The sequence below is a fragment of the Kitasatospora sp. NPDC101235 genome, assembly GCF_044767505.1.
In the GTDB taxonomy this organism is placed as follows: Bacteria; Actinomycetota; Actinomycetes; order Streptomycetales; family Streptomycetaceae; genus Kitasatospora.
The window spans coordinates 56,469-114,139 of sequence record NZ_JBIWNZ010000027.1; the positions used below are offsets into that span (position 1 = coordinate 56,469).

Sequence of the window (57,671 nt, forward strand, 5' to 3'; positions counted from 1 at the left end):
CGCAGCCGGTCGAGCGAACTCGCCTGGCGCGCCACGTTCGACGCGGCCACACCGGCCGAGGTGGTCATGGCCGCGGCCCGCCGCCTCGCCCACGGCACGGGCCAGCCCACCCACGCCGAACGCGAACAGCACCTGTGGAGCCGCACCTCCCATGCCGGCACCTTCGACGCCCTCCACGTGGAGGCAGCCCTCGCCCACTGGAGCGCCGGCACCCGGTGCTGCACCCCCACCCTCGACGCGCCGGACGGCACTGCCACCCTGCGGATCCACCGCGCCGCCACCGCCACCGGAGACGCCTGCGACCTCGCCTACACCCTCACCGCCGGCGCGCGCGGCCACGAAGCGACCTGGTGGACGGGCGAGTTCAGCCGCAACGTGCCGACCAGCGTCATTCGGGCCACCCTGCGCACCGTCACCGACCCCGGCCGCTACACCCGCCGGGCCTCCCGGATCCCGATGCTCCACCGCGCCGCCCTGCGCACCCACCCGGTGGCCCGATGCCCGGAGCCCACCCTTGGCCGATGACCAGCCCGGCCTCAGCACCGCCCAGGGCGAGCAACACGTCGTCGTGAGCCCCGGCTACCTTGCCGGGCCCGGCCACCCGGACACCGCCAACTCGGCGTTCGAGGCCTTCCTCGCCGAGCACCAGGGCTGGTCCCGGTACTCCTGCGACGGCGGAGACACCAGCGTCGCCGTCAGCGACTGCCTCACCGGCCGGATCAGGCTCGACCACGAGCCGGGCGACCGCAACTCCCGCTGGACGGTGGCCGGATACGAGTCCGCCGTGGGCGAGCGTGCCTGGCACGCGGACTTCGACCTGGAGACCCCGCACGAGATCGCCCTCGCCACCGCCTCCACCCTCTCCCACGCCCTGTCCTACAGCGGCTTCGCCGCGAAGGACGAAGCGCTCTGGGGCAGAAACAACACCTGCGCGGCCCTGGTGACCCAGATACGCGAGTCCGACTGGCTGGACGTCAGCACCCCCTCGGAAATGCGATTCCGCTCGCCCGACGCCACCGCGGGGCTGATCCGCTGGGACGCAGGGGCGTTCCACGACGCGCCCTGGAGCCGCGACTACCCGGCCGGGGTCACCCTCTGGGCCCGCAGGACCGGCGACGACCACACGCGAACGGCGTGGCAGGCGCACTTCTCCAAGGACACGCCCACCCGCTTGATCACCACGGCCCTGGACCACCTCACCGACCCGCAGCCCAGCCTGCGCCGCTTCGCGGAGGTGCCCACCGCTCACCTCGGCGTGGTGGAGGTCCGGTCCTACAAGGGCTCACCGCGGTCCGCGGCCGCCACCGCCACCGGGCGCACCACCCTGGCCGACATCCCCATCGAGCGGTGGAACGCCGCAGCCGCCGTAGCAGCACAGGCCGCCGCCACCCGATCAGCAGGAAGGACGACCTGAGCACCACCTCGAACCCCCGACACCGGACGGACGTCGACGGCGACGTCCACGTCCACCCGGTCTACCTGTCCGGAAGCCTGCACATCGGCGACCCCGCGCTCCAGCCCATCCTCGACCTGCCGAACACCGAACGGCACCACGACGATCTCGGCAACTTCTACGCCGCCACGGCGGACGGGCGCATCCGCATCGGGTTCATTCCCGAACAGGACTGGAACACCCTGTGGAAGATCGCCGTCGCCCCGGACGCCTTCTCGGCACCCCGCTGGGTCGCGAACTTCTCCGACGGCACCCCGATCGAGATCGTCACGTCCGTCACCACCGAACTCGCCGCCATGTACAGCGCGGACGACGACACCTGGCTCGACGAGCGCTCCGCCGGCCCGCTGGAGTGGATCTCCCCCTACGCCGCAGCCGGATGGGTCCACCAAGGCGTGGACCGGGGCCACCTCACCCTAAGATCCCCGGACGGCCTGGCCAGCATCACCTACCGCCGAGCCGGACTCCTGCACACCGACGATGCCGAACAAGCAGGACAGGACGGCAGGTTCACCATCGGCACCGTCAAGTCCGCGGGCTGGTACGGAAGGTTCAGCGGCGGAACGCCCGCCCGCATCCTCCACGCGGCCTCCACGGCGATGCTCGACCCCGCACCCGTCCTGCGCTACCGGGACGCGCTCGACCACTACGCCAAGCAGACAGCCAAGATCACACCGATCACCCAGCCCGCGCCCAGCCCCCTGGACGTCCAGCGCAGAGCCGCGCGGCTTCGGTCGATCGCTGCCCCGCCCCTGGGCGCGCCGTCGCCCGTACCGTCGAGTGTCGTGTGGACCTCGACCACGTCCGCTGCCCGGTGCCGCTGAGCCACCGCAGTGGCTGACGGCGGGACGTTCGGCGCCACGGTCGTGGCCGATGGCGGGCGGCCCGGCCCGGCGCCCGAACACCCCGCTCGCCGGAGCAGGCGAGACACACCAGCGGTGACGAGACCGGCCCCTACAAGCCGACGAAACGAGAGCCCCACCGACACCCACACCACCGCGCCTCGACCACCTCGTCGACAACCGGGGCTGGGACCGCCAAACCGCCGAACGCCGTACCCGGCAGGCCCGCGGGCCACCGGAGGACCCGCAAGGACACCACCATCGCCAACACGCCCCCCACCTACACGATCAAGCGCTCGCCGGACGGGCACACCGTCGTGAACGGGCGCCTCGACGAACTCGCGCTGACCGTTCTGAAGAATCACGGGTTCACCGAGCTGGAGAGCAACGGGCCGGGCATGGAACTGCGCCTGCCCGCGCACTTCGACGAGGCGCGACAGAAGGCCTCCGCAGTCGACGCGGCGAACGATCTCCGCACGGTCGGGTTCGGTGTCGAACTCGACCCCAGGCTCGTCACACTGGCACGCACCCTCGTCGAGACCCGATCGCCCGACCCAGGACACGACCTCGCCCTACTGACCTACCACCTCACCGAAGCGGACCAGGACCATGAGGCCGTCGCCCGCCACGCCGACACCGTCTTCGGCAGCGACGGCGCCCTGGCCCGCCTCGCCACGTTCACCGGTGCCCTGGGCAACTGGGCCGCACGGCTGGGTCACACACCCGGCGACGACCTGTCCGACAGCCTCGCCGAACACGCCCGCGCCCTCGAAGACGTACACAGACAGCTGACCGACACCGCGGTGCGCATCAAGGTCCTCGGAACCCTGCGCGAGGACGACCACGCCCCGAGCCCGAGACGCCACGCGGCAACCGCCGCTACCAGGGCCCGCCCCACCACCGACAACCCGACCCGCGCCGAATCCGCCACACCCGGCGGCTCCCGTCCCCACGGAGGTTCGACATCGCCGAAGACCCGGACCCGCTGATCGACGTCACCCCCGCCTACCTGGCCGGCCGCGAGTTCAGCAACGCGCCCTTCGAGCGGCTCGTCGAGGAGTGGGGCTGGGGCCACAGCAACGCGCCGGAGCTGAGCCAGTCGTTCGCCTGGAGCCCGGACCACCGCTTCCGGCTCGCCGACGGGCAGCTCGACCCAGGCGCCTGGTGGCACATCGCCGCCGCCCGCGACCCTCTCGGTCCGCCCCAGTGGCAGGCAGGCTTCTCCAAGCAGACCCCGCCCGAGTTCGTCACGGCCGTAGCCGAGGAACTCGCCCGCACCGGCTCCGGCATCGACTGGACCGGCGAAAGCCACCCCGCGCTCAAGGCCCCCGCCGACCGCCGGACCCTGATCCGCACCCTCCGGGACGCCGGATGGCGCAGCACCTACCGCAACGGCGAACTGGACCTGGAAGCCCCCGACCGGCTCGCCCGCGTCCAGATCCGCATCGACCCGCCCGGCGATGCGCTCGACCTCATGTCCCGACCCCACCTGTACGTCGAGATCGGGCCCCGCGACAACGGCGGATACCCACCCTACTGGCAGGCCATGGCGACGACCGGCACCCCCACCGTCGTCGTCGATGCGCTCGCCCGCGCGCTCACTGACCCCACGCCGCTGACGCGCGACCGCGACTGGCTGGATGACGAACTGCTGGAGCACCTCGGCGAGCAGGCCACGAACGACAGGCCCGAGAACACGGCGACCGACCAGCCCTCGGCTCGGCCCGAGGCCCCGCCGTACACCGACGAGGACCTGCTCGCCCTCGCCATCGACCTGGCCGCGGAGTCGATGGAGTCCATCGAGGACTTCCAGGACGCCGACATGATCGGCGAACAGGTCATCCCCAGCACCTCGGCGACCGTGGGCCGGACGTGGAACAACCTGCCCACCGACCAAAAGCACCTCGCTTACACCCTGGTCACCGACATGGTCGTCGATGCCGCCCGCCGTGCACCCGTCCTGTTCGGCCGAGAGCCCGAGACCGGCTCGGCCCCCCGTCGAACCAGCAGACTCCCGACGCCGCGGATCGAAACCCCGCTCCGAGATCTGTGGTTCACCAACGAGGACCTCCGAGCAGCCGCAGCGTGGGCGAGCTCGACCAAATCGGCGGGGCGGAACGCGGACGCGCCGCCGCCGATGGCGACGTAGTTGAGGTTGAGCGGGCCGGTGTAGAGGCCGGCGCGGATCAGTCGTTCGACGGTCTCCAGCTGGGGCAGGTTGGCGAGCATGAAGTGCGGCTGGATGCCGTTGGCGGTCAGCCGCTTGAGGTGCTCGAGGTAGAAATCGGGGCCGGAGGGCGAGCGCGGTGACCGAGGCGCGCGCCATCGCCCGGCACCCTGCATCGTGGCGATTCGGCTGGTGCAGGAGATGCGCCAGCCTGCAGCCCACGTTCCGGGGGTCACCTCCTACGGCTCACCGCGCGTGACCTCCGAACTGCGGGAGGCCGGCGTTCGGGTCAACGAGAAGAAGATCGCCCGCGTGTCCCCTGTCCTTGTTCGGTGTGTGAACCGCGCCCTAGGGTTGACGGTCATGGAGCTCACCCCTCGCCTGCTGGAGCAGTTCGTGGTACTCGCCGAGGAGCAGCATTTCGGGCATGCCGCCCGGCGCTTGTCGATGAGTCAGCCACCACTCAGTCAGGCGATCCAGCGCCTGGAACGCGGCCTTGGAGTGCTGTTGCTCGAGCGCACCAGCAGGGGAGTGCGGCTGACGGTGGCCGGGGCGGCCTTCGCGGCCGACGCCAAGCGGATGCTGGAGGCGCAGGAGGCCGCGGTGGCTCGGGTCCGTCGGATATCCAAGGGCGTCGAGGGCACGGTTCGGCTCGGCTACGTGAGCAGCCTGGGGTACTGGCACCTGCCCCGGTTGCTCGCGATGGCCGCCCGGGAGTTGCCGGGCGTGCGGTTGGATGTCCGTCAGCGGTCGTCCGCCGAGCTGTGCGAGCAGGTCCGGCAAGGGGTGGCGGACCTGGCGCTGGTCCGGCTGCCGGTCTCCGACCTGGCGGGTCTGGAGGTGCGGGAGGCGGCCGAGGAGAGCACTGTGCTGGCCGTCCCGTGCGACCATCCACTCGCCGGGGCCGGGTCGGTGCCGCTCGCCCGGCTGCGGGACGAGGAGTTCGTGACCGCCGCGCAGCCGGCCATGCCCCGGATCCGGGCGCTGATCGAGGACGCCTGTCGCAAGGCCGGTTTCGAGTTGCGCACCCGTGCCCAGGCCGAGGACCTGACCAGCATGCTCGGCTACACCGCGGCCGGGGTGTGCGTCTGCTTCGTCCCGGAGCGGGTCGCGGCGCTCGGTCACCCGATGATCCGCTTCGTCGCGATCGAGGGCGGCGACCGGTTGGTGACCACGGTCGCGGCGCTGAGCCGTCCGAACGCCGATCCGGCCGTCGCCACCCTGCTGGAGCTGATGGAGCGCCACCGCCCCGAGATCGAGGGCCCCGCAACGGTGCACCCGCAGGAGGAGGCCGACGCGCCGGACTGTGGTCACCAGATGAGCTCCGATGCGCCCAGCGGCTCGGCGGTGCGGGACAGGCGCGGTGCCAGCGTGGAGTAGCGCACCTGGGTCGGCAGGTAGCACACTTCTCCGAACGGTCCCCGCACGGTGACCAGTTCGGCCTGGTCGTGCGCCGGGTCGGGGGCGGGCAGCTCGACCACGCCCGCGCGCTGGAGCAGCCCGAGGTCCTGCACCCACATGCAGACCTTCGCCAGGTCGACGTGCACCCGGTAGCTGCCGCCCTCCCGGGCCCGGCGGCGCAGCGCTTCCAGCGCGCCCGCGGCCCCGAGCACTGCGGCTAGGTAGTCGTTCAGAAGGTAGGTCGGGGGCAGCCGGGGAGCGTCGACCGAGCCCTCGTCGGCTGCCAAACCCGTGGCAGCGGAGGCCAGTTGGTCGAAGCCGCCGCGTGCCGCCCACGGCCCTTCGGTTCCCCAGCCGAGGAAGTCCAGCACGACCAGTCCGGGCCGCTGCTCGGCCAGTGCCGCCGGGCCGAAGCCCTTGGCGTCCAGACCCAGGTAGTTGCAGACGTAGAGGTCGGTGCCGGCCAGCACGGACCGGAAGGCGGCGGCCTGGGCCGGGTCGAGCAGGTCGCAGAAGGCGGCCCGCTTGCCGATGCCGGTCTCGACGATCATCCCGGTCGGGTCCGGATGGTCGGGCGAGGACATGTGCAGCACGTCGGCGCCCAGTTCGGCGGCGATCCGCGCGCCGATCGGGCCGGCGATCACATGGGTGTTGTCCAACACCCGCACCCCGGCCAGCGGCAGGTCCCGGTCCGCCGCGCCGGACAGCTTCGGCGGGAACGCCGAGAACGGCTCCGGCGCGCTCTCCCCGATCTTCTCGATCCGGATCAGTGGGCCGTCCTGCAGCAGCCGCCCCTGTGGATGCCGCTGCCATTCCTCCCGGGTGCGCACTGCGATCGCGGTGCCGCCCAGGGTGCAGATGGCCTCCTCCAGTTCCAGCGCGTCCCACTGGGCGACGGCGGCGGCGATCCGCTCGCGGTCCGGCGGGCAGTCCAGTACCCGGCAGGCGGTGTCACGCAGGTGCGGGTAGGAGAGGAGCACGTAGACGAACCGGCCGTCGGCTGCCCGGTAGAAGTCACTGTTGCCGAGCAGGTTGGGGTCCTCCTGCAAGCGATGGACCGGCACGCCCCGCATCCGGGTGAAGAACACCGCCATCAGCTGGCGCACCGCCGCCGTCACCGAGACGGTCACGTCCTGCGCCGCGCCGCCGCGCTCCCGGTGGAGCGCGGCGGCCTCGGTGCCCAGGGCGGCCAGGGCAGCTGCCGCGGCGTCGCCGATCCGGTGCACCGAAGGCGTCACCGGGTCAGCCCCCTGGATCCTCACGGTGCCGCCCGTGTCCGCCGCCGTGATCCCCAACTCGCGGTACAGGCCCTCCAGGGCCCGGTGCGCCGCACTGGTCCGCTGCGCCGGATCGATTGCCATGTCCGACTCTCCTTCCGGAGATGACGAGCCGCGTGTGCCGCGGCGGCCGACCCGGTCGGGCGGCCTCCACCAGAACAGCCGGTCCGGCGCCGCACCGTCCAATACGGATTCCCCGAATCACCGATATCCGCGCCCATATGACCCGAGCCGGCGCCGCGTGAATATCCTCCGCCCTATCGATCCGGCGCCCAACTCGTATTGGACGGTGCCGATTCCCCGCGGGTTTCCTGGATTGCGGAACGAGGCAACGCGGCGCCGGCCGCCCGCCCTTCACCCGACATTTCAGGAGGTACCAGCAGATGACCCAGGAGCCCAGCGGTCCGTCCGGGCGAGGACTCCTCGCCGGAGTCCGCGTCGTCGAACTGGCCAGCGTGATCATGGCCCCGTACGCCGCCCAGCAGCTCGGCGACCTGGGCGCGGACGTGATCAAGGTTGAGCCGCCGACCGGTGACATGACCCGCCACTACCCGCCGCTGCGCCACCCCGGTATGGGCGGCGCCGCGCTCAACCTGAACCGCAACAAGCGCAGCGTCGCCATCGACCTCAAGGCCCCGCACGGCCGCGACGCCCTGCTCGCCCTGCTGCGGACCGCCGACGTCTTCATCACCAACCTGCGCCCGCAGGCCCTGACCCGGCTGCGCCTGGACTACGCCGAGGTCGCGGCCGTCAATCCCGGCCTGATCTACGCCAACGCACAGGGCTTCCGCAGCGACAGCAGCCACGGCACCCACGCCGCCTACGACGACATCATCCAGGCGACCAGCGGTCTGGTCTGGCTCAACCACCAGGTCTCCGGCCAGCCGCATTACGTGCCGACCGTGCTGGCCGACAAGATCTGCGGCATGCAGATCGCCCAGTCGGTGCTGGCCGCGCTGCACTACCGGGAACACGGCGGCACCGGTCAGCACATCGAGGTCCCGATGGTCGACACCATGCTCGCCTTCAACCTGGTCGAGCACCTGGGCGCGGCCAGCCTGGAGCCCGACGGCGCGTTCGGCTCGACCCGCTCGCTCAGCCCCGAGCGCCGTGCCCAGCGCACTGCCGACGGCTGGATGTGCATCCTGCCGCAGAGCGACCGCAACTGGCGGGACTTCACCGCCTTCGTCGCCCGTCCCGAACTGGCCGACGACCCTCGCTTCGCGACCGGCCCCGACCGGGCCCACCGCGCCGACGACCTCTACCGGCTGATGGCGGAACTGACGCCGAACCACACCAGCGCCCAATGGCAGGAGTTCTGCGATCGGGTCGGCATCGCCGCCGCCCCGGTGCTCGACCTGGAGTCCGCCGCCACCACCGCCTACGCCCGAGAGGGGGGCCTGCTCTACGAGGCCGACCACCCCACCGAGGGCCGCTACCGGGTCATCGGTCGCCCGGTCCGCTACTCGGCCGACCCCGAACCGCCGCTGCGGCCCTGCCCGGCCATCGGCCAGCACACCGACGAGGTCCTCGGCCAGGCCGGCTTCGACCCCGCGCTGCTGCACTCCGCCAACTGACCCGATCCACTGGATTTCCCGAGACCGAATCCCCATCGACCATTCCGGAGCGAACCATGCCCACGGCGACAATTTCCCCGCTCGGATTTCCCGAGGCCGTCCTGCCCGAATCGGCCCGGCAGCTGCGCCTCGATGTACGCGACTTCCTCGACGAGGAGCGCGCCCGGGGTACCGTGCTCGGCCGCCCCGACTCCTGGCTGGCCGGCTGGGACCCCGCGTTCACCCGCCGCCTCGCCGAACGCGGCTGGGTCGGCATGGCGCTGCCCACCGAGTACGGCGGTGCCGGGCGCGGTTTCCTGGAGCGCTACGTGGTGATCGAGGATCTCCTGGCCGCCGGCGCCCCGGTCAGCGCGCACTGGGTATCGGACCGGCAGGCCGGCCCGTCCATCCTGCAGCACGGCACCGAGGAGCAGCGCCGCTTCTTCCTGCCCCGGATCGCCGCCGGTAAGTGCTTCTTCTCCATCGGGATGAGCGAGAAGAGCAGCGGCTCCGACCTCGCCTCCGTCCGCACCCGCGCCGAACGCACCGCAGACGGGTGGCGGCTGACCGGCACCAAGATGTGGACCGGCGGCGCCCACGCCAACGACTACGCCATCGTGCTGGCCCGCACCGAGGAAGCCGAGGACAAGCACGCCGGCCTGAGCCAGTTCATCGTGGACCTGCGCGCCCCGGGCGTGCGGATCGAGCCGATCCACCTGATGAGCGGAGAGCACCGCTTCAACGCCTTCCACCTGGAGGGCGTCCACGTCCCGGAGGCCATGCTCCTCGGACAGCAGGGCGACGGCTGGAAGCAGGTCACCGGCGAACTCGCCTTCGAACGCAGCGGGCCGGAGCGCTACCTGTCCACCTTCCCCCTTCTGGTCTCCCTGCTGCGCGAGCTCGACCAGCGCGCCATGACCGCCGAACAGCTCACCCAGGTCGGCATCCTGACCGCCCGCCTGCACAGCATCCGCCAGCTCTCCCTCGGCGTTGCCGCTGCACTGGACGCCGGCGCCTCGCCCGATACCCAGGCCGCTCTGGTCAAGGACCTCGGCACCCGCCTGGAGGGCGCGCTGGTCGATTCCGTCCGCAGCATCCTGCCCACCCCGGCCGACCCGCACGCCACCCCCGGCAGCCACGCCGAACTGCTCGCCTTCGCCCTCCTGCACAGCCCCGGCTACACCCTGCGCGGCGGCACCAACGAAATCCTTCGCGGCATCATCACTCGTGGACTGGAGCAGCACCGATGAACACCCACACCATCGACACCAGCACCCCCGCCGTCCCCGCCGACGACTACGACACCACCGCCTTCTTCGCCGACCCGGACGCCATCGTCACCGTCACCAACACCACCGACTCCCAGACCGTGCCCCTCCCCACCCCGGACGCCAGCACCGCCGAACTCCTCGCCGCCGTCCAGGAAGCCGGCCGCCGCACCGTCCCCGCCCCGTTCGCCGAGACCGCCCTGGTCGCCCGCCCACTGCTGCGCCGTGCCGGCCTGTCGGTGCCCGAGGGCCCGCTCACCTACGCCATCGCCCCCCAGCTGACGATCCGCCACGCGCACCCGGCCGCCTCGGCCGTCGGCTCGGCCGGCAGCGCGGGCGAGGACGACACCCTGCTGGTCGCCGGGACCCTGCGCCGCGTCCCCTGGGCCCGCGCCGCGACCGCCGTGGTGGTGCTCGCCAACGCCCCCTTCGGCCCGGTCCTGTTCACCCTCACCCCGGACCAGGCAGTCCTCGCCCCAGGCGCCAACTTGGCCGAGGAAGCGCGCGACGACCTGCACCTCGCCAGCGTCGAGATCCCCGCCGCGCAGGTCCGCCGGATTCCCCGCGAGCTCCTCGAGGAGGCCGAGTTGCGGGCGGCTCTGGCCCGGGCGGCCCTGATCGCCGGAGCCGGCCAGCGCTGTGTCGAGCTGACGGTCGCGCACACCACCGCGCGCACCCAGTTCGGCCGCCCGCTCAGCCGCTTCCAGGCCGTCAAGCAGGAGGAAGCGAAGCTGATCGAGGAAGCCGCGCTGGTCCGCGCCGCCGTCCAGGCCGCCGCCGCCCCGCTGGACGCTGGCACTGCGGCCGCCCGGTTCGCCATCGCCGGCGCGAAGACCCAGGCATCCGCCTCGGCTGCCGAGATCGCCCGGATCGCCCACCAGTTGCACGGTGCCATCGGCATCACCAAGCTCCACCCGCTTCACCTCGCCACCACCCGCCTGTGGTCCTGGCGCGACGAGGACGGCGACGAGACCACCTGGGCCGCTGGTCTGGCCCGCACCCTCACCGCCGACACCCTCTGGGCCGCGCTCACCAGCACCCCCTGACCCGATGTCAGTGGCCGTCTATCGCCGCGCCGGCGAGATGGACCGCGCCACCTGGCCCGGTCCGTCAAAGCCACCGCCCTCACCGCCGAGCCCTGCTCCCTCGTCCCATCGCCTCCGCCGCCGACCGGCCCGACCTGGTCGGTGACGGAGCAGCGCGGTATCCGTACGGTTCGACGTCCCGATCCCCAGTAGCCCTCGGAAGATAGGGTTCCGTCCATGGAGTTCCAGGTCCTCGGCCCCGTGTCGGTCAGCGGGAGCGATGGGCCGTTGCCGCTCGGGCCCGCCAAGCGGCGCAGCCTGCTCGCGATGCTGTTGCTGCGGGCCAATGTCGCGGTCTCCGTCGACACACTCACCGAGGCGCTGTGGGACGATGAACCCCCCCTGCACGCCCGCACCGTGATCCAAGGCCATGTCTCGCGCCTGCGGGCACTGTTGGCGGGCGTCGACGCATCGGCGTACGGCGTCGAGCTGAGCACGCGCGGCTCCGCGTACCACCTGGAACTGCCGGAGACGCTGCTCGACGCCCACCGCTTCGAGGGTCTTGTGGCGCTCGCCCGCCGTGCCACCGACCCCGGTGACAGGGCTGCGCTGCTCACCGAGGCGCTCGACCTGTGGCAGGGCCCCGCGCTGGCCGGCGCCTACCCGTCGCCGCTGCTTCGCTCCGCCGCGCACACCTTGGACGAGGCGCGGCTCGCAGCGGTCGAGCTGCTCGCCGACACGTACGTCGTGGGCGGTGAACACGAGCGCGCTGTCCAGCTGTTGCGGCCGGAGACCGGGGCCCATCCGCTGCGCGAGCCGCTGGCCGCCCGGCTGGTCGAGGCGCTGCACCATGCGGGGCGTTCCTCGGAGGCCCTGGACGCCTACCAACGCGCCCGCCAGGTCCTCTCCGACGAGCTCGGCGTCGCTCCGGGCGCCGAGCTGACCGCCGCCTTCACCCTCGCCCTCGGCCCCGACAGCGCCCCCGTGGCCCGAGCCGATGCGCCCCAACCGGCTCTGGAACCAGTTCAGTTCCGGCCCAACCTGCTGCCTCGTACCCCGCGCGGATTCCACGGCCGCACCGCCGAGAGCGCCGCGCTGACCGCGGCCGCGGCCGGACCTGACGGGCCGGTCGTCGTGGTCACCGGGCCCGCCGGGGTCGGCAAGACCGCACTGGCCGTGCGCTGGGCGGCCGGCCGGCACTCCGACTTCCCCGATGGGACGCTCTACGCGGATCTGCGCGGGTTCAGTGACACCTCGGACCCCGAACCGGCCGAGCTGCTGCGGGAGTTCCTCGTCGCTCTCGACGTTCCACCGCGCCGGATGCCCGAGTCGGCGGACGCCGCCGGTGCCCTGTTCCGCTCGCTCACCGCCGAACTGCGTCTGCTCGTCGTCCTCGACAACGCCCGTACCTCCGCCCAGGTGCGCCCGCTGCTGCCCACGGGACCCGGCTGCGTCACCGTCGTCACCAGCCGTGCCCGCCTCGCCGGTCTCGTCGCCTCCGACGCCGCCCGAATCCTCGCCCTCGACGTCCTCGCCACCGACGACAGCGTGGCCCTGCTCACCCGTCTCCTCGGCGAGCGCCGCACCGCCGCCGAGCCCCAAGCGGCCCGCCGTACGGCCGAGTTGTGCGGTGGTCTGCCGCTCGCGCTGCGGGTCGCCGCCGCTCGGCTCGTGGAACTCCCCGCCCTCGGCCTCGCCTCCCTCGCCGACCGGCTCGCCGACGAGCGCCAGCGGCTCGCGCTGCTCGCCGTCGAGGACATCGGCGTCGCCTCCGCGCTGCGGCTCACCACCGCCCACCTCCCCGTCGACGCAGCGCAGCTGTTCACCGCGCTCGGCCATCACCCGGGCACACACGTCGACCGGTTCAGCGCCGCCGCGCTCGCCGGCACGACCCCGCCGGATGCGGCCCGCGCCCTCGACTGCCTGGTCGCCGCGCACCTGCTCACCGAGACCGCCCCCGGCTGCTACGTCCTGCACGATCTGGTCCGGCTCTACGCGCGTGGCCAGAGCCATGACCCGGCTGCCCGCACCGCGGCCCGGCTGCGCCTGTACGACCACTGCGTGGCGACCGCGCTGTCCGCGTCCGAGGCCGCGGAACCGGGCGGGGAGCCCGCCTTCATGCAGCCTCATGATTTTCAACAGCCGCCCGCAGTACGGGACTTCACCAGCCGCGAGGAGGCGCTCGGCTGGTTCGCCGCCGAACGCGACGACCTCGCCCTGATCGCCGCTGCGGCCCGCGCCGAGGACCGGCCCGAGCGGGCCTGGCGGATCGCCGTGACCCAGTGGCCGCTCGTGGTCTGGCGGGTCCTCGCCGACTGGGCGCCCACCCTGGAGGCCGCCCTCGCCGACGCCCGCGCCTGCGCCGACCCCTATGCAGAGGCCCGCGTCCTGACCCTGCTCGGCTGGGTGCTCGCCGAGGAGGGCCGCACCGCCGAGGCCGTCCGGCACCTGCGCGTCGCGCCCGAACTCGCGGCCCGCGCAGGCGACGTACTCGGCGAGGCCACCGCCCTGGTCAACCTCGCCGCGGCCCTCCCCGACGACGAACCCGGCGCCGCCGAAACGGCCTGCACCCGAGCCCTCGCCCTCGCCACCGAGGCCGACGACGCGCATACCCGGATGCTCGCGCTCCAGCACCTGGCCCGCATCCACCTCGGCGCGGGCCGCCACCGGCAGGCGTACGAGGCGGCCGAGGTGGCGCTCGGCCTCGGCCCCGAGCACGAGGCGGTCGCCCGGCGCGTGCTCCTGCGTACCTGGCAGGGCGAGGCGCTGGCCGGGCTCGGCGACACCGTGGCCGGGCGGCGCTGCCTCGCGCAGGCCGCGCTTGAGGCCGAGCAGACCGGCTACGACGCGGGCGCTGTCACCGCGCTCGATGCCCTGCTGCGCATCGCCGACCAGGACGAACTGCCCGAACTGCGGCGTCGGCACGCGGCGGCACACGCCAGGATCCGGGAGCGTTAGCCGGGCGTTAGCGCCGCCGCCGCGCTCGTTAGTGATCTGCCAGCGCGCCGCAACACCCTGGTTCGTGTAAGGGGAAACGACCTCGTGCAGGATCGCGACCCACGAACGAGAACCGGGGGAACCAGCCATGCGCACCACCACCCGTCCCGCCCTGCTCGCCGTCGGCGCCGTCGCGACGCTCGCCCTGTCCCTGACCGCCTGCAACGACGGCAGCGGCACGCAGGACAGCGCCGTCGGCACCAGCGCATCATCAGCCGCCCCGTCGGGTGCAACCTCGGCCCCGGCCTCGGCGCCGGCCGCGCACTCGGCCTCGGCGCCGTCCGGGGGCAGGACGAGCACGAGCGGTGGTGGCAACTCGTCCTCCGGCATTGGCGGGGGCGGCGTCACCGCGGCCTGCACGACCAAGAACACCTCGGTGACGTTCCTCCAGTCCTCGGGCCACGCCAGTGACGCGCAGCCCGCCGCCGCGACCCTCAAGATCACCAACAGCTCGGGTGCCCCCTGCACCATCGTCGGCCCGACGACCGTGGTCGCCGACGACGACCAGGGCAAGGCGAGCCCGGTCTCGGGGGACAACTCCAAGGACGGCTCGGACGCGGTCGACGTCCCGGCGGGTGCCGCGGTGGTGGCGGACGTGCTGTACAACGACGTGAACAGCGAGGGCACCACGTCGGCCCGTTACACCTGCCCGGTGCTGGCGTCCCACGTCAAGGTCGCGCTGCCCAAGGACGTGGGCACCACGGTGAACGTGATGAAGGCGAACGGCTCGCCGGGCGGCGTCTTCAGCGTCTGCGGCACCGACTTCAAGGTCGGAGCGTTCGCGGCACGGTAGTGTCCAGCAGGTGCGCTCTTCGGAGCGGGGCCTGGGCGGGACGGAGTACTTGGCGGGGTTGTAGCGCAGCCGCCACGAGCGGACAGCAGCGTTCAAGGCATTGCGCAGGGTCGAGACGGCCCGGTATACGGTGACTCGGCCCCGACCGGCCTTCTGCTGGGCGGTGATCTACGCGTCGATGTGCTTGGGGCGTAGGTCCAGCAGTAGGTAGCGGCCGAAGGCGGGGATCAGGTCCCGCTCGACGCACGCCTCGTAGCCGGCGTAGGTGTTTGGTGCAAGTTCCAACTTCTTCGCGGCGAGCCATTCGCGCAGGTAGTCGGCAACGGTGGTGCGGCGGTCCTCGTAGACACCGCGCAGCTCGCCGTCCAGAACTCGAGTCATCTCGCGAGCGGCTTCGGCACGGCTGGCGAAGCCACCCCGTCAGCGGGTGCGACGCCGGCCGTCCTCCGGAGCGAGGTCGACGGGATAGGTCCACTTGCCGTGCTTGACGTCCGCAATCAGCTGCGGACGCCACGGGCCGATCTGCTTCCGGTTCTCGTCCTGGCAACCGCACCGATAGACCCGGCCCCTGCTCGTACGCTGCGCCACGGGTGTCTCCTTCTTGGACTGGGTGATTCCGGGTCCAAGATTCGCCGGGTGGTCGGGCGTGTTGGCAGAGCGTGCGGGGCAGTGCGCGAGGCACGGCGAGGCCAGTCGGGCAGGACACGCTCCAGACGACACACCGCCCGGAAGATCACGATCCGTAGCCGATGGGTAAGCGACCGTGATCCGCCCGCACGAGCCAATCCGGCACGCTGGCCTGCGCCGTGGCCACCGGGGCTGACGGGCGCTCCCGAAGACCGCCTCTGAATGATCATCAGGTTCCCGTCGCTGGCAGTAACTGGGGAGAGGTGGCGGCGCCTGGGACCACTTTGGGACCAGACCTGATGGGCGCCCATGGGCCATAACGGGCGCTTGTGCACGAAGTGGACGCTGACGGCATGTCATATCGACTCGGTGCTGGGGGTCAAGGGGTCGCAGGTTCAAATCCTGTCGTCCCGACTGCGAAGTCGGTTGTGAGAGCCGGTACTTGGGAAACCGAGTGCCGGCTCTTTCTGTTGCCTGGTCAGCTGGTGGTCGCATGGTGGTCTCCGGGCCACATAGGCCAGGCCGCTGAGGATTCTTCTGTTCGTGTCTGCTGGTGTGCGGGCAGTTTCCGGTGCGGGCGCGGGTTCTGATGCCAGGGGCGCCGGGCGCGGCAGGCGGGCCGACCGAGGGCGGCGCGGTCGGCGTTGTTGAGGACCCAGGCGACGGCGTCGACGGCTGCGCGGGCGGCGAGGAAGGTCAGGTCCGTGTAGATGTTCGCACTGGTGGACAGGGGGCGGTGACGCAGGGTCTTGGAGGTGACGGGCAGGGGGACGCCTGCGGCCGTTGCGAAGCTGGCGGTGAGGTGGCGTAGGTCGTGCAGGGCGATGCGGGGGACGCCGGCCTTGTCGCAGAGCAGGTGGAAGCGGTCGAGGACGCTCTTGGGGTGCAGGGGGCGGCCGTGGCGGTGGAAGACGTAGCCGCCAGCGGGGGTGATCTGGCCGAACGCTCGTGTGCCGGCCCGGTCTTCGAGGGCGTCGACGACGCGGTCGGACAGGGCGACCCATGCCTTGCTGCCCTTGGTTTTCGGCGTGGTGAGCAGGATCTGGTTGTTGTCGACGGCGGAGAGGGTGTTGCGGATGAAGAAGACGCGTTCGGGCAGGTGGACATCGTCCCAGTGCAGGGCGAGCGCTTCGCCCTTGCGGATGCCGGAGCCGATCATGAGTTCGGCGAGGTCGGCGTAGAGAGGGTCGGTGATGTGGGTGAAGCGCAGGAAGCGCGCGGTCTGTTCCTCGGTCCACAGGTGTCTGGGGGCGGAGGCGGGGCGGGCGAGGAGCGGGGGTTTGGCGGGGTTTCGGGCCAGGCGCTCGTCGGTGACGGCTGAGCTGAGGGCGCTGGAGAGGGCTGCCATGATCCGGTGGACGGTCACTTTGCCGCGGCCTCGTCGTAGCTGCTCGGTGACGAAGGCCCGCAGGTGCTGGCGGGTGAGGTCGATCAGGGGGATCTGGCCGAGGGCGGGGATGAGGTCCTGTTCGACGTAGGCGCGGTAGCGGGCCATGGTGGTGGGCTTGAGGTGGAGCTCCCGCTCGTCCAGCCAGTCCCGGAGGTAGTCTGCGGTGCGCTGCCTGGGGTCGGTGATGACGCACAGGGCCAGGCCCTCGTTGAAGCGCCGCAGTGCGATACGGGCCTTGATTTCGTCGGGGAAGCCGGTGCGGCGGATGGTGCGGCGGTGGCCGTCGACGGGCGGGGTGTCGACGGCGAAGGCCCAGGTGCCGTGGTGGGGGTCGGCGGCGAGTCGGGGGCAGGTGGTGCCGAGCTGGCGGCGGTGGTCGTCACGGCAGCCGCAGCGCCGGTAGACGCGTCCCCGGTCCCGGCCGTCTGAGGGGTTCGGTGAGCAGCGCATGGTGATCGTCTCGAATGATTGTGCGCGAGTCGTCCTCACCTCCAGTGTGCGTCGGCGGGGCGACCACCGTGCGACCACCGGCCCCAGAGTTTGATCGTGACCTGCGGGTCTCCCTTGGCCAGCGACAAGGGGCCTGCGGGCAGCTGATCGTCGGCTGGCTTCTGTGGCCGACGCAGGTCGGTTAGACGAGCCGGTCGCGGTTGGCGGCTGCGGCTTCGCGGACGAGGCGGGTGAATCGGCTGCGGTCGATGCCGGGTTGTTCGGTGTGCTTGTCGTCTTGATCGTCGTCGCTGAAGCTGTCCTCTTTGTCGAGGTCGTCGTATTCCTGGTGGATGAGCCAGCAGCCGTGGATGCCGGCGAGGAGGTCTTCGAGGAGGTCGGGGGCGGGTCGTTGGGGGTCGAGTGGGGTCAGGCGCAGGCCGGTGTCCTCGGGGTCGGTGTCCGGGCCGGTGTGTTCGGTGATGGTGTCGTCGAGGTCTTCGAGTTGTTCGCGCAGGCCGGCGGGGTCGGGGAGGAGGCCGTCGGCGATGTGGAGGGCGTGGCGGACGAGGCCGGTGACCGCGTCGTACGGGGAGGCGCCGGCTTCGAGGAGTTCGAGGACGTGGGTGGGGGTTTCGTGGGGGAGGGCTTCGATGTCGTCGGCTTCGAGGAGCAGGGTGGTGGGGGAGTGGCCGGTGGCTTCGGCGGTGACTTCGGCTGCGGCCGCGAGCCAGTGGGCTGCGGCGACGGCCGCGGCGGTGGGGTCGATATCGGTGAACAGTGCGGCGGGGCCGAAGGGGTTCTGTTCGAGGAGGCGGTCGGCGGCGGCGACCTGGACGGGGGAGGCACTTTCGCGGCTGAGGACGACGGCCTGGTGGGCGCGGCCGGTGAGGTCGCCGAGTTCGGCGTTGTCCACCGCGGCGAGTTCGGTGCCGACTTCGGCGAGGACGGCGTCGGTGAGGTCCGCGTTGCCGATGGCGTGCAGGGCGCGGCCGGCGCGGTGGGCGGATTCGACCAGGGGACTGTATTCGACGTCGAGCATGCCGTCCTGGGGGAGGTTGGGCCGCGTGATGGCGCCGGGGACCTCGTCGAACGCCTTGCGTTCTTCCGCGCGGCGCCAGCCCTCGGAGTTGGGCTCGATGGAGGAGGCGGCGCTGGCGGGGTGGGTGTAGGTGCGCCACGCGGCCTCGGACAGGTGGGTGAGCGCGCGGGCCAGCCGCATCAGCGCGGCCGTATCCGTGCCGGCCGGGACGGCGGCGATGCGGGTGGCGAGATCGCCCTCGCCCGTTCCCCAGGTCGCGATCAGCTCGCGCCGGTCGGGGTCGACGCTGTAGCGGGTCATGAAGCCGTACCTCCGGTGATCTGCTCGGCAACGCCGCTGGGCGTCGAGCCATTCTGACGCATCGCCAGAAACCTCCGGATCGTGCAGCCGACAGGCACCGGCGGTTGCGAGAGGGCGCGCCCCCTCCTGGGGCAGAGGCGTTTGAACCAGGGCCACGGGCTCCTCGACGGATTCGGATGAGACCAGTGATGCGGGGGCATTACGGATGCCGGCGTGCTCGCGAGAACACCGGACGGGAGGTTCCTGGCCGGCGCAATGGGCAGGCTCGGCCTTCTTGCGCCTGGACTCGTCGGCTACCCGTGGCGGCATTCTCGGCCGGCTCCAGGAGGCATTCAGGGCGGCATGTGGCTGCGGCTGCGCACTGGCCGAGCGACTGTTCGGCTGGGCGTCCTCCCCTTGGAAGACGCGACGCTGGAGTACGCGGCGGCACGAAGGGGCGATCCATGGATGGTCGGTTCCCTTCTCAGGATGAGACATCTCGAAGCATGTCATATGGTACAAACCTGAACTATTGGTGCCGCCATCTCGGGCTCTGGCGCGGACCGGAAGGAGGGCTGCACCGTGTCCGACAGCGCCGAGCCGATCCACGCGCGCCTTGCGGAGCTGGCCGGCCCGAAGAATTCCGAGAGCCCGGTCAGAGGCTCCCGGGTGGGGCCCCAGCCGGACCGTCGGATACGGACCTACGCGGGTCCAGCGGATTCGGCCCGCGTGTTCAGTCGGTGGCGTGCTGGTCGGGCAGTTCGGCGCGCAGGGTGAGGCCGCCGTCGGGGTTGGGGTGGGCGGCCAGGGTGCCATGGTGGGTGTGGGTGATGGCCCGTACGACGGCCAGGCCGAGGCCCGAGCCGGTCCGGTGGGGTGTGGTGCCGCGCCGGAACGGCAGGAACAGGTCGTCCAGGTCGTCGGCCGCCACGATCGGCCCGGTGTTGGACATCTCGATGGTGCTGCGGGCGCCGGTGCGGGTCGTGGTGATCCGGACGGAGCCGCCGGGGTGGTTGTGGCGTACTGCGTTGGCCACGAGGTTGTGGACGAGCTGGCCGAGCAGCACCGGGTCGCCGGTCAGCGGTGCGGGGTGCAGCGAGGTGTCGATGTGGACATTCATCTGCTGTGCCTCGTCGGCGATCTGGGCGACGGCACTGCGGGCGAGGTCGGCGAGGTCGGTCGGGTGCGGGTCGAGCATGCCGCTCTCGCCGCGGGCGAGGGCCAGGAGTGAGGCGAGGAGGCGTTCGCTGCGGTCGGTGGCCGCCAGGGCGCGGCGCAGCGCCGGTTCCAGGTCGGCGGGGACGCGGCCCTGGGCGAGGGGGATCTCCAGCGCGGTGCGTTGCAGGGTCATCGGGGTGCGCAGCTCGTGTGAGGCCTGGGCGGTGAAGCGGCGCTGGTCGGCGAAGGCGCGTTCCAGGCGGTTGAGCATGGCGTCGAAGGTGTCGGCGAGTTCCTTGACCTCGTCGTCGGGCCCGACCAGGGCGAGTCGGTCGTGCAGGTTGGCGTCGTTGATGTGCCGGGCGGTCGCGGTGACCTTGCCGATGCGGGCGAGGGAGCGGCGGGCCACCCACCAGCCGGCGATCAGCGACAGCGCGGCGACGGCGAGGAGGACCAGCAGGGACCGGGTGAGCAGGTCGTGCAGTACCGCGTCGCGGAAGTCCTCGAACCGGGCGGCGGGAGCGGTCTGGGCCGCTTCGACGCTCAGCGCCGTTTCGGCGGGCGCGGCGGGTGTGTCGGGCGGGGCGGTGGGCTGTTGGACGGTGGTGGGCTGGACGACTTCGCGGTGGAGGTCCAGTACCTGGTGCGCGCTGGCCCAGTTCAGGGCGAGCAGCGCGCTGCCTCCGGCTATCAGTACGGCGGTGTTGAGCAGTGCCAGGCGGGTGCGGATGGTCGGCCCCCGGCCACCGTCCCGGCGGAGACGGAGACGGAGGCGGGGTCGACGGCCGGAGCGGACGGCCTTCACAGTCGGTATCCGAAGCCGGGCACGGTCTCGATCACGGGCGGTTCGCCGAGCTTGCGCCGTAGTTGGTGGACGGTGACCTTGACGGCGCTGCGCGACTCGGGCGGGGTCTGCCAGGCCGCGTCGAGCAGCTGCGCCGGGGTGAGGACGCCGCCGTCGGCTTCCAGCAGCGCCTCCAGTACGCCCAGTTCCTTCGGGGTCAGCCGCAGCAGCCGCCCGTCGCGTTCGGCGAGGCGGCGCACGGTGTCCACGCGCACGCCGTGGCGTTCCAGCACGGTGGGCGAGCCGGCTGGGCCGCGGCGGCCCAGGGCGCGCAGGCGGGCCACCAGTTCGAGGTAGGAGAACGGTTTGGTGAGGTAGTCGTCGGCGCCGTGGCCGAGGCCGTCGACGATGTCGGACAGGGTGCCGGCGGCGGTGAGCATCATGACGCGGGCCGGGTAGCCGGCGGCGTTCAGGGTGCGGCAGACGGCGTCGCCGCCGATCACCGGGAGGTCGCGGTCGAGGACCAGGACGTCGTAGGAGGTGGCGGAGGCCATCTGCAGCGCGGTGGCGCCGTCGTGGGCGACGTCGGCGCTCATGCCCTCGCCGCGAAGGCCGTCCGCGATCATCTCGGCCAGCTCTTCCTCGTCCTCGACGATCAGCACCTTCATCATCTGCCGCTCAGCTCCGCTCCGTGTGTCGTGTGACCGTGCCGGGTTCCGTTCCAGTCTCGCCGCACGCCGGTTAGCCGCGGGTTGGCCGCGGATGACCGGGGGCCAACCGGTGCGCGCGTACACCTGGTGCATCGGACGCCGGTTGGCGGTACCGGGGATCTGTCAGCATCCGGAGGTATGTGATGAAGCGCACGGTGAGCCGGGCGGCGGGGGCGGTTCTGGCCACCATGGCCGGGGTCCTGGTCGTGGTGGGCTGTTCGTCCGGCACGGACGCCGCGCCGAGGGTCGCCGGGACCGGCACCGGCACGGTCAAGCCGCAGGACGAGGGCGCGATCAAGCAGGCGTGGGTGCAGTGCATGCACGAAGCCGGCCAGACCTCCGTGCAGGTCAACAAGCAGGGGCAGGTCGAGTGGCCGGCCGCAGGGGCCGGGGAGGCCGGATCGGGCTCGGCAGCGGACGCCGGGGCCGCCGCCATGGAGAAGGCCATGACCGCATGCGACGCCAAGGTGCCCGGCATGCGGCAGATCGCCGACAAGGACCTGCCCAAGATGGTGGAGCGGGCCCGGCAGCTCGCCGTCTGCCTGCGCAACAACGAATTGACGATAGGTCAGGTACCTGACCCTGACGCCAAGTTCGGCGGCAATGTGGCCATCGCGGTCGACATCGACCCGGCCGCGTTCGAGCGGGCGTACGCGGTCTGCGGCAAGGACTTCCAAGACGTGGGCGTCACCTCGCTGGGCAAGGAGGGACGGTGAGCGGGGCCATGGGCGACGACACCCGCGACCTCGATACGACGTCGGGCCCGGACGCGGACGCGCCTCGGTCCCGCCGCCGGGGCCGACGGCTGCGCAACTCCGCCATCGCGCTGCTCGTGGTCGTGGCGGTGGCGGGCGGGGGTGTGACGGTGGTCGCGCAGCCGTGGCGCTCGCACGACACCGTGACCGGGCAGCCGAAGGCCGGCACCGGCACGGCCGTGGTGCAGCGCACCTCGCTCTCCTCCGGCATGCGTCTGGGCGGCAGGCTCGACTACGGCACCGGCGTGGAGGTGACCGGGCAGGGCCGCGGAACGGTGACCAGGCTCCCCGCGCCCGGCGAGGTGATCAAGGCCGGCGGCGCGGTGTGGGAGGTGGACGGCAGACCCGTGGTGCTGCTCACCGGCGAGCGGCCGCTGTGGCGCGAACTCGCCGAGAACGTGCCCGACGGCCCCGACGTCAAGCAGCTCAAGCGCAACCTGGTGGACCTCGGCCACGCGAGCGGTCTGGGCCTGACCGTCGACGACAAGTTCACCGCGGCCACCGCCGTCGCGGTCAAACGCTGGCAGAAGTCGCTCGGCCTGGAACAGACCGGAAAGGTCGAAACCGGCCGCGTGGTGGTGCTGCCGATGCCCGAGGTGCGGGTGAAGGAGATCACCGCCAAACTCGGCCAGCAGCTCGCCGACACCACCGTGCTGAAGGTCACCGGCCCCGAGGTGGTGGCCACGGTGCAGCCCGAGGACGACCAGCTGCCGCAGTTCGCACCGGGCAGCACCGTCGCACTGGAACTCACCGGTGGCGGCACCGTGCAGGGCCGGGTGCGCGGGTTCACCCGCACCAGCGACGGACAGAGCGGCACGGGAAACGGCGGCTCGGGCGGCAACGGCGGCAACCAGAAGGCCACCGTCACCATCACGGTCACCGACCAGGAAACCGTCCGCAAGGCGCTGGAGAACGTCCAGCCCGGCGTCACCGTCACCGTCACCGACCGCAGCGCACAGGACGTCCTGGTGGTGCCGGTCACCGCCCTGCTGGCCCTCGCCGAGGGCGGCTACGGCGTACAGGTGGTCCACGACGGCGCGGCGCCGGTCCTGGCCCCGGTCAAGGTCGGCCTGGTCGCCAACGCCCGCGCCGAGATCACCGGAGACGTCCGCGAGGGCGACCGGGTGGTGGTGCCGTCGTGACCACCGACGCCACCCTCCCGGCCGCACGCTCCGCCGCCGGGACCGACCCGGTACTGGAACTGCGAGGCGTCGTCCAGGAGTACGGGGACGCGGCCCCGCTGCGCATCCTGCACGGCATCGACCTGCTCGTGAACCGCGGCGAACTGCTGGCCGTCGTCGGCCCGTCGGGCTCGGGGAAGTCCACCCTGCTGTCGCTGATCGGCACCCTGGAGCGCCCCACCGCGGGCCGGATCAGCCTGGACGGACACGACCTGGCGGACCTGCGCGAGCGGCAGGTCGCCGCGCTGCGGGCGCACCGCATCGGCTTCGTCTTCCAGCAGTTCTTCCTGCTGGCCGGGCTGAGCTGCGTGGAGAACGTGGCCACCGGGCTGCTGTACACCGGCGAGAGCGCCCGCGTCCGGCGCCGGCGTGCGGTGGAGGTGCTGCGGCGGGTCGGGCTCGGTCACCGCCTGGACCACCGCCCGGAGCAGTTGTCGGGCGGGGAGAAGCAGCGGGTGGCGATCGCCCGCGCGGTCGCCGGTCGTCCCGCGCTCCTGCTGGCGGACGAACCGACCGGGGCACTGGACAGCGCCTCCGGCGCGTCCGTCGTCGACCTGCTGCGAGAGCTGAACGAGGACGGCACCACGGTGGTGGTCATCACCCACGACCGGGAGCTGGCGGCGTCGTTCCCACGCCGCGTCGGCATCCAGGACGGACGCATCGCGTTCGACGAGTGCGGCGCCGCGGCGGCGGCCGGGGGCGGTGCCCGGTGAACCTCCGCACCCCAAGCGACTTCGACGCACTGCCCCGTCCGGTCCGGCTGCGCCCGTCCGACCTGCTGCGGCTGGGCCTGCTGGGCCCCCGTACCCGCCGGCTGCGCTCGGCGCTGTCCGCGCTCGGCATCGCCCTGGGCATCGCCGCCGTCGTCGCGGTCACCGGCATCTCGGCGTCCAACCAGGCGCACCTGCTGGACCGTCTCGACCGGCTCGGCAGCAACCTGATCACCGTCGCGCCGGGAAAGGACGCCTCCCAGCGGCTCGTGCCGCTGCCTCCGGAAGCGCCGGTGATGCTGGGCAACATCGCCCCCGTGCAGAAGGTCACCGCCACCGGCGCGACCAAGGCGTCCGTCTACCGCAACGACCTCGTGCCGGAAGGCCAGACCAACAGCCTGACCGTGCTGTCCGCACAGCTGGACCTGCTGGACGCCCTGCACGCGACACTGCGCGCCGGGCGCTGGCTCGACGCCGCCTCGCAGAACCTGCCCGTGGTGGTCCTCGGTGACGCGGCCGCCGCCAGGCTGGGCGTCACCGCCCCCGGGGACCGGGTCTGGCTGACCGGCAAGGGCCTCACCGGCGACTGGTACCAGGTGTCCGGGATCCTCCAGCCTGACGAACTGGCACCCGAGATCGACTCCAGCGCACTCGTCGGCGGCCCGCGGGCGCAAGCACATCTGGGCGCAGACGGCACACCGGCAACGGTGTACGTGCGCGTGCACCCCGACCGGGTCGCCGACGTGCAGGCCGTCGCCGCACCCACCGCCAACCCCGCCCACCCCACGATGGTCGCCGTCTCGCGGCCCTCGGAGCTGCTCAAGGCCCGGGCGGAGACCCAGGACACCCTGACCGGACTGGTTCTCGCCCTGGCCGGCGTGGCCCTGCTGGTCGGAGGGGTTGGCATCGCCAACACCATGGTGGTGGGGGTGATGGAACGGCGCGGCGAAGTCGGCCTGCGGCGCGCCCTGGGCGCCCGGCAGGGGCAGATCGCCGCGCAGTTCCTGATCGAGGCGGTCCTCCTGGGTGCCCTCGGCGGCATCGCCGGCGCGGCCATCGGCGCGGCGGCGGTGTACGGGTACGCCGCCGCCCACGGCTGGCCGGCCACCGTCCCCGCCGTGTGGGCCGCCGCCGGACCGGCGACCGCCGTGGCGGTCGGCGCCCTCGCAGGGCTGTACCCGGCCCTGCGCGCCGCCCGCATGTCACCCACCGAAGCCCTCCGCGCCACGTAGCCGTACGGACACCGGCGGCCAGCCCCGTTACCTTCTTCGTGGCCCTGAAACGGGGCTCCTGGCCTCCGGGTCCGGCATGACTGTTGCCCCCTGTCGATCGCATGACCTGGGGGGTGGTGTCACCGGGCCCGGAGCACCGTATGACCGCTAATGAGAGGCCTAACCGGCACCCGGCCGAGCGCAACGCCCGGCCGCTGACGGATGCCGGGTCTGCGTAACGTGGATGCGCGCGAACGGTGCCGATGGGCGAGGCCGGGACGATGAACGACCTTCGGGGGGTTCGGTGTTCGACACGAGTGACATCGCGGTCTTCCTTGGCCTGGACGTCGGCAAGGGCGACCACCACGGCCACGGCCTGACCACATCGGGAAAAACCGTGTTCGACAAGCGGCTGCCCAACAGCGAGCCGAAGCTGCGGGCCGTTTTCGACAAGCTCACCGCCAAGTTCGGCCGCGTCCTGGTCATCGTCGACCAGCCGGCCTCGATCGGCGCCCTGCCGCTCGCGGTGGCCCGTGACGCCGGCTGCGAGGTCGCCTACCTGCCCGGGCTGGCGATGCGCCGCATCGCCGATCTTTACCCCGGCGAGGCCAAGACCGACGCCCGCGACGCCCATGTGATCGCGGGCGCCGCCCGCACCATGCCCCACACCCTGCGCGCCCTCGAACTCGCCGACGAGACCGCGGCCCAGCTCACCGTCCTGACCGGCTTCGACCAGGACCTCGCCGCGGAGGCCACCCGCACCAGCAACCGCCTGCGCGGCCTGCTCACCCAGTTCCACCCCTCCCTCGAACGCGTCCTCGGCCCGCGCCTGGACCACCCCGCCGTCACCCACCTACTCGAACAGCACGGCTCCCCGGCCGCCCTGCGCAAGGCCGGCCGACGAAGACTCGTGACCCTGATACGCCCGAAGGCCCCGCGCATGGCCGAACGACTGGTCGACGAGATCTTCGACGCGCTCGACGAACAGACCGTTGTCGTCCCGGGCACCACCACCCTCGACGTGGTGGTGCCCTTCCTGGCCCGCTCGCTCGCCGCCGTCCACGAACAGCGGCGAGCCGTCGAAGCCCAGATCGGCGAACTGCTGGAGGCCCACCCTCTTTCCCCGGTCCTGACCTCGATGCCCGGAGTCGGGGTCAGGACCGCCGCCACCCTTCTGGTCACCGTCGGCGACGGCACCAGCTTTCCCACGGCCGCCCACCTGGCCTCCTACGCCGGCCTGGCGCCGGCGACGAAGTCCTCCGGGTCCTCCATCCACGGCGAACACGCCCCGAGGACCGGCAACCGGCTCCTGAAACGGGCCATGTTCCTCTCCGCCTTCGCCGCCCTCCACGACCCCGACTCCCGGACCTACTACGACCGGCAGCGAGACCGCGGCAAAACCCACACCCAGGCCCTCCTACGCCTCGCCCGCCAACGCATCAGCGTCCTGTTCGCCATGCTCCGAGACGGCACCCTCTACGAGACCCGCACCCCCGAAACCGCCGCAGCATGACCCACGCAGCCTTGACGAAGGACATAGAGGCACCCCCCGGCAACACGCGCGGGGTTCGCCGACGGCGCGGGTCTGTACAAAGAACGGCTCTGTCCCGTAATCGGTGGTAGCGCTCTGTAGTGATCACTGGAGGAGGATGCGCTGGCGGAGCAGGGGGAACCCGGCCCGGCCGTGCATCTGCCTCATGATCTTCTTGGTTCGCGTGTTGACGCCCTCGGTGCGGCCGTTGTGGTGCGGGGTGGTGAGTCCGGCGTCGACGGCGGCGCGGTCGAGTTCGAGCCCGTTGCTGAACGAGTGCAGGTGGGGCAGGCCGACGGAGCGAACTGAGGTGATCCAGTCCGTGAGCTTGGCGTCGTTGCCCTCGACCGGCGCCAGTAGCTGCGCGAACTCTCGGGTCAGACGCGCGAGTTCGGTCATCTCGGGGCATGCCGCAGTGAGTTCCCTCAGCAGTGCGGTGTCCTTGTCACGCAGGTTCTCCGGGCGGCTGAGGAGGAGGCGGGCGAAGCGCTGCGGGGTAGTGACGGGTCTGTCGCCCTCGGCGCGGCCCTGGGTGAGGTAGCGGACCAGCAGGTTCGCGCTGCCGGTGTAGCCGAGCTCCTTGATCTCGCGCAGGAGGTGGGTGACGGGCACCGCGGGGTCCTCGGCCCGGCGTCGGTGCAGGTGGTCGCGGTAGGGGTCGACGAGCGTGGGCTTGTAGCGGGGTGCGCGGCGCTCTGCGGTGGGCTCCTTCATGCGGGAGTACCGCTTGACGGTGTTCAGGGCGACGTCAAGGCGACGGGCGCATTCGAGCAGGCCGACGCCCTGGCCGAGCAGGTCGTGGACCTGCTTCCAGCGTTCGCGGGTGGTCTGCTCGCGCACGCCTCCGGGCCGGGCGGGGTTCACGGCGGTGGCCCAGCAGGCGGCGTGGGAGCGGACCTCGGCCAGGACCTTGCCGCACAGGTTACTCCACAAGTGCCACCTGTCGCTGACCTGCACTGCTTCGGGCAGGGCCTGGCGGATCGCCTCGCTGTAGGAGCCGGAGCCGTCGCGGCAGACGTACTCGGCCCCGGGATGCTCGCGCAGCCAGGCGACCAGGGTCTGGGTGGTGCGATCGGGCAGGACGTCGATCCGCTCGCCGGTCTCGGCGTCGATGAGCACGGTGGCGTAACGCTGACGCCGGCGCAGGGCGAAGTCGTCGACGCCGAGCACGCGCGGGACACACGGCGGCGGCAGGGCCTGGCGCATGAGCAAGCGCAGGGCGGTCGAGCGGGAGATCGCACAGGCCAGCATGCGGGAGAGGCGGGCGCCCGCCCGGCCCGCTAACTCCTTGACGATCCCACCGAGCTGGTCGGCGAGACGGCGCGTGCGCCGCTGGTAGCGCTCGATCAGGCCGGGGACCTGCTCGCGGAACGTCTGCCGCGGGCAGCCCAGGACCGGGCAGACCATGCGCCGGACCCGCACCGACGCCACGACCCGGCGCCCGTCAACCGGAACGTCCGCGACCACCCGCCCGTGGAAGGCATGCACCTGCCCTGTCGGCTGGCCACACACCGGGCACGGAACCGGATCATCCCGGGTCCGAGCCGACACCCGGATAACCTCGCCCTCATCAGCCACACCCTCGACGACGAGGGCCGACAATCCCGAAAACACCACACTCACAAGCTCGTTGACATCGCGCATGCCGTGCCAACGACGACCGTCACCCTTCGTTACCACCGGATACGGGACAGAGCCGTTCGCTGGACACACCCTCAGCTGGCGGGTTACGCGATCGACGCGCCCTGGCAGGCGGTGAACACTCCGGCGGACGTGATCAGGCTGGAACGCGATCTCGCCGTCAGGCGGGCTACCCGTCAGACTGTGGCCGAGTGACTGTCAGGACAGGCCATCGTCAGGTGAATGCCGAGGAGGACGCCGTATGGATATGTCGCCGGTCGGGGTGTGGAGTACAGCGTTCACTCACGGTGATCCCGATCGAGCGCGGGTCGCGGCCTGCGAACTGGAGGAGCTCGGCTACGGCACCTTGTGGTTGGGCGGCATTCCCGGTGGAAACCCGAGTGGGGACCTGCACAGCAGCCTCAACCTGCTCACGGCGACCCGGCGCGCGATCGTCGCCCCCTCCTGCGTCTCCATCTGGAACCTTCCGCCCGATCGGCTCGCCGCCGCCTACCACGGGCTTGCCGCACCGTATCGGCGACGGACACTGGTGGGCCTGGCCGTCAGTCACGCGGAGATCGCCGCGGCGTACCGGCGCCCCTGCACGGTGATGAGCGCCTACCTCGACGCTCTGGACGCGTCCGCAGGGCCACTGCCGAAGGCCGCGCGGATCCGGGCGCGCACCGGCCCCTGATGACTCAGCTCGCCGCCGATCGGGCCGCTGGAGTGCAGCCCTACCTGGTCCCGCCGTCCCACACCGCCCGGGCACGCGCGGCGCTGGGGGCGGGGCCACTCCTCGCGCCGGTGCAGACGTCGGTGGTGGACACCGACCCGGTCACGGCCCGTGCCACGGCGCGGTGGGCGATCGCTCCCTACCTCAGGAAGCCCAACTATGTGCGGACCTGGCTGGAGGGCGGGTTCACCCAGGGTGATTTCGCCGACGGGGGCAGTGACCACCTCGTCGACTCCCTGGTGGTGTGGGGGTCCGCCGACGTCGTCGCGCGGCGCGTCCTGGCCCACTTGGAGGCAGGCGCGGACCATGTCGCCCTCCAGATCGTCACCGACACCCCGCATGCCTTCCCCCTCACCGCGTGGCGTGCCGTGGCCGAGCGCCTGCCCCAGGCATGGCCCCCGCTCAGCACCGTAACCGCATCCGGGGGGCCTCAGGCCCAAGACGACCTGGCCGCTGACCGGGATCTCGGCCGAGGCCCGACCCGTGCTTCTGCCTCGCGTCACTCGCCTGGTGCCGGCGGAGTGTCCTTCGACGGCGACGCTTGAAAGGCGGTAGCTTTCGCCCAGCCCTACCCGACGCCACACGTCGCTCGACCGAACTCCTTGAGCACGCACCTCTCCCCGCCTCCCCACCAATCCGATTGCGAGGTGGCCCAGTTGGCTACGGAAGAAGACCTTGCCAGTCAAGAGATCTTCGATCGACACCGGTTCAACGGAGCGGGCGCCAGTATGCTGCCGCAGCTGCTCAAAGCCCTCGGCGACCCGGGACGCAACCTGCGGGGCATGACGGTCACCGGCACCAACGGGAAGGGATCGACCTGCGCGTTCGCAGTCTCAGCGTTGGCCGCGGCCGGGCTACGAATCGGAAGCATGCCCAGCCCGCACTTGCAACAGGTCTCCGAACGCATCCGCATCAACGGGATGCCCATCTCTGCCTCCGCGTGTCTCGACGCCTTCGCCAAGGTCGACGACACCCTCAGGAGTACGGGTCTTGAGGTCAATGCAGGAGCAGTGCACGCAGCCGCAGCTGCAGTTCATTTCGCCATCTCGGGAGTGGACTTGGCCGTCATGGAGGCGAACATCGGCGGCCGACGCACCGCGGTCAACTGCTTTGACCCCGGCGTAAAGGTCATTACCGGAGTGGGACTGGACCACGAGCATGTGCTGGGAAACAGCCTGAGCGAGATCGCACGGAACAAGGCAGGCATTGTGCGAGACGGCGACCACGTCGTGCTCGGCGACTTGCCCGAGGAGGCGGCCAGGGCCGCAGAGGATGTCCTCAGCCACCACACGGAGTTGACCGTCTGGCGCCTGCACCAGGAAATCCGCTACCAGCCACGCACGGCCCACGACGGGCATACCGTGCTGGAAGTAGCCACCCCGCACGCAGTCCACCGGGACTTGCCCTGTCCGCTCCACGGAGAACACCAGCATCACAATCTGGCCCTTGCCGTAGCCGGCATCGACGCGATGGTCGAACGAGGACTGATCCGCGGTATCTCGGAGGAGGCGCTGCGCACTGGCCTTGCCGCGACTCGCTGGCCCGGCCGCCTCGAACTGCTGGCGCCAGCCCGACTCGGCCCCTGGACCGGCCGCCTGCTGCTCGACGTCGCCCACAACAACCAGGGTGTGGCGACCGTGGCCCCGGAAATCCTGAAGCAATCCCGTGCTGCTGAGCGCACCGCCCTCGTCTTCGGCACCCTCCGGTACAGGAATGTGGCAACCATGCTTGAGCCACTGCCGGCTGATTGGCCGGTAGTACTGACCCGGGTCGGGCACCCCAACGAAGCGGCCCCGGACGGGATGCGCGCCGCCCTGGCGACACGCCGAGAACTGTACGTACGGGAGGAGACCGCTGACGCCGTCCGCCACGCCACCGAACTCGTCGGGGCCGGCGGCCTCGTTATCGTTCTGGGATTCCTCTCCCTGGTTGGCCGTGTCCGTGAACTATTCCAGCTGCCGCCCGGCTGACCGCTCCTGCCGACACATCTGAGCAGCCGTTGTCGTACCGAACTTGATGGGCGTGTTTCCGCAGGTCAGGCATGATTCCGGTGTTGGTGAGGCAGGCTCGGGCCGTCGGGTTGTCTCGTCGGTGGAGGTGCCGGGTGCCGTCGGTTGCGGGTCTTTTGGAGGAACGGGAGCTGGCCGCGCGTGAGCGCGTGGAGGCGCTTCGGGAGAAGGCGGACCGGGTGCTGGCCGAGCTCGCCGAGGCAGAAACGGACTGGCAGGAGTGGCTGATCGCCCGGCAGCGTGTGGACGAGGTCCTGTCCGCGCCGCGTTCCGTGGAAGCCGGCGGGGTTGATTTGGTCCCGGTCGAGCGGCCCTGCGGGTCGGAGCTGGAGCCCGGCCCCGAGGTGCCTGCCCAAGTGCACCAGCCGCGTGCCGCGCGTGCGGGTTCGATCGTTCCGGTGTGGCGGCCCGGGGTGTCGGCGGCGGTGCTCGCGGTGGACTATCAGCGGATCTTGACCGCGCTGGCGGAACGCCGTTCGGGTGGGGATGGGGTGATGACGTGCCAGGAGATCGCCGCCGTGCTCAGTTTGGAGCTATGCCCGGCCAGCGTGGAGGGGGTGCGGTCGAAGATGAAGCGGTTGACTGGCCGGGGCTGGGCGGTTGAGCCGTCTCCTGGGCGGTTCACGCTTGCCGGCGGGCCATCCTGCGGCTCATGAGTCGGGTCATCGACCACAGCACCATCTGCTCGTGGACGGCGGGCAGGGTCTCGTAGTCACGCACGAGGCGGCGCGAACGCAGCAGCCAGCCAGTTGGGTCGGCCGCGCGGCGAGGTGCCTGCCTGTGGCAGGTCCTTTTCCGCGCGGCCTCCCGCCGAACCGGACATGACGGTTTCCCTGTCATCCGGCTCTCCAGTGATCACGGCGTGTGTGATCCGGCTGTTCGTGCCTCGTGGATGCGGTCATGACAGGCAGCGCAGGCCACGAGGGTCTTGCGCCGCCGGTCGAGCATGACGCGCGCCCAGTCGGACGGCGGCCATCCGGCACGTGCGAGATCGGCGAGGGCCCGGACGTGATGCACCTGGACATCACCGGTGGCCCCGCAGACCTCGCACGTGTCCGCCACAGCGCGCCTGTCAACGCCAGTCCGGGCGGGTCCTCCCGCTATCGGGGAACTCGCCCGGAACTGGTCATCTGACAGGTCTCGTGTGTGCGGCGATGGTCAGAGGCAAATGGCGACGCTGCCCGCGCTGTCGCACCCAATCATGCTGACCGAGCTTTCGTCGCCTTCGCGGTGGTCCTCGTCGATCTCCAGCGTCTGCAAGTCAAGCAGTGCCATGGTCGGTTCCTTTCGTGGGGACGGGTTGGTGGTGCACGACGGCTCCGCGGGTGCGGGGCCGGGCATGGGGCCGCAGGGGCGGCAGGAACGGCAGCGACGCGGGCTTCTCACCGAGCGCGGCGCCGAGCGCGAGCAGACAGCCTGCGGTCCCAGTGGCCAGGTCCATCGACAGCCGCATCATCTGGTTTCCGGGGAAGGCCAGTTCGCCTTGGTAGGACATCTGGTGCCAGGCGAGTCCCTCGATCTGGGCGGCCACGTGCTCGGGGCGTACGCCGGGTGTGGTGGTGCGGCTGAGATGCAGGACCATGCCGGCGCGGCCCTGTAGAAGTCCGGGCTGCGCATAGAAGCGGGACCGGGCGGCGGCCGCGATGCCCTGCCTGGCGGTCTCGAAGTCCGGGTCTGGGCGGTGGCGCAGGTACTCGTCGAGGACCATGCCGATGCCCACACTGCCGTCCCCCGCATACGGCATGGTGCGCCAGCCCTCGTCGACCGCCAGGGCGCCGTTGTCCCGCCATACGCACTGGTCCAGGTCGAGCCGCAGCGCTTGGGCGGCCCGGTCGAGCAGGGCCGGATCGCCGGTGTCCTGGTAGCGCCGCACGAAGAGCAGGGCGGGACCGGTGGCACCGTGCATCAGCCCGGCGCGCCGCTCGCGAGAACGGTTGTCGGCCTCCCCGCCGGCGAGCCGCTTGATCCGCTCGGCGAGCAGTCCTGTCGCCTCGTCGGCCCGGGCCCGCAGGGTGCTCGCACCGGTGGTGTTGGCGAGGTCGTCGAGGGCCAGGGCGATGCCGGACAGTCCGCCGCGCAGGTCGGAGCCCAGACGCTGCCACTGCTCCGCCAGCAGGATGTCCGCGAGTTCCATGGCCCGCTGAGTATGGCCGAGTTGCGCCAGGACGTAGGCGACCCCGGCGAGTCCGTCGTACAGCCCGAGCGGAGTACCCCCTGGTGGAGGGTCAGTGTGCCGCAGCAGCCACCGCTCGCCTTCCTCGTAGCGTTGGGTACCGGTGGCAGCGAGGGCGTAGAGGACACCGGCGGCCCCAAATTCCAGGCCCAGGCTACCGCCGTGGGCGAACTGCCCGATGTCGCCGGGGAAAAGCCGGTCGTCGCGGTCCGGGGTGGCAGAGACGAGGAGGGCGCGGACCATCGACTCGCGGGCCGTAGGCCAGTCTCCTAGATCGGCTGGCTGGGTTCGGACTGGTTTGCCGCTGGCAGGCCGACTCCGCGTCTCGCCGGTGATCTCCCGTACCGCAGCATCGAGGAAGGCGCGCGGGACCGGGAACTGATCGGCGATGACCTCGGCGAGGTGCGAGGCCTTGCCGGGGTCCACCGCGAACAGCGTGGTACTGGGCAGGAACAGCGCCAGCCGCAGGCAGGCAAGCGCGTAGCGGTCCACGTCCACACCTCTGCGGTCGGCGGGGGCGAGGAAGCCAGGGTGGGCCATCACTTGGCGGCCGCGCTCCTCGGCCGGCGCCGCCGCCTCGAAGTCGATCAGCGATACTGACGATTCGTCGGGGCTGACCATGATGTTGAACATATGCAGGTCGTTGAAGACCCACCCCCTGCCGTGCACCGCCGCCACAGCCTCTTCCACGGCGCGGTGGATCCGCAGCGCCCACGTCGTGTACTGCTCTAGCTTCCCGGGGTCGGGATCGGAGGTGAGCAGGGGGTGGCGGCGGGCGAAGAACGAGTTGAGGGTGGCACCCTCGACGAAGTCCATCACCAGGAACCGGTGTCCGCCCAGGGTGAACCAGTCCCGGACCTGTGGGGCCACGCCGAGGCCGGAGAGTTGCTCCAGGGCCCGCTTCTCGCGCTCCAGTCGGGTCACGGCGTCGGCGCCGTCGGCGGCCAGCCCGGCGTGCGGGCGGCCCTCCTTGAGTACCACCTTGCGCCCATCACGCGTGTCGGTTCCCTGGTAGACGCCGCCACCGTTGGAGAAGTGCATGGCCTTCTCGATGCGGTAAGGCAGGTCGCCGACGGTGGTCGCGTTGCGCGCGGCCAGTTGAGGTTCGAGGAACGCGGGAAGGGTGACCCAGGAGGGCGTCTGGAAGGCGGGGTCGCGCAGATCTGGAACCAGCTGGCCCTGCGGGTCCTGCACCGCCGAGACCAGGCTGCCACGGGCGTTGAGGCAGAACCGGCGAGCGAAAGCGCCGTACCGTACGTACAGCGGGCCCTCGCGCCAGCGCAGGTCGGTCAGGATGTACGGGCCCTCCTGCCCCGCCAATAGGTCGCCCAACTGGGTCAGGACGGTGTGGAGTTGTGCCTCGTCGACGGGGTAGAGCGTGGCGAACTTGCCGCTACCGTCACGGGCCGCGTACTTGCTGTTGCGCAGGTGGAGAAGGTGGGGAGCCGGGACGAACTTGAACGGCATCTCCCGAGGCACGCAGTAGTCCCACACCAGGCCAGCCGTCTTGTCAGCGTTGTCCAGGGTCGCCGAGACGTGGACCTTCCAACCCTGCAGCGGCCGGCCCCCGTGAGGGCTGCCCGAGCTGTCCACCGGGTGGAGGTGGTACCAGTCGCCGCTGCGAGACCCACACCATCCGGCAGGAACCTCCCGCGTGGCAGCCCCGAAGAGGCGCACCGCGCCGCTGCTCGCTGCGGACAGGCGGTCCGGCGTCTCGTAGAAATGCCGGTCGGCCAGGCTGTAGACCTCGTACCGCTTGTCCATCCATCCATCCTTGGCGCGTGAACCGATCGTTCCCGGCAGTCCAGTGGGCCGAAGCATGACAAGTGAGGTGGAGTAGCCGCGTCACCGGCTTCACTGGCGATGCCTCCTGGCTCCGACTGCAGGCCACCGGACTTGAAACACGGATTCCATTCCGGTGTGCTGCCGGAGGTCCTCGGTCAGTCTGACAGTTCCGAGGAGGGCCGCATGGGCGTGCAGCCCAAATGTCACCCATGCGAGTGAAGGGTGGGCTGAGGTTGCCTATGCCCTGCTACTCCTAACTAACGGTTCACTCGGGGCTACTGGCCTCCGAGTGGCCCTCGGCGCTGGCAGGTTGGAGCCGACAAGCCGATCGCCTGGCCGTCCTGAAGGCCGGCGCAGAAGGCGTTCATGTGGACGACGTCGCCCTTGCAGGCGTTCGTGCTGGGGTGTGTGGTCCAGTCATCCAGGGCGCCGGCATTGGCGGGGGTGGCTGGGATGAAGGCGGCGGTGGTGAGCGCGGCGGAGGCGAGCGCGAGCACAGTACGACGTGCCTTGAATGACCCTTGGAAGATGTGACGATATGTCATGGACGCAACAAGTCGCGTGGCGGGGCACCCGCCACGGTCAGCACCTCGTCCAACTCGCCGTACAGCTCCCGCAGGCACCCCGGCACCTCCACCTGCGAGGAACCCACCGGCACCGAGACCACCTCCGGCTCGTCGTCCGCCTTGTCGGCCGCACCGGCCGGAACCGGTGAGGCACCGGAGGCGGAGAAGCCCGGAAGGACGAGGACGCGGTCACCGACCAGCTGCTGGCGCTGGCAAGCCCGTCGCCGTTAACGCGCGATCGCATCGAGCACTTCAACACCGTCCACGGCGCCGGGGAGTACCAGCAGGACCATCCTCCCTTTCTGACCCTGCAACACCATGGCCATGGGTTGCTCCGACTTGGGGTCGGCGAGCTGTATGGCAACAGCTTCCGCATCGTGGTGCGTCACCTCGATCAGGCGCAGGCCGAGCGACTCGACGGCATCCGAGGCAGGCGGAGCCTTTATTTCGTCAACTACTACGACACCCAACGGTTCGGTGTTCCCGGAGGTCCCAGGAATACCCATCTGATCGGCAAGGCGCTCCTCGACGGCAACCACGGCCGGGCCCTGGGCCTGGTGGTCGAGTCCGGCTCCCCAGAGGCCACTGCAGCACGGCGGTTCACCGGCCCTGCCGCCCAGTTCTTCAGTTCGCTGGACCAACGCCGGGTGGCTTTCTTCCTCTCCGCCCACGCCTCCGGCGAGTGGAACCGTCAGGTGGGCGACCTGGTGCGCACGCGCTGCCGTGACGCAACGGTCCGGGAAGTGTGCGACGGCATCTCGTATCTGTTCCCCACCACGGCCACCGGGGTTCTGGCGGTGCTCCAGGACGGCCTCGGACTGCAGTACGACGGCTGGCGCTGGCAGGAAGGCAGGTTGACCTCGTCCGCCTCGTCCCGCCCGGTCGCCGTGCAGAAGCAGGTGCGCGTCGGGGACGTCACCGAGGACGAGAGTGCGCCAGTTCTTCCACCAGCTTCAGGTGGCCGTGCGCTGAAGGCCGGCTCCTCGCTCGGCGGGGCGCCGCCCCTCCTACCGTCGGTAGCAGAGGAAGACGAAGTCCCCTCCCGCCCCCTTGTTGAGGTCCTTGTCGAAGCGCGTGAAGCCCTTCGGGGCGGGCGCGTCCGGGTCGCCGGAGATCACCACGGCGAGTTCCAGGATGGGCTTCTCGGGAATGGTCCTCGAGAAGCACAGGTAGAGGCGGGCACCCGTTTTCCTGGTCGCCTCATTGAGGTCCTGGTCGATCAGCTGGAAGCCTTCACGAGGCTGCTTCGTGTCGTCGAGGACGTCGAGGGCGGTGATCGGACCCGAATCGCCGTCCTTCTTCCAGGCCAGGTAGAGATAGGGGCCGCCGGCTCCCGAGTTGAGGTCGTGCCCGTCCTTCAGCCAACCCCCGGGCTGCTTCTGGTCGTCCTTCAGGATCTGGATGTCGGTCACAGTCATGGAAATGCCTCCGAGAATCGCGGGAGATCAGGAAGTCCGAGGGCGTACGGCGCCCGGTGGTGCGGGTGGCATTGCGACACCGGCGATTCGGCCGGCAGTGGCCCCAGGCAAGGCTAGGCATGACCGGCAAGGATCATTCGTATACGAAGCTGAATTTCCGCCCCGGTTCACCCGACTCGGTGAGCGCAGGCGCCGGGCGCGCGGATCAGTGCACCGTGTCGGCCTGGTCGGGGATCACCCGGCCCCGGCTGTCCAGGACCGGGCCCGCGGAACCGGCCGAGCGGGTGTAGGCGGTGGTCAAGCACGGATACCGGGTGGCCCTGGCCGGCAGCGGCTCGATGAACATCGGGTTCACCAGCCAGTGGCCGTCCTCGTTGTCGTAGGCGTGGCACATCAGTTCCTGCATGTGTCTGTTGATCGTCAGGCGGAGCCCGGTGGCGTCGCCGACGAACACGAGGTCCGTGGTGGAGTCCCCGGCCGCGAAGGCCTGCCGCCGGCCGGCCGGTGCCTGCTCGAAGGCGGCGGTGCCGGAGATGCCGAGGACCTCCTGGTTGATGAAACAGCGCTTGCCCTCGATGTAGGTGATCACGGTGTCCGCGTCCGCGCCGCCGCAGTCGACCAGATGAGGTGTCAACTCGCCTGCGGCGCCGACCTGGTTGCGGATGCCGATGACCTTGTCCGCCGCGATGCCCAGCGCCCCGGCCCAGACCCGGGCCACCGGCTCGGCCGAGGCCGAGACCACCCGGACGTCGAAGCCGGCCCGGCGCAGCACGTCGACCAGGTCGGCCATCTGCCCGTAGTAGCGCACCCAGGCCGAGACCTGCCGCGTGCCCACGGTCTGGGTGGACCCCTGCGGTGCCGCAAGGCTCTCGTCCCGCGCCTGACGGGCGAAGGCCAGGACCTCGTCAGGGGTGTAGCCGGCCAGCAGCTGGGCGGCCCAGGCGAGGGCGGGCTCGATCCGCCGGTGGTCGTAGTTCCCGAACGCCGCTTGGTGGTCCGTGGTTGCGGCATCGAGGTAGACCGATAGGATCTCGTCCGCGCACCGCGTGTCGACGGCGGTCAGCAGCGGCTGCCCGGCAGCCGCCGCATCTGCGCACGCGGTGCTCAGCGCGTCGGCGGCCGCGGGGGTCAGATAGCGGCTGGTGGTCGACCAGTCCTTCCGTTCGGGCTGACGCACCTTGCTGTTCCGCAGCATCCAGACCAGCGTCGCGTCGCCGGTGTCGTTCCTGACCAGCGTGTTGTCCCAGTCGAAGACCGCCAACGGATGCCCGCCCGGCCGGGTGCACGGCCCGGCCGCGTCGATGAAGTCCTGCAGTGCGGCTCGGTTGTCCCCGTACCAGCCCGGATCGGCAGCGAGGGTCGGACAAGCCGGTGCGTCCGCGTGCGAAGCGGCCAGGCTGCCCGGAGCCGTCACCGACACGACCAGCGCGGCCGACGCCACGGCGGCCACCCAATCCGGAATCCTCATGCGCCACCTCGTCCTCGTACGTTCACGAACAAAATCGATCGCAGACAGAGTGTCACACCTCCTGACGGCTGGTGACGACGCGACACTGACCGTGACGTAAAGGTGAGGCGGCTCCCTCCCTGCCGTCACGCGATCACCGTCCCGAGAGGGGAAACCGCCCATGGGTCAATTCATCACCGACATCGACGTCCTGGTTCCCTACGAGAAGCCGTCTGACCGGACTCCGATCCGCACGCCCACCGGATGGGAGCTGATCCCCTTCGATCTGAACAGCGGCGCCGGCGGCGCCTACCTGTACCTCGTGTACGAGAAGCACCTCCAGGACCGGCCAATCACCGGCCTGCGGATCCTGAAGAACGATGAAAGGCCGCCCACCGGCTACCAGACGCTGCCGGTCGACCTCAATAAAGGCGTCAAGAACGAATCGACGTCCCTGTTCCTGGCGGTGACCCGCGAAGCAGGCGCGGCGATCACCGACCTCGCCGTCACCCACTGGACGGACCCCGCCCAGCACATCCCTCCGAAGCAGGGATATCTCCGCGTCCAGTACGCCGGCACCGACATCGACCTCAATCTGGGTGCCGGCGGCGACTTCATCTTCCTCGACTACCGGCCGGCCATGAACTCCCAGGAGAACGCGTGAGCGACGTGCTGCCCCCCTCGCTGCTGAAGGCCATGCAGCGCACGCCCCGCCCCGGCGGCCTGAAGGCCATCCAGCACGTGGTCTTCCTGATGCAGGAGAACCGCTCCTTCGACCACTACTTCGGCAGCGGCTTCCGCGGGGTCCGCGGGTACGAGGACCTCAACCTCGTCACCCTCCCCGGGTCGGACGGGCGCTCCGTCCTCGACCAGCCCGACCAGGACAGCCCGGTCCCCGTCGTCTACCGCCCGTACCAGCTCAAGCCAGAGCACGGCAAGGTCGCGCCGGCGTCCCACGACTGGAGCACCGGCCACAGGGCGTGGAACAACGGCCGCTACGACAACTGGATCGCGGCCAAGGGCGGGGCCACCATGGGCTACTTCGACCAGCCGAAGGTCGTGGGGACCTACCGCGCACTGGCGGAGAAGTTCACCGTGTGCGACGCCTACCACTGCTCGGTGATGAGCGAGACCAGCAGCAACCGCAACTACCTCTTCAGCGGCTTCGGCGGCTGGGAACCGGACGGCAAGCGCGTCACCGGGGCCGCCGCGCACGAACGCGAGAACAGTCCCGAAGGCTACAACTGGGCCAGTTACCCCGAGATTCTGGAAGTCAACAACGACCCTTTCGGCGCAGACGGGATCAGCTGGCGCGTCTACCAGGGCTGGGACAACTTCTACGATAACAACCTGGAGTTTCATGCCGAGTTCAAACGGATCTTCCAGTCCGCGCTGAAAAAGGCCGGCCTCACAGCCGGGAGCCTGTTCGACTTCTACAATCGAGCTGTTAGCCAGCAGGACGTGGAGAAGCTCGCCAAGGCGGTCGCCGAACTCCCGGCAGCGGATCGGAGCCTCTACGACCGCGGGCTCTTCCGCTGCCCACCCGCACCGGGTCCGGAACAGAACCCGCAGAACTACAAGGACTTCGTGTACGCGTTCGCCCAGGACATCAAGGCGGGGAGGGCACCCCGGGTGTCCTATCTGGTGCCCGCGGAAGCGGACTCGGAGCACCCGGGCAGTTCGGCCCCCATGGACGGCGAGAAGATCGTCTACCAGGTCCTGGACGCCATCGCCTCCAATGACGACATGTGGGACTCCACCGTGCTGTTCATCAGCTACGACGAGAACGACGGGTTCTTCGACCACGTGCCGCCGCCGGTCCCGCCGCCGACGGTCACGGACGAGTACGTCGATGGCCAGCCCATCGGCCTGGGCAACCGCGTACCGGTGATCGCGGTCTCCCCGTGGACGGTGGGCGGATACGTCAACTCCCAGGTATTCGACCACACTTCGCAGGTCCGCTTCCTGGAGGAGTGGCTGGGCGTCCGGCAGCCCGCGATCAGCCGCTGGCGGCGGACCGTGGCCGGCGACCTCATGTCGGTCTTCGACTTCGGCCGCACCGGGGACCCGCCGTCGCAACCCGCCGACCCGGACCGGCGGCTGGCCCGGCCGCTGCCGTACCAGCCGGACGTCCACGGCACGCTGGACCGGAACACCGACGTCTTCACCCTGTCGATGTCCAACTCCGGGGCGGCCTCCACACACCTGACCGTCTATGCCTACGACGTGTACCAGCACCCGCAGCACTTCGACGTGCTCGGCACCTCGTCGACACCCGCCAAGGTGCCGCTGAAGGACGGGGCATACGACTTCTACCTCACCGGCCCCAACGGCTTCCGCCGCGAGTTCGCCGGGACCGCTGCAGGAGCCGCCGCCAACACTGACCTCGCCACTGCCATCACCGCAAACCCGACCCGCAGGCTCACCCTCGCCATCACCACCACCGGCCGCAAGCCGCAGGCCGTCACCGTGAAACCGCTGCACTACAGCACCGCCCAGCCCCTGAACGGCACCGCCACCGCCGAAAAGCCCCTCGTCCTCACCTGGGACACGGAGGACGCCCAGGGCTGGTACGACCTGGACGTCTCCATCGCGGAGGACACCTCCTTCCGCCGCCGCCTGGTGGGGCACATCGAGAACGGCCTGCCGAGCACCAGCGGCTGACCGTAGGACATCGACAGGTGCCCTCCCCGGCAAGGGAGGGCACCCCCGCTCGGCCGGGCGCCCGGCCCCCGTCTACGGCATGCGAGGCTGTGACCGCGCGATTACGCTCGTATGCGAAGCATCCGTCTCGCAGGAGTACCCTCATGGCCTCGACGTCTTCGTTGTTCACGCATGCGACCAACTTCTCCAGCGCGGTGTCCGGCGGCGTCGATCCCCGGACGGGACTGTTCAACCTCCAGATCACGCTGGGCGAGCTCGTCGGGAATCGCACCCTCGGCCCGTCAGTTCCGCTGACCTTGTCGTACTCGCCGCTGACCCGTACCGACATGGGGTTCGGGCAGGGCGTATCGGTGCGGCTGACCACGTACGACGTCGACAGCCGGCTGCTGGCCCTGTCGACAGGCGAGCAGTACCGCGTCGAGGAGACCGGTACGAAGGTCGTCCTGATGCAGCACAAGCTCGACACCGTCCGCATCACCCGGGAGCAGGACGCCTACCGGATCGCGCACAAGTCCGGCGACGTCGAGATCCTGACGGCACCACGGAACGCCTCCAGCCTCAAGGTGCCGACCGCCCTTCTGACCTCCACCGGTCACCGCCTGACCCTCAGCTGGGACTTCGCCACCGGCGCGCAGCCGCGCCTGACGGCGGTCAAGGACGAGCACGACACGCTGCTGACCGTGGCTTACGCCGGCCAGTCCAAGACCACCGTGCGCGTCCTCCCCGGCCAGCGCGAGGGCTACGACGTCGACCTGCGCTTCCGCAACGGCCTCCTCGGGAGCGTGCACCACTTCGGGCCCGGGGCGGACAAGCCGTTGGTGTGGGACTTCACCCACACCCTGATGGGCGAGCAGGGGGAATGGGGCTCCTGGATCACCGGCGCGACCACGCCGGGCGGGATGTCCGAGACGGCCTACTACCGCAACGACGGCCACCGGTTCCCCGTCACCGCAAACCTGCCCCCGCTGCCCTGCGTGTATCGGTTCGTCCAGACGCCGGGCGGTGGACAGCCCCCGGTCGAGGCCTCGTACAGCTACACGGACACGAACTACGTCGGCGGCCACTCCGACGTGGACTGGAACAGCGACCGGGACTGCCTGTACGAGATCCTGAGCGACTACTCCTACGGCTCCACAGAGTCGCGGGCCTGCGCGGGACAGACCACGAGGATCACCCGCACGTACGACAACTACCACCTGCAGACCGCCGAACGACAGCAGCAGAACGCCTGCTCGCGGCTCGTGGAAACCCAGTACTACGCGGTGACCGGCAAGCTGTTCGAGGAACAGCCGGCGCAGTTCCAGCTCCCGAAGAAGAAGATGGTGACCTGGACGGACTCCCGTTCCACGGGCCCGAACAAGTCCTACCAGGAGGTCACCGAGACCGTCTTCGACGAGTGCGGCAACCCGAAGGACCAGACCAACCCGGACGGCACGCGCACCGTGTGGGAGTACTACCCGGCGGGCGGAAGCGGCGACGACTGCCCGCGCGAGCCCAACGGGTTCACCCGCCTGCTGAAGAGCGTCACCCACACGCCTCCGCACACCGAGTTCGACGCGCCCGTTCACACGACGGTCCACCGCTACGGCGCGCACAAGGCGACGCCCGACCCGCGGGTGCCCACCGCCGTGCTGAAGTCCGAGGAACAGCGCAAGGTCGACGGCCAGCTCCTCCAGAAGCAGGCCTTCACCTACGACACCTCGGGCGAGGAGTACGGGCGCCTCACCAGGCTGACCACCACCGATTACCCCGACGACGGCGGCAGCGGCCAGTTCGAGTCGGTGAACGCCTTCAGCTCCTCGGTGAAGGACGACACCATGGTCCAGGTCAACGAGCTGACGACCCACGACCACCTGACCGTCAAGCGCTCGCAGACCCGCTCCCGGTTCACCGGACGCCTGCGATCCGCCACCGACCCGCAGGGCAACGTCGCGACCATGGTCCACGACAACCTGGGCAGACTGTTGAGCCACACCGCGAACCCCGGCACCGCCTACCAGGCGGTGGAGAGACGCACCTACGAGACGGGTACCAGCGCGCCGTTCGTGGCGACTTCCACCGACGCGCTGGGCAACCAGATCCGCGAGAGCTTCGACGGCGCCGGTCGGCTGATCCGACGCGAACGCAAGGACATCGATGACGACCACGGCAACTGCAACGCCACCGGAAGCGGCGCCTGGTACACGGTATGCACCCAGAGCCATGACGAGCAGGGCCGCGTGACGTCCGTCGCCGGCGTCGACCGCGTACGCGGCGACGCCGGCACCGAGATCAAGCTCACCCGGACCTACGCCTACGACGACTGGGGACAATGCTCGACTACGACCCTCGACGACGGCTCAGGCGGAATCACCCTGCACGACCCGGTCAACCGGACCACCACCACCCAGCGCCTCGGCGGCGGCAAGCCGCTCGCCGGAAAGACCGTGACCACCTACGACAAGCGCGGCGCGCCGGTGAGCGCCACCCGCCTCGACCGGAACGACTCACCCGCCGGCACGCGCACGTTCAAGCACGACGGCCTGGGACGGCTGCGCAGCGAGACCGACGAACTCGGCCACACCACCACGTACGACTATGACGTCCGCGACCGCCTGCGGCGCACCACCCTGCCGGACAGCACCCAGATCTCGCGCGCCTACGCGCAGTTCTCGGCCCAGAAGCTGGTCACGGGACTCACGGTGGGCACTACGTCGTACGGCACGCAGAGCTTCGACGGGTTGGGCCGGCTGACCCGTACCACCTCGGGTGGGCGTACCTGGTCCTGCTCCTACGGCGCGGCCTGCGACCCCCTGCCGTCGACCACCAGGCCGCCCGGCCACCCGGCGCGCGAGTACCAGTACCTCCCGCAACTCGCCAACGCCGTCTCCCAGGTGAAAGCGGGTTCCCTCACCCAACGGTTCACCCGTCACCAGGTCTCAGGAGCCCTGACCAAGGCCGAGGAAGGTGACGTCACGCTCACCCGCGACTACTACCCGTCCGGTCTGCTGTGCGCCACCACGACCCGCCTCACCGGCCACGCCGACGCCACCACGCACACGACCTACACGGTCAACGGCCTCGAACAGAACCACACCGGTGTCGACGGCACCATCCGGCAGATCACCCGGGACACCTTCGGCCGGCCCCTCGCCGTCGTCGACCCGGCCGCGCAGGCGACATTGCGCTACGACAGCGCCGGCCGCGTCATCGGCTGGACCACCGAGGACAGCCAGTCCAAGAACACCCTCATCACGGACCTGTCCCTGGACGAGTTCGGCCGTGAGGTGACGCGCACACTCACCGACAGTCAGGGAACCACGTGGACGCTCGTCCAGGAGTGGCAGCGCAACGACCTGCTCAGCCGCCGCACCCTCGCCCGCGGCAACACCAAACTGCGTGCGGAGATCTTCGCCTACAGCAGCCGCAACCAGCTCACCGCATACACCTGCACCGGACAGACACCCGCGCAGGACGAACACGGCCGCGCGATCACCGGACAGATCTTCACCTATGACGCCTACGGCAACATCAGGACCTGCCGGACCGACTTCGCAGACGGCGGCAGCGACACCGCGACCTACCTGTTCGGCAATCCGGCCGACCCGTGCCAGCTGACCGGTGTCGACCACGACAATCCGAAATCCCACACCGACCTGCACTACGACACGGCTGGACGCCTCGTCACTGACGACGCCGGCCGCAGCCTCGCCTACGACGACCTGGGCCGCCTCACCAAGGTCGGTACGGTCAGCACCTACGGCTACGACCCGCAGAACCAGCTTCTCACTCAGGGGTCAGACGGCCGCACCAGCGTCTTCTCCTATCACCGGCAGATCCTCGCCTCGGTCACCGATGGCGACCAGCGCACTCGCCTGATCCGGCTCGGACAGTCCTGCGTGGCCCAGCGCCGCGAAGGTCCCCAGACCTCGACCCGACTAATGGGCACAGACGGCAAGCAGACCGTTCTGGTGGCCGCCGAGGGCCAGCAGCACGACGAATACGCCTACACCCCCTACGGCGACCGCCGCCCGGCGGCGGTGACGAGCGTGCTGGGTCACGACGGCCAGCGCACGGACCCCGCCACCGGCTGGTACCACCTCGGCAACGGCACCCGCGCCTACAGCCCCGTCCTGATGCGCTTCACCACCCCCGACGCCCTCAGCCCCTTCGGCGCGGGCGGCGTCAACCCCTACGCCTATTGCCTCGGCGACCCCATCAACCGCACCGACCCCACCGGCCACCTCAGCTGGCAGGCCTGGTTCGGCATCGGCGCGGGCATCCTGGGGCTGGGCCTGGCCGTGTTCACCGGCGGCGCCTCGATCGCCGCGGCCACCGGGGTCTGGGCCGCTGTCGCCACAGTCGGCGTCGCCGCCGACGTCGTCTCCAGCACCGCCGCGATCGTCAGCGGCGCCCTCGAAGAGGCCGCGCCCAAGGCCTCCGGGATCCTCGGCTGGGTCTCCCTCGGCACCGGCGTCGCCGCCCTCGGCACCGGCGTCGCCGCCCTCGGCACCGGCCTCGGCACCGCCGCCGCACGAGGTCTGTCCCGACTCGCCACACGGAGCGCACAAGCCGCAGGAGCCGCAGAGGCCGCCGCTGCCGAAGGGGGAAGCGCCTCCCTTGCACGGTTCTACGGACAACTCGCGGAAAACACGTTCGGCGCAGACGAGCCACAATTCGCCGCAGGAAACACCGTCCGCGAAGCTGCATCCGAAGCACCCGCGGAGAATTCCCTCCATGGCGCGGTCGGCGGCCAAGCGGCCGACCGCGCCATGGAGGCGGCCGCCGCGCCACGCCGGACCATGTACCACTACACCACTCCGGAAGGCCGGCAGGGCATCCTCGAAACCCGCGTGCTGAATCCCTCGCACCCCTACTGGGGCTGGAGAAACCACGCGCATGCCGGCAGCGGGCAGTACCTGACGGACCGCCCGCCCTCGAGCTTCAGCTCACTGGCGGAGCGATCCGAAACATTCGTGGAAAACCCTCATGAGACATACCGGTTCAGCCGGCACCTGGAGATCGATGTGACCGACCAACTCGTACACCAGCCCTGGCCGGATCGGCCCAATGTGTTCGTGATCCACAGCTACTACCCCCTCGACCTGACGGGCCGTATCCTGAATCCGTAGCTGGAACCGCAGGCCGGAACCGGGACAGCCTCCCCCGAAGCGTCCGGTCGAGGTCCTCGGCGAAATCCGTGGCAGCCCGGCCGCGAGGCCGCTTTCGCCGAGCAGACGACCGCTGGACCGACAGCAACGCCGGTCCAGCGGTCGTCACCTCAGGACCCGGGCTTGTCGGCGACCTGGACCGAGCTGTGGTACGTACCGTTCAGCGAGCTGAAGACCAGAGCGCCGGATTCGGTTTTGACCAGGACCCCGATCGATTTGTTACGCGGTTTCGGCGCGCCGCTGTGACATACGTAGTACTTGATCTGCGGAGTCCGTCCTTTCCTCCAAGTAATGTCGTTCGTCTTCTCGTAGCGCCAGCCCGACCAGCTACTGGTATCCGAACAACTCTTCACATCGAGGTCTGACTCATCGATATAGTCGATGAGCCAGATGTTGGCGCACAGAACTTTGGCATCGACCTCAACGGGATTTCCGTTGTCATCGGTCGGCTGGATGCTGATCACCACACCGATTCGATCGTCCGGGATGGTATGGCCAGTTTCGCGCCGCTGCTCGCCGGTCTCCAGCACCACCGAGAGCTTCGACACAGAAGTCCACTTTCCCATGCGCCATCTCCTGTTCGTGCAAAGATGAACGGCCGCCCGAGCGTCAGCGGCCGACTCGAAAAGACGGGCGGGGTGCCCCCCGGGAGCCGGAGAGCACCCCGCCTACTGCGGGGAACCGCCGTCACGCCTGCTGCTTGTAGCAGATGTAGATGTACTTCCCCTTGGCCCCTGCGTTGAGGTCCTTCTCGTACCGCGTGTAGCCAGCCGGAGGGGCCACCTCCTTGTCACTGCCGACGACTACGGCGAGGTCGGTGATGGGCTTCGACCCCTTCCTCGAGAAGCACAGGTAGAGGTACTCACCACCGGCCCCCTTGTTGAGGTCCTTGCTGATCTTGTAGTAGTCCCTGGGGGGCTGGGCGTGCTCGCCCTCGGCGACGTAGAGGTCGGTAATGGGGCCCCCGGCGCCGCTATTCTCCCAGGTCAGGTAGAGGTAGGATCCGCCTGCCCCCTGGTTGAGGTCGTGCGGGTCCTTCACCCAACCCTCCGGCGCGGACTGGTCCCCCTCCAGGATGTCGATGTTCGTCACAGCCATGAATGCCTCCTGGTGTGGTGGTCGATCAGGGAATCCGTGAGCGCACGCCGCCTGGCTGGGCAGGCAGCAGCGTTACGGGCCGACGGCTTGGATGGCGCCGACTCAGATGAGACTAGGCATGGCTCATGCCAATGATCCGTATACGAAGCCAAGCCTCGCCGGCATTCACCCGATCCGGCGAATACCTCGCCCCGATCGACCACCCACCCCACCCCACACCGCACCGCTACCGCCCGGCTCGGGCGACCGAGCCCCAGCCGGGGACCCCTGCTCCGGGGGCTGGAGCCTGCGGTCCGTTCTGGGATCCGCGGACCGGACGGTCGGGCCATGCGGCGCCTCGTGGAACTCTGCGTCGCGATCGCCCTGTCGGCACACTTCACGCGGACCCTGGACGGACCGATCTACGCCGTCGCGGTCACCTCCGCCGTGATCGCCGCCCACTTCGGCATCCTCACCCAATGTAGGCAACTACACAGAGTGACTGGCCTGTTGGGCCACTGCGGGGCATCGGCCGGATCGGTCTGCCTGGGGAGCCCGCGCCGGCCGTCCTCCCGGTCAACTACGCCGTGGACGCCGGAGCGATCGTCTACCGGACCGCTCCCGAGGGCGCCGCCGCCTCGCGCGACGGCTCGCCGATCTCCTTTCAGGTGGACCACATCGACGAGCACCGCAGCCGCGGGCCCTGCTGGTAGACGGTCGGGTTGCCGCCGGAGAGCCGGAACTCGTACCAGCGGGCGCCGACCGAACTCCCTGCGGTGACCGAGTGGTTGACGACGAACGACTCGTGGTCGCCGTAGTTGCGGTAGGCCAGGCGGAACATCAGCCGGTCGGACAGCGAGTCCAGCTGCTGGGTGGTGCCGCCCTGCGGGACGCAGGTGCCGGAGGTGCCGCAGGCGGTCGTGTAGGAGGCCACCGTCAGCGCGGTGGGACCGGTGAAGGTGGAATTGGCCGGGGTGGCCCAGTCGACGTGGAACTTCCAGTACGCCAGCGAGGTGTTGGTCGTCCCGAGGCCCATCAGGGTCGCGGGCTCGCCGGTCGGCGGTGCCGTGGCGCCGTCCAGGTCGGAGGCGAGCAGCCCGCCGTACGAGGAGGAAGTGTTGTAGCACTGCTGGGTGGCGGTGGCACCGGTCAGCATCTTCGACCGGTCCATCGCGCAGACCTGGGCGTTCAGGAACGACCCGGCCGGGGTGAACATGTTGTACGTGACGTAGTAACCGTCCGGCCACACCGAGAGCTTCGGGTAGTCCGGGAAGTTGGCGAACTGGTACGCGTACCGGTTGTACGTGCCGGTGGCCCGCGCCAACATCGCCGCCACCCGCGCCGTCCTGCCCCACGTCCACCCCGAAGGCGTCGACTGGCCGGCCGTCCGCCTCGCTCTCACCACACCCGCTCGCCGACTCGCAGACGGCAGTGCGCTCAGCGACATCTTCGAAGAAGGCTGGGCACCGATCCTCGCCTCCATCCACCGCCAGATCGACCTCTGGCAGAGGGCCGACGAAGCCCTCGGGCCTGAGGCCGTCCTGCGGCTGCTCACCCTGCACGGCTCCCGCACCGAGTCGGTCGGCGATTGGTGGGGATCCGGCTGGTACGAGACCGCTGCCCGCCGCGCCGTCGCCCGCGCCGCGGACAGCGGCGGCCTCCCGCCCGCCTTCCCCGACGCCGAGCGGCTCGCGGACACCGCCGCCTGCCACCCCGACCTGCTCGACGACGACACGTTCGCCTGGCTCACCGAGGCCGTCTGGAAGGAGGAATCCCTCCGACGTGACGCCCTGCTGCCGGTTCCCGTCGCGCTCACGCTTCCGGACTGGGCAGCACAGGACTTGCTCGCCCTCCTGCGGCCGGGCACCGGCGAAGAGGAACGCGACCGCGCCGAGACCGGCGGCTCGTACCCGGCCGATCGGCGGCCGGGTACGAAGGCCTGACACCCGACCGCTCACGCCGCTTTGCCGAAGTGGTGGTCGACCGATGAACCGGGCTGGTCGGCCATCTCGGCGTCCGCCCGGTCGAGCGCGGAGCCCAGTGCCTCGACGGCTTCGTCGGCGGAGTCCTTGAGGAGGTGGCCGTAGAGGTTGATGGTGATGGCAAGGGTGGAGTGGCGCATCGTCTTGGAGACGACGGCGACGGGGATGCCTTCGGCGATCATGATGCTGGCGGCGGTGTGGCGCAGGTCGTGCAGGCCGATCCTGGGCAGGTCGAGTTCGGCGGTGCGTTTGCGGAGCTGGTCGAGGACCCACTGGGGGCGAAGCGGCGTACCGTCCGGTGTGGCGAAGACGAAGCCTTCCAGGCGGCCTTCGGGGTGGGCGTTCATCTGGAGAGTGGCCTGGCGGTGGAGGGCGGCCATGGCTCTGGGGGAGAGGCTGAGCCAGGCGCGGCTGGCCTCGGTCTTGGGTTCGCGGAAGAGGATGCCGTTGTTGTTGACGGCCGCGAGGGTCCAGCGGACGTAGAGCTTGCGGTCCATGAGGTGGACGTCCGACCAGTGCAGGGCCAGGATCTCGCCGCGGCGCATTCCGGTGCCGAGCATGACCTCGAACAGGTCGCTCAGCCGGTCGGCGTAGTGCTCCGCGTTGTGGCGCAGGAACGCCGCCGCCTCCTCGGGCGTCCAGCACGTGCGCTCCGCGGCGCGGGGCTTGGGCGGCACGCTGTGTTTGGCCGGGTTGTAGCGCAGCCGCCACGTGCGCACCGCGTGGTTCAGGGCGTTGCGCAGCGTCGAGACGACCCGGTAGACCGTGACCCGACCGCGGCCGGCCTTGCGCTGCGCGGCCACCCAGGCGTCGACGTGCTTCGGCCGGAGATCGGGCAGCCGGCACTGGCCGAAGGCGGGGATGAGGTCCCGCTCGACGCAGTCCTCGTACCCGGCGTAGGTGTTCGGCGCGAGCTCCTCCTTCTTCGTCGCCAGCCACTGCCGCAGGAAGCTCGCCACCGTGGTGCGGCGGTCCTCGTACACCCCGCGCAGCTCACCGTTCAGCACCGCCTTCATCTCCCGGGCAGCCTCGGCGCGACTGGCGAACCCACCGCGCCGGCGGGTCTTTCGCTTCCCGTCCTCGGGGGCCAGGTCGACGCAGTACGTCCACGACCCGTGGCCCGCCTCCTCCAGCAACCGCACGCACCACGGACCCAACTGCTTTCCGTTCCCGTCCGCACAACCACACCGCCGGTACACCCGACCCCGCTGCGCACGCTGTCCCATGAGCTTCCCCTTCTCTCGGACTGGGTGGTGCCTCTGGGGCAAGAGTGGCTGCTGTGTCGGGTGTGGCGGCAGAGCGTGCGGGGCGGTGCGCGAAGCACTCAGAACCAGACGGCGAAGACACGCTCAAGACGACACACCGCTCGGAAGATCACCATCCGTGACCAGTGGGTAAGCGACCATGATCCGCCCGCAGCCGCCGACCCCGTGGACCGGCTGGCGACACCGACGCAAGGGCAGTCGGACTGGCGTGACGCCGCTTCCTGAAGGCCCGACAGATTTCGGTTACAGGCAGTACCTGCGGCGGGATGGTCGGCCTGGGGACCGTTTTGGGACCAGGCCTGATGAGCGCCCATGGACGCTGGTGATCGGAAACGGACACTTGTGTGCAAAGTAAACACTGAGCCACGGTCAGCAGTCCGCAGCGCCACTTCCGCCGAGAAGTCCCAACTCACGTACACCTCACGGTGATTGAGCAACAAGAAAGCCGAGACCTTGGGGTCTCGGCGGTCGACAATAAGTGAACCCCTTGACTGGGGGTCAAGGGGTCGCAGGTTCAAATCCTGTCGTCCCGACAGTATGTCGGAAGGCCGTTGGCCGGGAGAAATCCCAGGTCAGCGGCCTTTTTGTTGATGGCCTGGCAGGTGGTGGGCGGCTGCGGCGCCGTGGCTTTGTGATCTTGCTGGGGACCAGCCGGGGACCGCAGCCATTGGCCGACGGGCCGCCGCAACCCGCTGCGGCGGCCGCGCGTTCGCGCCTACACGAGGTCGCCGGCCTGCCAGCCCGGGGGGACCTTGGGCAGGCCGATCAGGGCGTCGATGTTCAGGTGCTCGGCGAGCAGGGCTTTGAGGTTGCGGCCGTCGATGAGGCGCAGGCGGCCGTTGCGGTGGGCGAAGTCGTAGCTGTCCTTGCCGAACCACGAGGTGGTGACGACGATGCCGTAGCCGGCGTCCTTGTCCTGGATGACCCCGGACATGGCGCGGACGGTGTTCACCGGGACGATGTTCTTGGAGCGTTTGGCCTGGATGGCGAAGATGGTGGATCCGGTCGGGTCGGTCAGTGTCGCGACGGCGTCCACGCCGTCGTCGCGGGAGCCCTGGGTGCGCCAGGTCTCGTAGCCCATGGCTTCGAAGAGTTCACGCACCAGGCGTTCGAAGTCGTAGGGGTTCATCTGGAGCAGGTCGGGTCGGCTGTCCAGGGTGGCGACCACGGCGGTGTCGGTGGTGATGCGGTAGCGGGACAGGTCGGCCTCGACGATGGGCGTGACCGGTTCCAGGTCGTGGGGGTGCTTGGAGACGGTGGCGCCGAGCCGGTGGAGGCACTGCTGCGGGTCGAGCCTGGGCTCGTCCAGGACCAGCTCGGCGAAGTCCTTGCGCTCGGCGACGACACTGACGACGCAGGCCCGGACGGCCTTTCCGGTCGCGGAGTCGGTGGCGTTGACACGGCCGTTGAGGACGACGGTCTCCACGAACGCGGCCGGTGTGGCGGAGAACGCCTCGTCCAGCGCGCGCAGGGCCAGACGGGCCACCAATCGGGCGTAGGCCTCGTGGATCTCGGCCTGCTTGGCGGGCTGAGGGATGACCTTGGCCTGCTGCGCGACGTAGCGGTAGGAGGCCACTACGGGGACGATCTCGTGGTTGGGTAGCTCGACATCGACCAGGAGCTGTTGGGCCTCGGGGACGTAGACCGCCTGGGCCGCGGTCCGGCAGCCCGGGGGGACAGGGGAGCGCTGCAGCAGGTCTTCGATCCGCTCCGCGAGGCCCTGAGGGCCATCGTGGGCGAAGGCCTCTTCGATGTGAGGGTGCCACGCCTCCAGACCTTCGGGGCGCAGCAGCAGGACTGATTCCAGTTCCTCACGGCGCCGGTTGCACTCGGCGGTGCTCTCCTCGGCCTGGGCCTTGAGTCGGGCCGTCTCGACTTGCCGGGCTTGCCGTTGGGCTTCCTTCTCGGCCTGGGCGTCCGCACGCTTCTTCGCCTCCTCTTCCCGGCGGCGAGCCGTCTGGCGCTTGGCCAACTCGGCTTCCACGCGGGCGGCTTCCTTGGCGCGGGCGGCCTCCTCGCGTTGGAGGTGCTTCTCGCCGGCGGCCAGGAGCCGGGCGTGTTCGACGGCGGGGTCCACCTTCCGCTTCCTGGGACGGGGTTGAGCCGGCGGGGCGGCAGCGCGGCCGGTCGCCTGTTGGGCCCCGCCCTGCGCCTTCGCGGCTCGCGCCTGCTGCTTCAAGCGGTACGCCTCGGCAAGGATCTCCGCCACCGTCTTCCGGCGTGCCACCCGGTCCACCCCCTGGTCCACGACAGCGCGGCCCCACGCGGGGCCGCGCTGCCTGCGCGATATGCCAGCAGCACTACCCGGCTGGGGCCGCCGAGAATCCGCGGCTCCGAGCCGAGTAGGGGATAAGCAACTGGTGTGCGGGCACAACGTGCCGACGCTGCTGGGGATATGAAGTGCTCACTCACGCGGGTGTGGAGACGGGCCTCCGTCGTACATCTCGACCGGGCGGTTGCACAGGTCGCGTACGTCCTCCAGCGGCGCGGCGATTCCAGATGCCTGGAGGCTGCCGTGGATGTTGCGCGCGGTCTGCTCGCGGAGCAGCAACCGGACCCAGGGCGGCGCATCTTCTTCATCGTCTGCCACAGGCCACTTCTACAGCACGGTGGTTGACGATGACGAGCCCGCCGTTGCGGGCAACGTGCCAGTGGGGGGTTCTCCGGCGGATGCCCGGTGGGGCTGCTACTGGACGAGGCGCAGATGGCGCACTGTCGCCTCGGCCGGTGCCGCCGTCGGCGACGAGGTGTGCCGGTCGGCCGACAGGTGCCTACTGAGGGTCTGGCCGGCCTTTTCGATGGAACTCTTGTCCGGGTGGAGGTATCGCTGGGTGGTGGTGATGTGGCCGTGTCCGGCGATCTTCTGGAGGACGTGGATGGGGACGCCGGCGTCGGCGAGCCAGGTGAGGCCGGTGTGTCGGAGGTCGTGTCGGCGCAGGTACTCGTAGCCGAGGCTGACGACGACTTCGTCCCAGTGGGTGGCGTCGCGCAGGATGGCGGTGGTGACGCGGCCGCCGCGTGGTCCGGTGAAGAGGCGGGCCATGGGGTCGTTGCCGACGACGTTCATGCGCCAGTTCACGAGGTCGCGGATCTCTTCGATGATGGGGACGGTGCGGCGCCGCTTGCCCTTGGTGCCTTTGTCGATGAGGCCGCCGGGGCCGGTGGTGGTCTGGCGGCACAGGTCCCAGGTCCAGTCGAAGCGGTTGATGTCCTTGACGCGGACGCCGGAGACTTCGCCGATGCGGGCGGCGGTGCAGGCGGCGAAGCGGACGATGTCGCCCCAGCCGCGGTAGTGGTTGTGGGAGCGCTCGACCAGGGCGTTGGCGAGTTCGTCGAGGGCGTCCCAGTCGGCGAGTGCGAGGGAGCGGGGGTCGTCGAGTTCGTCCTCGGCTTTCTTGTAGAGGCGCTGCCAGCCGCTCATGCGTGAGGGGTTGAAGTCGATGAGGCCGTCGCGGACGGCTTGCTCCATGATGCGCACGAGCGGGGCGAGGCTGTTCTTGACGGAGGAGATGCTGAGTCCGTCGGCGATCCAGGAGTGGAGGGCCCGGTCGGTGATGCCGTTGGTGATGCCGGTGACGGGTATGTGGCCGAGGACCGGGGTGACGCGCAGCTTCCAGCCAGCGGTGTAGGGGTCGAGGGTGGTGGTCTCCAGGCCGCGCATCGCCAGGTCCCAGTTCTCGTCGCCGTACTCGGCGAGGGTCATGGTGAGGGCCTTGGGGGTGATGCCGCGCGCTGCGGCCCGCTCCATGCGGGCGATCCAGGCCTTGGCTTCCTCCTCCGTGGGGACGGAGGAGGAAGCCGACTTGCGGCCGCCGCCGTTGGGGTCGGTCCAGCGCACGCGGGCGCGGTAGCGGAACTGCGGGCGGCGGTCGGGTCGGTGCTCGATGTCGGTGGTGAGGTCGACGCCCATGGGGATGAGCTGGGTGTGGTCGGGCATTCAGGCTGCCTCGGATGGGTCGGTGCGCTTCTGGGCGAGCCACAGCTGGGTGTCGGGGATGCTGTAGAGGTAGAGCCGGGGCGCGATCTGGACGAAGGGTGGGCCCTGCGGGGGAGTGGCGGAGCGCCAGCGCCGCAGGGTCGAGGGGTCGACCTTCAGCAGCGTGGCGAGTTCCTCGGTCGAGTACCAGCCGCTGTGCAGGAGGTCGAACTCCGGTGCCGGATCAGCCTCGTGTGTGGGGGCGGCGGTGACGGTCGGTGTCGGAACCGAAAGCCGGCTTGTGGCGGGAACGTGGGGTCGGACGTGCATGGTCTCCCTCTGATGGGGTGGTGGAGCCGCTTGGGCTCGGCCGGGCACGCCCACAGTCACCTGTCCGCCTGGACGGGCGGAACAGGGTTTGGCGTGCTGAACGGGGCAGACCGTACGCACGGGTCGTTCTTCGAAGCGCGTCGAGCCCCGGCGGGCATGCCGGGTGGAAGGCGACCTGACGTCTGCGACCGCTGACGAGGGCCTGCTGCCGCGGGGAGCCCGTGCAGGTCGCCCTGGGAGGAGGGGCAGTTCTCGGCGCCGGCGGCGATGCACGCCGTAAATGGCGTTCTTGCCCGGTGGGTCGCGGCCGGAGCGCCGCGGAGATGGCCCGGAGTACCCTGAAAGTGACGGCAGACGCGGGACGGCAGCTACGGTCTGTGACGAACGTAAGGAGTCCGGGGCCGTCGGTCCCCTACCTCGCGCCGACGCTAACTCAAGAGCTGCGGACTTTTAATCCGTAGGCCTGCCGATTTCGTTCGGAGACCATTTTTCGGTCCGCCACCCCTTGTGACCTAGCCTTTCTTTTGCCCGTGTGGGTGTGACCGGGCGGCCGGCTTGTCTTCGATGGGGCGTGAGTGGGCCGTTCGTGGGGTGCCGCAGTCAGGCGACGGACCGTCAAAGTGTCACGCTGGGCTACATATGCCCCTGTTCGGCGAGGCTGCCGGTCGGCCCTTCGCGCGCCGTCTGCGCGGTGTGGACTGGTACCGGATGCCTCGGGAGAGCTTTCGGGCTGCGTCGATGACCACTCGGGCCGTCGCCTCTGCGCTGAGATGGGCCGTCTCGGGAAGCACCGACGTGTACGTGTCGGCGGTAGTCATGATCGTAGAGTGCCCCAACTGGGCCTGGACGACCTTGAGATCGGATCCGCCGGTCAAGGCAAGACTCGCCGCACCATGACGCAGGTCCTGGAGCCGGACAGGCGGCAGGCCACTTCTGCGCACCATGTTCTGGAAGACGTGGCCGATGTAGTCCGGGCGCAGCGGACGTCCGTAGGTGTCGGTGAATATGTAGTCGGACTCATTCCAGTCAGTTCCCGCTGCGAGTTTCTCCTCCTTCTGCTGGTTACGGTGTGTGTTCAGCGCGTGGATGGTGCTTCTGTCGAGAGCGATCGTCCGCTCGCCGGCCCGTGTCTTGACAGGGCAGACCTCGAGCCGTCCGTTCTCTCGTTGCTGTAGTTGCCGCACGACCGTGAGTGTGTGGCCCGAGGCGTCGAAGTCCGACCAGCGGAGACCTGCGCCTTCCCCGCGGCGGAGACCGCGTAGGGCGTACAGGTGATAGAGGGCGTACAGCCGGTGATCACTCGCGAACGCGAGGAACGCGGCGGTTTGGACGGGCGTCCACACGGCGACTGGTGGGCGGTCGCCCGTTCGTCTCCACTCCGCGACACGGTTGTCCGTCCAGACCGTCGGGTGCGGTCGAGGTGTCCGCGGCAGGTTCAGATGGCGAGCCGGGTTGGCAGCCAGCAGGCCGTTGCGCACCGCGAGGTTCAAGGCGGCACGCAGTGTTGCCTGTACACGACGCAACGTGCCGGCGCTGACAGGCCGGCCCGTGCTCTGGTGTCGACGGATGATGGTGCTGAAAGCCTGCTGGACCGCGTCGTTGCTCAGCTCGCAGAGCAACTCGCGGCCGAGTAGCGGCACGAGGTACTGCTCCAAGTGCTGGCGGTAGCCGCGGGCAGTCGACGGCCGGAGCTGGGGCTCGACGATGACGTACCAGCGCTGAAGCCACTGGCCGGTCGTGAGGAGTCCACCCTGGCGAGCGAGCATGGGGTCGCGCAGGCGCTTGAGTGCGCGTTCGGCATCTGCCCTTGTACGGTAGCCGCCCCGACGTAGCCGGGACCGGCGGTCATCGACTGCCGCGTACCTTGGCATTGCCAGGTACCAGGAACCGTGCCCACGGCGATGGAGGTCGGGGCAAAGGCTTCCAAGCTGTCGGCCGGTATCGGAGTCCCGGCAGCCGCATCGCTTGTAGATCGTTCCAGCGCCACGCATGACGTCCTCCCTCTGGGATAGCAGACGGGCGTAAAGCCAGCGTGCACCTAGGGTGCTGCGAGACGGCCCGGTCCGGAGACCGGCGACGCTCTCGAATCGGTGTTCAAGAGCGCCAGGCGTGGTGAAGGATACAGTCGAACGCTTCTCCGGGCAGATCGACTTCGGGGGAGTTCGAACCCGCGACTGCTCGTCTCCGGGAGCCTCCCGCGTCAGCGCTGTCGCGGGATGGGCAAGGGCTCATGGCGGTGCCAGATCAGTGATCGATCTTCGCGGCGAAGCTCCGCAGATCCCCATTCCAGGCGGACTACGCCGTCAGCCAGCGAGCAGGCGTAGGCGACGAGAACAAGCTTGGTGTCCGGTGAGAGGCGCGCGAGATCCGCGTGAGGCTCATCCTCATCCGGGAGTTCGATACCGAGATCCAGCTCTACCTGACGTGGGTCGGGACCGTGCCTGCGGATGAGGTCAGCGCGAAGCCCGGACGCGCTGCGGAGTCTGGCTGCAGTCACGGGCACGTCCTTCTTCGCGTACCTGTACGGGTAGACGACATGGCCGGCGACCACGGCGACGGTCCGCGCCTGGAGGCGCACCAGCTCGACGCCGGGAAGCCGAGAGAGGCCAGCCGACAGCTCCTCGTACTGTGCGGCGTAGAGCCCGTGTCCGTACGCTTCGAGCGTCTGCGTATGAACACCTTTGTGGCCGCCTTGGGCTCGCTCGTGGGCCCGGACAAGGCACGCAGGCACGATCGCCGCGACCTCGGTGGCCAGGGAGCCGAAGACCGTGCGTGCCCACGGACTGGCGGAGTCTGCGTCCGACATGGGAATCCCCCGATCGATCGTCCTATGACCTTCAGGGTCCGACAGTCCGCTGATCAGCACGGTGGATCAAGGGCGCACTGGGGGATCTCATGGTGCACGGACCAGGTAGTGGAACGTAGTGAGGCCCGGGATTGGGCTGGGGAT

49 protein-coding genes and 2 pseudogenes (1 of these 51 only partly in view) are annotated in these 57,671 nt (G+C 70.2%); 26 read left to right on the forward strand and 25 right to left on the reverse strand.

The features are described from left to right. The 5 genes from ACIRRH_RS33680 to ACIRRH_RS33700 all read left to right on the forward strand — a co-directional run. A protein-coding gene (locus ACIRRH_RS33680) for a DUF317 domain-containing protein (protein ID WP_403074982.1) crosses the window boundary here: on the forward strand, positions 1-525 show its 3' portion. Its footprint begins 231 nt before the window's first position; the window shows 525 of its 756 coding nt (coding positions 232-756); its start codon lies off the left edge, out of view; its stop codon occupies positions 523-525. Further along, positions 515-1,414 carry a DUF317 domain-containing protein gene (locus ACIRRH_RS33685; protein ID WP_403074985.1) on the forward strand — a complete coding sequence of 300 codons (900 nt, stop codon included), beginning with the start codon at positions 515-517 and terminating at the stop codon, positions 1,412-1,414. Before ACIRRH_RS33680 ends, ACIRRH_RS33685 begins: the two co-directional genes overlap by 11 nt. Next, positions 1,348-2,277 (forward strand): DUF317 domain-containing protein, encoded by a 930-nt coding sequence (locus ACIRRH_RS33690; RefSeq protein WP_403074987.1) that lies wholly within the window; start codon positions 1,348-1,350, stop codon positions 2,275-2,277. Before ACIRRH_RS33685 ends, ACIRRH_RS33690 begins: the two co-directional genes overlap by 67 nt. A gap of 335 nt (positions 2,278-2,612) precedes the next feature. Beyond that, positions 2,613-3,284, forward strand: coding sequence for a hypothetical protein (locus tag ACIRRH_RS33695; RefSeq protein WP_403074989.1), 672 nt, complete (start codon positions 2,613-2,615; stop codon positions 3,282-3,284). A 101-nt stretch (positions 3,285-3,385) separates the two neighbouring features. Further along, on the forward strand, positions 3,386-4,444 hold the full coding sequence (locus ACIRRH_RS33700) for a DUF317 domain-containing protein (RefSeq protein ID WP_403075108.1): 1,059 nt from the start codon (positions 3,386-3,388) through the stop codon (positions 4,442-4,444). Here the strand turns inward: ACIRRH_RS33700 and ACIRRH_RS33705 are convergent. Next, a pseudogene (locus ACIRRH_RS33705) lies at positions 4,432-4,638 on the reverse strand (3-keto-5-aminohexanoate cleavage protein); the annotation flags it as partial. The gene ACIRRH_RS33700 and the pseudogene ACIRRH_RS33705 overlap by 13 nt on opposite strands. Positions 4,639-4,825: 187 nt before the next feature. On the opposite strand from ACIRRH_RS33705, the gene ACIRRH_RS33710 reads away from it, so the two are divergent. Then, positions 4,826-5,842 carry a LysR family transcriptional regulator gene (locus tag ACIRRH_RS33710; RefSeq protein WP_403074992.1) on the forward strand — a complete coding sequence of 339 codons (1,017 nt, stop codon included), beginning with the start codon at positions 4,826-4,828 and terminating at the stop codon, positions 5,840-5,842. On the opposite strand, the gene ACIRRH_RS33715 is transcribed toward ACIRRH_RS33710, so the two are convergent. Further along, positions 5,773-7,224, reverse strand: coding sequence for a CoA transferase (locus tag ACIRRH_RS33715; protein WP_403074994.1), 1,452 nt, complete (start codon positions 7,222-7,224; stop codon positions 5,773-5,775). The genes ACIRRH_RS33710 and ACIRRH_RS33715 overlap by 70 nt on opposite strands. Positions 7,225-7,523: 299 nt before the next feature. Here ACIRRH_RS33715 and ACIRRH_RS33720 point away from each other — a divergent pair, with 299 nt between their 5' ends. From ACIRRH_RS33720 to ACIRRH_RS33740, 5 genes are all read left to right on the forward strand, one after another. Then, positions 7,524-8,717, forward strand: a complete 1,194-nt coding sequence (locus ACIRRH_RS33720) for a CoA transferase (protein WP_360493216.1) — start codon at positions 7,524-7,526, stop codon at positions 8,715-8,717. A 56-nt stretch (positions 8,718-8,773) separates the two neighbouring features. Continuing rightward, complete coding sequence (locus ACIRRH_RS33725) at positions 8,774-9,946, forward strand: acyl-CoA dehydrogenase family protein (RefSeq protein WP_403074997.1); 1,173 nt, start codon at positions 8,774-8,776, stop codon at positions 9,944-9,946. Beyond that, positions 9,943-11,010, forward strand: a complete 1,068-nt coding sequence (locus ACIRRH_RS33730; protein ID WP_403074999.1) for an acyl-CoA dehydrogenase family protein — start codon at positions 9,943-9,945, stop codon at positions 11,008-11,010. Before ACIRRH_RS33725 ends, ACIRRH_RS33730 begins: the two co-directional genes overlap by 4 nt. 216 nt (positions 11,011-11,226) lie before the next feature. Then, entirely contained in the window at positions 11,227-13,947 is a 2,721-nt protein-coding gene (locus ACIRRH_RS33735) for a BTAD domain-containing putative transcriptional regulator (protein WP_403075002.1), read from the forward strand. A 127-nt stretch (positions 13,948-14,074) separates the two neighbouring features. Continuing rightward, on the forward strand, positions 14,075-14,779 hold the full coding sequence (locus ACIRRH_RS33740; protein ID WP_403075005.1) for a DUF4232 domain-containing protein: 705 nt from the start codon (positions 14,075-14,077) through the stop codon (positions 14,777-14,779). Positions 14,780-14,947: 168 nt separating this feature from the next. Here the strand turns inward: ACIRRH_RS33740 and ACIRRH_RS33745 are convergent, their stop codons facing one another. The 6 genes from ACIRRH_RS33745 to ACIRRH_RS33770 all read right to left on the reverse strand — a co-directional run bounded on the left by ACIRRH_RS33745 (position 14,948) and on the right by ACIRRH_RS33770 (position 21,156). Beyond that, positions 14,948-15,160, reverse strand: a complete 213-nt coding sequence (locus ACIRRH_RS33745; RefSeq protein WP_270142947.1) for a hypothetical protein — start codon at positions 15,158-15,160, stop codon at positions 14,948-14,950. Between the two features lie 39 nt (positions 15,161-15,199). Continuing rightward, positions 15,200-15,367: a hypothetical protein gene (locus ACIRRH_RS33750; protein ID WP_403075008.1), complete on the reverse strand. Its 168-nt coding sequence runs from the start codon at positions 15,365-15,367 to the stop codon at positions 15,200-15,202. Positions 15,368-15,884: 517 nt separating this feature from the next. Further along, positions 15,885-17,246, reverse strand: a complete 1,362-nt coding sequence (locus tag ACIRRH_RS33755; RefSeq protein ID WP_403075011.1) for a tyrosine-type recombinase/integrase — start codon at positions 17,244-17,246, stop codon at positions 15,885-15,887. A gap of 181 nt (positions 17,247-17,427) precedes the next feature. Beyond that, entirely contained in the window at positions 17,428-18,567 is a 1,140-nt protein-coding gene (locus ACIRRH_RS33760) for a hypothetical protein (protein ID WP_403075014.1), read from the reverse strand. A 712-nt stretch (positions 18,568-19,279) separates the two neighbouring features. Beyond that, entirely contained in the window at positions 19,280-20,509 is a 1,230-nt protein-coding gene (locus ACIRRH_RS33765; RefSeq protein ID WP_403075015.1) for a sensor histidine kinase, read from the reverse strand. Continuing rightward, positions 20,506-21,156 carry a response regulator transcription factor gene (locus ACIRRH_RS33770; protein ID WP_403075110.1) on the reverse strand — a complete coding sequence of 217 codons (651 nt, stop codon included), beginning with the start codon at positions 21,154-21,156 and terminating at the stop codon, positions 20,506-20,508. The genes ACIRRH_RS33765 and ACIRRH_RS33770 overlap by 4 nt, the downstream gene beginning before the upstream one ends. Positions 21,157-21,341: 185 nt before the next feature. Here ACIRRH_RS33770 and ACIRRH_RS33775 point away from each other — a divergent pair, with 185 nt between their 5' ends. The 5 genes from ACIRRH_RS33775 to ACIRRH_RS33795 all read left to right on the forward strand — a co-directional run bounded on the left by ACIRRH_RS33775 (position 21,342) and on the right by ACIRRH_RS33795 (position 26,568). Continuing rightward, positions 21,342-21,914 (forward strand): hypothetical protein, encoded by a 573-nt coding sequence (locus ACIRRH_RS33775; protein ID WP_403075018.1) that lies wholly within the window; start codon positions 21,342-21,344, stop codon positions 21,912-21,914. Continuing rightward, positions 21,911-23,095, forward strand: coding sequence for a peptidoglycan-binding protein (locus tag ACIRRH_RS33780; RefSeq protein WP_403075020.1), 1,185 nt, complete (start codon positions 21,911-21,913; stop codon positions 23,093-23,095). The genes ACIRRH_RS33775 and ACIRRH_RS33780 overlap by 4 nt, the downstream gene beginning before the upstream one ends. Next, on the forward strand, positions 23,092-23,847 hold the full coding sequence (locus ACIRRH_RS33785; RefSeq protein WP_403075022.1) for an ABC transporter ATP-binding protein: 756 nt from the start codon (positions 23,092-23,094) through the stop codon (positions 23,845-23,847). The genes ACIRRH_RS33780 and ACIRRH_RS33785 overlap by 4 nt, the downstream gene beginning before the upstream one ends. Continuing rightward, positions 23,844-25,076, forward strand: coding sequence for an ABC transporter permease (locus tag ACIRRH_RS33790; RefSeq protein ID WP_403075024.1), 1,233 nt, complete (start codon positions 23,844-23,846; stop codon positions 25,074-25,076). Before ACIRRH_RS33785 ends, ACIRRH_RS33790 begins: the two co-directional genes overlap by 4 nt. A gap of 283 nt (positions 25,077-25,359) precedes the next feature. After that, positions 25,360-26,568, forward strand: coding sequence for an IS110 family transposase (locus ACIRRH_RS33795; RefSeq protein WP_403075027.1), 1,209 nt, complete (start codon positions 25,360-25,362; stop codon positions 26,566-26,568). Positions 26,569-26,691: 123 nt separating this feature from the next. On the opposite strand, the gene ACIRRH_RS33800 is transcribed toward ACIRRH_RS33795, so the two are convergent. Further along, positions 26,692-28,200 (reverse strand): ISL3 family transposase, encoded by a 1,509-nt coding sequence (locus tag ACIRRH_RS33800; RefSeq protein WP_403075113.1) that lies wholly within the window; start codon positions 28,198-28,200, stop codon positions 26,692-26,694. Between the two features lie 268 nt (positions 28,201-28,468). Here ACIRRH_RS33800 and ACIRRH_RS33805 point away from each other — a divergent pair, with 268 nt between their 5' ends. The 4 genes from ACIRRH_RS33805 (at position 28,469) to ACIRRH_RS33820 (ending at position 31,604) form a co-directional block, all read left to right on the forward strand. After that, positions 28,469-28,900 (forward strand): hypothetical protein, encoded by a 432-nt coding sequence (locus ACIRRH_RS33805; protein ID WP_403075030.1) that lies wholly within the window; start codon positions 28,469-28,471, stop codon positions 28,898-28,900. Beyond that, complete coding sequence (locus ACIRRH_RS33810) at positions 28,900-29,484, forward strand: hypothetical protein (protein WP_403075033.1); 585 nt, start codon at positions 28,900-28,902, stop codon at positions 29,482-29,484. The genes ACIRRH_RS33805 and ACIRRH_RS33810 overlap by 1 nt, the downstream gene beginning before the upstream one ends. A 111-nt stretch (positions 29,485-29,595) precedes the next feature. Then, on the forward strand, positions 29,596-30,909 hold the full coding sequence (locus tag ACIRRH_RS33815; RefSeq protein WP_403075036.1) for a bifunctional folylpolyglutamate synthase/dihydrofolate synthase: 1,314 nt from the start codon (positions 29,596-29,598) through the stop codon (positions 30,907-30,909). A 134-nt stretch (positions 30,910-31,043) separates the two neighbouring features. Then, positions 31,044-31,604, forward strand: a complete 561-nt coding sequence (locus tag ACIRRH_RS33820) for a hypothetical protein (protein WP_403075038.1) — start codon at positions 31,044-31,046, stop codon at positions 31,602-31,604. 199 nt (positions 31,605-31,803) lie between these two features. Here the strand turns inward: ACIRRH_RS33820 and ACIRRH_RS33825 are convergent, their stop codons facing one another. From ACIRRH_RS33825 to ACIRRH_RS33840, 4 genes are all read right to left on the reverse strand, one after another. Beyond that, positions 31,804-32,010 carry a hypothetical protein gene (locus ACIRRH_RS33825; RefSeq protein ID WP_403075041.1) on the reverse strand — a complete coding sequence of 69 codons (207 nt, stop codon included), beginning with the start codon at positions 32,008-32,010 and terminating at the stop codon, positions 31,804-31,806. 96 nt (positions 32,011-32,106) lie between these two features. Beyond that, on the reverse strand, positions 32,107-32,223 hold the full coding sequence (locus ACIRRH_RS33830; protein ID WP_403075044.1) for a SapB/AmfS family lanthipeptide: 117 nt from the start codon (positions 32,221-32,223) through the stop codon (positions 32,107-32,109). Next, positions 32,210-34,885, reverse strand: a complete 2,676-nt coding sequence (gene lanKC, locus ACIRRH_RS33835; protein ID WP_403075047.1) for a class III lanthionine synthetase LanKC — start codon at positions 34,883-34,885, stop codon at positions 32,210-32,212. Before lanKC ends, ACIRRH_RS33830 begins: the two co-directional genes overlap by 14 nt. A gap of 296 nt (positions 34,886-35,181) precedes the next feature. Continuing rightward, on the reverse strand, positions 35,182-35,403 hold the full coding sequence (locus ACIRRH_RS33840; RefSeq protein ID WP_403075049.1) for a hypothetical protein: 222 nt from the start codon (positions 35,401-35,403) through the stop codon (positions 35,182-35,184). A gap of 278 nt (positions 35,404-35,681) precedes the next feature. On the opposite strand from ACIRRH_RS33840, the pseudogene truD reads away from it, so the two are divergent. After that, a pseudogene (gene truD, locus ACIRRH_RS33845) lies at positions 35,682-35,990 on the forward strand (tRNA pseudouridine(13) synthase TruD); the annotation flags it as partial. Positions 35,991-36,479: 489 nt separating this feature from the next. On the opposite strand, the gene ACIRRH_RS33850 reads toward truD, so the two are convergent. Both ACIRRH_RS33850 and ACIRRH_RS33855 read right to left on the reverse strand, forming a co-directional pair. Further along, entirely contained in the window at positions 36,480-36,890 is a 411-nt protein-coding gene (locus ACIRRH_RS33850; protein WP_403075052.1) for a hypothetical protein, read from the reverse strand. A gap of 205 nt (positions 36,891-37,095) precedes the next feature. Beyond that, complete coding sequence (locus tag ACIRRH_RS33855) at positions 37,096-38,358, reverse strand: haloacid dehalogenase-like hydrolase (protein WP_403075055.1); 1,263 nt, start codon at positions 38,356-38,358, stop codon at positions 37,096-37,098. A gap of 160 nt (positions 38,359-38,518) precedes the next feature. Between ACIRRH_RS33855 and ACIRRH_RS33860 the strand changes: the two genes are divergently transcribed. From ACIRRH_RS33860 to ACIRRH_RS33870, 3 genes are all read left to right on the forward strand, one after another. After that, positions 38,519-39,001 carry a hypothetical protein gene (locus tag ACIRRH_RS33860; protein ID WP_403075058.1) on the forward strand — a complete coding sequence of 161 codons (483 nt, stop codon included), beginning with the start codon at positions 38,519-38,521 and terminating at the stop codon, positions 38,999-39,001. Continuing rightward, entirely contained in the window at positions 38,998-41,001 is a 2,004-nt protein-coding gene (locus tag ACIRRH_RS33865) for an alkaline phosphatase family protein (protein WP_403075061.1), read from the forward strand. The genes ACIRRH_RS33860 and ACIRRH_RS33865 overlap by 4 nt, the downstream gene beginning before the upstream one ends. Positions 41,002-41,144: 143 nt before the next feature. Further along, positions 41,145-46,112, forward strand: coding sequence for an RHS repeat-associated core domain-containing protein (locus tag ACIRRH_RS33870; RefSeq protein ID WP_403075063.1), 4,968 nt, complete (start codon positions 41,145-41,147; stop codon positions 46,110-46,112). Positions 46,113-46,261: 149 nt separating this feature from the next. Here the strand turns inward: ACIRRH_RS33870 and ACIRRH_RS33875 are convergent, their stop codons facing one another. Both ACIRRH_RS33875 and ACIRRH_RS33880 read right to left on the reverse strand, forming a co-directional pair. After that, a complete protein-coding gene (locus tag ACIRRH_RS33875; protein WP_403075065.1) occupies positions 46,262-46,717 on the reverse strand; it encodes a hypothetical protein in 456 nt (151 codons plus the stop codon). A gap of 121 nt (positions 46,718-46,838) precedes the next feature. Beyond that, positions 46,839-47,249 carry a hypothetical protein gene (locus ACIRRH_RS33880; RefSeq protein WP_403075068.1) on the reverse strand — a complete coding sequence of 137 codons (411 nt, stop codon included), beginning with the start codon at positions 47,247-47,249 and terminating at the stop codon, positions 46,839-46,841. Between the two features lie 521 nt (positions 47,250-47,770). Between ACIRRH_RS33880 and ACIRRH_RS33885 the strand changes: the two genes are divergently transcribed. After that, positions 47,771-47,941 carry a pyridoxamine 5'-phosphate oxidase family protein gene (locus tag ACIRRH_RS33885; protein WP_403075116.1) on the forward strand — a complete coding sequence of 57 codons (171 nt, stop codon included), beginning with the start codon at positions 47,771-47,773 and terminating at the stop codon, positions 47,939-47,941. On the opposite strand, the gene ACIRRH_RS33890 is transcribed toward ACIRRH_RS33885, so the two are convergent. Further along, positions 47,893-48,564 (reverse strand): hypothetical protein, encoded by a 672-nt coding sequence (locus tag ACIRRH_RS33890; protein ID WP_403075070.1) that lies wholly within the window; start codon positions 48,562-48,564, stop codon positions 47,893-47,895. The genes ACIRRH_RS33885 and ACIRRH_RS33890 overlap by 49 nt on opposite strands. On the opposite strand from ACIRRH_RS33890, the gene ACIRRH_RS33895 reads away from it, so the two are divergent. Beyond that, positions 48,533-49,171: a hypothetical protein gene (locus ACIRRH_RS33895; protein WP_403075073.1), complete on the forward strand. Its 639-nt coding sequence runs from the start codon at positions 48,533-48,535 to the stop codon at positions 49,169-49,171. The genes ACIRRH_RS33890 and ACIRRH_RS33895 overlap by 32 nt on opposite strands. Before the next feature lie 11 nt (positions 49,172-49,182). Here the strand turns inward: ACIRRH_RS33895 and ACIRRH_RS33900 are convergent, their stop codons facing one another. The 7 genes from ACIRRH_RS33900 to ACIRRH_RS33930 form a co-directional block, all read right to left on the reverse strand. Continuing rightward, entirely contained in the window at positions 49,183-50,367 is a 1,185-nt protein-coding gene (locus ACIRRH_RS33900) for a tyrosine-type recombinase/integrase (RefSeq protein WP_403075075.1), read from the reverse strand. 823 nt (positions 50,368-51,190) lie between these two features. Further along, positions 51,191-52,552, reverse strand: coding sequence for a restriction endonuclease (locus ACIRRH_RS33905; protein ID WP_403075078.1), 1,362 nt, complete (start codon positions 52,550-52,552; stop codon positions 51,191-51,193). A gap of 327 nt (positions 52,553-52,879) precedes the next feature. Then, positions 52,880-53,065: a hypothetical protein gene (locus ACIRRH_RS33910; RefSeq protein ID WP_403075080.1), complete on the reverse strand. Its 186-nt coding sequence runs from the start codon at positions 53,063-53,065 to the stop codon at positions 52,880-52,882. A 96-nt stretch (positions 53,066-53,161) separates the two neighbouring features. Continuing rightward, positions 53,162-54,412: a tyrosine-type recombinase/integrase gene (locus tag ACIRRH_RS33915; protein WP_403075083.1), complete on the reverse strand. Its 1,251-nt coding sequence runs from the start codon at positions 54,410-54,412 to the stop codon at positions 53,162-53,164. Further along, a complete protein-coding gene (locus ACIRRH_RS33920; RefSeq protein WP_403075086.1) occupies positions 54,413-54,721 on the reverse strand; it encodes a helix-turn-helix domain-containing protein in 309 nt (102 codons plus the stop codon). 623 nt (positions 54,722-55,344) lie between these two features. Continuing rightward, positions 55,345-56,376, reverse strand: a complete 1,032-nt coding sequence (locus tag ACIRRH_RS33925; RefSeq protein ID WP_403075089.1) for a tyrosine-type recombinase/integrase — start codon at positions 56,374-56,376, stop codon at positions 55,345-55,347. Between the two features lie 545 nt (positions 56,377-56,921). Then, positions 56,922-57,527, reverse strand: a complete 606-nt coding sequence (locus tag ACIRRH_RS33930; protein WP_403075091.1) for a hypothetical protein — start codon at positions 57,525-57,527, stop codon at positions 56,922-56,924. Between the last annotated feature and the right edge of the window lie 144 nt (positions 57,528-57,671).

What these genes read in the sequence shown, in the direction of transcription:
- ACIRRH_RS33855 (WP_403075055.1), bottom strand. Translation starts at nt 38,358, where the DNA reads ATGAGGATTCCGGATTGGGTGGCCGCCGTGGCGTCGGCCGCGCTGGTC.
- ACIRRH_RS33730 (WP_403074999.1), top strand. Translation starts at nt 9,943, where the DNA reads ATGAACACCCACACCATCGACACCAGCACCCCCGCCGTCCCCGCCGAC.
- ACIRRH_RS33915 (WP_403075083.1), bottom strand. Translation starts at nt 54,412, where the DNA reads ATGCCCGACCACACCCAGCTCATCCCCATGGGCGTCGACCTCACCACC.
- ACIRRH_RS33710 (WP_403074992.1), top strand. Translation starts at nt 4,826, where the DNA reads ATGGAGCTCACCCCTCGCCTGCTGGAGCAGTTCGTGGTACTCGCCGAG.
- ACIRRH_RS33740 (WP_403075005.1), top strand. Translation starts at nt 14,075, where the DNA reads ATGCGCACCACCACCCGTCCCGCCCTGCTCGCCGTCGGCGCCGTCGCG.
- ACIRRH_RS33770 (WP_403075110.1), bottom strand. Translation starts at nt 21,156, where the DNA reads ATGAAGGTGCTGATCGTCGAGGACGAGGAAGAGCTGGCCGAGATGATC.
- ACIRRH_RS33810 (WP_403075033.1), top strand. Translation starts at nt 28,900, where the DNA reads ATGACTCAGCTCGCCGCCGATCGGGCCGCTGGAGTGCAGCCCTACCTG.
- ACIRRH_RS33920 (WP_403075086.1), bottom strand. Translation starts at nt 54,721, where the DNA reads ATGCACGTCCGACCCCACGTTCCCGCCACAAGCCGGCTTTCGGTTCCG.
- ACIRRH_RS33930 (WP_403075091.1), bottom strand. Translation starts at nt 57,527, where the DNA reads ATGTCGGACGCAGACTCCGCCAGTCCGTGGGCACGCACGGTCTTCGGC.
- ACIRRH_RS33760 (WP_403075014.1), bottom strand. Translation starts at nt 18,567, where the DNA reads ATGACCCGCTACAGCGTCGACCCCGACCGGCGCGAGCTGATCGCGACC.
- ACIRRH_RS33715 (WP_403074994.1), bottom strand. Translation starts at nt 7,224, where the DNA reads ATGGCAATCGATCCGGCGCAGCGGACCAGTGCGGCGCACCGGGCCCTG.
- ACIRRH_RS33850 (WP_403075052.1), bottom strand. Translation starts at nt 36,890, where the DNA reads ATGACTGTGACCGACATCCAGATCCTGAAGGACGACCAGAAGCAGCCC.
- ACIRRH_RS33880 (WP_403075068.1), bottom strand. Translation starts at nt 47,249, where the DNA reads ATGGCTGTGACGAACATCGACATCCTGGAGGGGGACCAGTCCGCGCCG.
- ACIRRH_RS33875 (WP_403075065.1), bottom strand. Translation starts at nt 46,717, where the DNA reads ATGGGAAAGTGGACTTCTGTGTCGAAGCTCTCGGTGGTGCTGGAGACC.
- ACIRRH_RS33805 (WP_403075030.1), top strand. Translation starts at nt 28,469, where the DNA reads ATGGATATGTCGCCGGTCGGGGTGTGGAGTACAGCGTTCACTCACGGT.
- ACIRRH_RS33720 (WP_360493216.1), top strand. Translation starts at nt 7,524, where the DNA reads ATGACCCAGGAGCCCAGCGGTCCGTCCGGGCGAGGACTCCTCGCCGGA.
- ACIRRH_RS33830 (WP_403075044.1), bottom strand. Translation starts at nt 32,223, where the DNA reads ATGGCACTGCTTGACTTGCAGACGCTGGAGATCGACGAGGACCACCGC.
- ACIRRH_RS33860 (WP_403075058.1), top strand. Translation starts at nt 38,519, where the DNA reads ATGGGTCAATTCATCACCGACATCGACGTCCTGGTTCCCTACGAGAAG.
- ACIRRH_RS33745 (WP_270142947.1), bottom strand. Translation starts at nt 15,160, where the DNA reads ATGACTCGAGTTCTGGACGGCGAGCTGCGCGGTGTCTACGAGGACCGC.
- ACIRRH_RS33755 (WP_403075011.1), bottom strand. Translation starts at nt 17,246, where the DNA reads ATGCGCTGCTCACCGAACCCCTCAGACGGCCGGGACCGGGGACGCGTC.
- ACIRRH_RS33870 (WP_403075063.1), top strand. Translation starts at nt 41,145, where the DNA reads ATGGCCTCGACGTCTTCGTTGTTCACGCATGCGACCAACTTCTCCAGC.
- lanKC (WP_403075047.1), bottom strand. Translation starts at nt 34,885, where the DNA reads ATGGACAAGCGGTACGAGGTCTACAGCCTGGCCGACCGGCATTTCTAC.
- ACIRRH_RS33735 (WP_403075002.1), top strand. Translation starts at nt 11,227, where the DNA reads ATGGAGTTCCAGGTCCTCGGCCCCGTGTCGGTCAGCGGGAGCGATGGG.
- ACIRRH_RS33775 (WP_403075018.1), top strand. Translation starts at nt 21,342, where the DNA reads ATGAAGCGCACGGTGAGCCGGGCGGCGGGGGCGGTTCTGGCCACCATG.
- ACIRRH_RS33725 (WP_403074997.1), top strand. Translation starts at nt 8,774, where the DNA reads ATGCCCACGGCGACAATTTCCCCGCTCGGATTTCCCGAGGCCGTCCTG.